51 protein-coding genes (1 of these 51 running past the window's edge) are annotated in these 56,570 nt (G+C 69.4%); 29 read left to right on the top strand and 22 right to left on the bottom strand.

Features of this window, described 5'->3' with window-relative positions; all coding sequences use genetic code 11:
- The 4 genes from AC07M8_RS13625 to AC07M8_RS13640 form a co-directional block, all read right to left on the bottom strand.
- Positions 1-1,195 (bottom strand): AAA family ATPase (locus AC07M8_RS13625; protein ID WP_495174874.1); only part of this gene is annotated, 1,195 nt, incomplete at its 3' end.
- Between the two features lie 53 nt (positions 1,196-1,248).
- Positions 1,249-1,977, bottom strand: coding sequence for a thioredoxin domain-containing protein (locus AC07M8_RS13630; protein ID WP_495174875.1), 729 nt, complete (start codon positions 1,975-1,977; stop codon positions 1,249-1,251).
- A gap of 23 nt (positions 1,978-2,000) precedes the next feature.
- Positions 2,001-2,678, bottom strand: a complete 678-nt coding sequence (locus AC07M8_RS13635; RefSeq protein ID WP_495174876.1) for a thioredoxin domain-containing protein — start codon at positions 2,676-2,678, stop codon at positions 2,001-2,003.
- A gap of 3 nt (positions 2,679-2,681) precedes the next feature.
- Positions 2,682-3,206 carry a DUF721 domain-containing protein gene (locus AC07M8_RS13640; protein WP_267419102.1) on the bottom strand — a complete coding sequence of 175 codons (525 nt, stop codon included), beginning with the start codon at positions 3,204-3,206 and terminating at the stop codon, positions 2,682-2,684.
- A gap of 14 nt (positions 3,207-3,220) precedes the next feature.
- Between AC07M8_RS13640 and AC07M8_RS13645 the strand changes: the two genes are divergently transcribed.
- From AC07M8_RS13645 to nudC, 3 genes are read left to right on the top strand one after another with little or no spacing between them, the layout of a single operon-like run.
- Positions 3,221-4,315: an A/G-specific adenine glycosylase gene (locus AC07M8_RS13645; protein WP_495174877.1), complete on the top strand. Its 1,095-nt coding sequence runs from the start codon at positions 3,221-3,223 to the stop codon at positions 4,313-4,315.
- Positions 4,312-5,691 carry a serine hydrolase domain-containing protein gene (locus tag AC07M8_RS13650; RefSeq protein WP_495174878.1) on the top strand — a complete coding sequence of 460 codons (1,380 nt, stop codon included), beginning with the start codon at positions 4,312-4,314 and terminating at the stop codon, positions 5,689-5,691. Before AC07M8_RS13645 ends, AC07M8_RS13650 begins: the two co-directional genes overlap by 4 nt.
- On the top strand, positions 5,688-6,548 hold the full coding sequence (gene nudC / locus AC07M8_RS13655; RefSeq protein WP_495174879.1) for an NAD(+) diphosphatase: 861 nt from the start codon (positions 5,688-5,690) through the stop codon (positions 6,546-6,548). The genes AC07M8_RS13650 and nudC overlap by 4 nt, the downstream gene beginning before the upstream one ends.
- A gap of 57 nt (positions 6,549-6,605) precedes the next feature.
- On the opposite strand, the gene AC07M8_RS13660 is transcribed toward nudC, so the two are convergent.
- Positions 6,606-7,496 (bottom strand): prephenate dehydratase, encoded by an 891-nt coding sequence (locus tag AC07M8_RS13660; RefSeq protein ID WP_495174880.1) that lies wholly within the window; start codon positions 7,494-7,496, stop codon positions 6,606-6,608.
- 107 nt (positions 7,497-7,603) lie between these two features.
- Between AC07M8_RS13660 and AC07M8_RS13665 the strand changes: the two genes are divergently transcribed.
- The gene (locus AC07M8_RS13665) at positions 7,604-8,302 is read left to right on the top strand and encodes a c-type cytochrome (RefSeq protein WP_495174881.1); all 699 of its coding nucleotides are present in this window, start codon (positions 7,604-7,606) and stop codon (positions 8,300-8,302) included.
- 168 nt (positions 8,303-8,470) lie between these two features.
- Here AC07M8_RS13665 and AC07M8_RS13670 read toward each other — a convergent pair whose 3' ends face one another.
- Complete coding sequence (locus tag AC07M8_RS13670; protein ID WP_495174882.1) at positions 8,471-9,217, bottom strand: ZIP family metal transporter; 747 nt, start codon at positions 9,215-9,217, stop codon at positions 8,471-8,473.
- Between the two features lie 305 nt (positions 9,218-9,522).
- Here AC07M8_RS13670 and AC07M8_RS13675 point away from each other — a divergent pair, with 305 nt between their 5' ends.
- Genes AC07M8_RS13675 through AC07M8_RS13690 form a run of 4 tightly spaced genes read left to right on the top strand, consistent with a single transcriptional unit; the run spans position 9,523 to position 13,529 of the window.
- The gene (locus tag AC07M8_RS13675) at positions 9,523-10,023 is read left to right on the top strand and encodes a Csu type fimbrial protein (RefSeq protein ID WP_495174883.1); all 501 of its coding nucleotides are present in this window, start codon (positions 9,523-9,525) and stop codon (positions 10,021-10,023) included.
- Positions 10,024-10,029: 6 nt separating this feature from the next.
- Positions 10,030-10,785: a fimbrial biogenesis chaperone gene (locus AC07M8_RS13680; protein WP_495174884.1), complete on the top strand. Its 756-nt coding sequence runs from the start codon at positions 10,030-10,032 to the stop codon at positions 10,783-10,785.
- A gap of 3 nt (positions 10,786-10,788) precedes the next feature.
- Positions 10,789-13,065 carry a fimbria/pilus outer membrane usher protein gene (locus AC07M8_RS13685; protein WP_495174885.1) on the top strand — a complete coding sequence of 759 codons (2,277 nt, stop codon included), beginning with the start codon at positions 10,789-10,791 and terminating at the stop codon, positions 13,063-13,065.
- Positions 13,062-13,529 carry a spore coat protein U domain-containing protein gene (locus tag AC07M8_RS13690; protein ID WP_495174886.1) on the top strand — a complete coding sequence of 156 codons (468 nt, stop codon included), beginning with the start codon at positions 13,062-13,064 and terminating at the stop codon, positions 13,527-13,529. The genes AC07M8_RS13685 and AC07M8_RS13690 overlap by 4 nt, the downstream gene beginning before the upstream one ends.
- Before the next feature lie 6 nt (positions 13,530-13,535).
- On the opposite strand, the gene AC07M8_RS13695 is transcribed toward AC07M8_RS13690, so the two are convergent.
- Together AC07M8_RS13695 and AC07M8_RS13700 are read right to left on the bottom strand one after the other, a co-directional pair.
- The gene (locus tag AC07M8_RS13695; protein ID WP_495174887.1) at positions 13,536-14,273 is read right to left on the bottom strand and encodes a response regulator transcription factor; all 738 of its coding nucleotides are present in this window, start codon (positions 14,271-14,273) and stop codon (positions 13,536-13,538) included.
- Positions 14,248-14,868, bottom strand: a complete 621-nt coding sequence (locus tag AC07M8_RS13700; RefSeq protein ID WP_495174888.1) for a PilZ domain-containing protein — start codon at positions 14,866-14,868, stop codon at positions 14,248-14,250. The genes AC07M8_RS13695 and AC07M8_RS13700 overlap by 26 nt, the downstream gene beginning before the upstream one ends.
- Positions 14,869-15,176: 308 nt before the next feature.
- Between AC07M8_RS13700 and AC07M8_RS13705 the strand changes: the two genes are divergently transcribed.
- Complete coding sequence (locus AC07M8_RS13705) at positions 15,177-15,587, top strand: BLUF domain-containing protein (protein WP_495174889.1); 411 nt, start codon at positions 15,177-15,179, stop codon at positions 15,585-15,587.
- Here AC07M8_RS13705 and AC07M8_RS13710 read toward each other — a convergent pair.
- Positions 15,491-17,209 carry a sensor histidine kinase gene (locus AC07M8_RS13710; RefSeq protein WP_495174890.1) on the bottom strand — a complete coding sequence of 573 codons (1,719 nt, stop codon included), beginning with the start codon at positions 17,207-17,209 and terminating at the stop codon, positions 15,491-15,493. The genes AC07M8_RS13705 and AC07M8_RS13710 overlap by 97 nt on opposite strands.
- 223 nt (positions 17,210-17,432) lie before the next feature.
- Between AC07M8_RS13710 and AC07M8_RS13715 the strand changes: the two genes are divergently transcribed.
- Positions 17,433-18,734, top strand: coding sequence for an Hsp70 family protein (locus AC07M8_RS13715; protein ID WP_495174891.1), 1,302 nt, complete (start codon positions 17,433-17,435; stop codon positions 18,732-18,734).
- 30 nt (positions 18,735-18,764) lie between these two features.
- On the opposite strand, the gene AC07M8_RS13720 is transcribed toward AC07M8_RS13715, so the two are convergent.
- The 7 genes from AC07M8_RS13720 to hppD form a co-directional block, all read right to left on the bottom strand.
- Positions 18,765-18,956 (bottom strand): hypothetical protein, encoded by a 192-nt coding sequence (locus tag AC07M8_RS13720; RefSeq protein WP_495174892.1) that lies wholly within the window; start codon positions 18,954-18,956, stop codon positions 18,765-18,767.
- A gap of 80 nt (positions 18,957-19,036) precedes the next feature.
- Positions 19,037-20,068, bottom strand: a complete 1,032-nt coding sequence (locus tag AC07M8_RS13725) for an LLM class flavin-dependent oxidoreductase (RefSeq protein WP_495174893.1) — start codon at positions 20,066-20,068, stop codon at positions 19,037-19,039.
- Complete coding sequence (locus tag AC07M8_RS13730; protein WP_495174894.1) at positions 20,068-20,967, bottom strand: ATP-grasp domain-containing protein; 900 nt, start codon at positions 20,965-20,967, stop codon at positions 20,068-20,070. The genes AC07M8_RS13725 and AC07M8_RS13730 overlap by 1 nt, the downstream gene beginning before the upstream one ends.
- 51 nt (positions 20,968-21,018) lie before the next feature.
- Positions 21,019-23,466: a TonB-dependent receptor plug domain-containing protein gene (locus tag AC07M8_RS13735; protein WP_495174895.1), complete on the bottom strand. Its 2,448-nt coding sequence runs from the start codon at positions 23,464-23,466 to the stop codon at positions 21,019-21,021.
- Positions 23,467-23,604: 138 nt separating this feature from the next.
- Complete coding sequence (locus AC07M8_RS13740) at positions 23,605-23,982, bottom strand: Rieske (2Fe-2S) protein (protein ID WP_495174896.1); 378 nt, start codon at positions 23,980-23,982, stop codon at positions 23,605-23,607.
- Positions 23,979-25,259, bottom strand: a complete 1,281-nt coding sequence (gene hmgA, locus AC07M8_RS13745) for a homogentisate 1,2-dioxygenase (protein ID WP_495174897.1) — start codon at positions 25,257-25,259, stop codon at positions 23,979-23,981. Before hmgA ends, AC07M8_RS13740 begins: the two co-directional genes overlap by 4 nt.
- A gap of 41 nt (positions 25,260-25,300) precedes the next feature.
- On the bottom strand, positions 25,301-26,371 hold the full coding sequence (hppD, locus tag AC07M8_RS13750) for a 4-hydroxyphenylpyruvate dioxygenase (protein WP_495174898.1): 1,071 nt from the start codon (positions 26,369-26,371) through the stop codon (positions 25,301-25,303).
- Between the two features lie 94 nt (positions 26,372-26,465).
- On the opposite strand from hppD, the gene AC07M8_RS13755 reads away from it, so the two are divergent.
- A complete protein-coding gene (locus AC07M8_RS13755) occupies positions 26,466-26,921 on the top strand; it encodes a MarR family winged helix-turn-helix transcriptional regulator (RefSeq protein WP_495174899.1) in 456 nt (151 codons plus the stop codon).
- Positions 26,922-26,948: 27 nt separating this feature from the next.
- On the opposite strand, the gene AC07M8_RS13760 is transcribed toward AC07M8_RS13755, so the two are convergent.
- Entirely contained in the window at positions 26,949-29,045 is a 2,097-nt protein-coding gene (locus tag AC07M8_RS13760; protein ID WP_495174900.1) for a malate synthase G, read from the bottom strand.
- A gap of 269 nt (positions 29,046-29,314) precedes the next feature.
- Here AC07M8_RS13760 and AC07M8_RS13765 point away from each other — a divergent pair, with 269 nt between their 5' ends.
- The 4 genes from AC07M8_RS13765 to mmsB are packed head-to-tail and all read left to right on the top strand — an operon-like array spanning position 29,315 to position 33,444.
- A complete protein-coding gene (locus AC07M8_RS13765; RefSeq protein ID WP_495174901.1) occupies positions 29,315-30,874 on the top strand; it encodes a CoA-acylating methylmalonate-semialdehyde dehydrogenase in 1,560 nt (519 codons plus the stop codon).
- Between the two features lie 26 nt (positions 30,875-30,900).
- On the top strand, positions 30,901-31,410 hold the full coding sequence (locus AC07M8_RS13770) for a hypothetical protein (RefSeq protein ID WP_495174902.1): 510 nt from the start codon (positions 30,901-30,903) through the stop codon (positions 31,408-31,410).
- A gap of 8 nt (positions 31,411-31,418) precedes the next feature.
- Entirely contained in the window at positions 31,419-32,558 is a 1,140-nt protein-coding gene (locus AC07M8_RS13775) for an acyl-CoA dehydrogenase family protein (protein ID WP_495174903.1), read from the top strand.
- A gap of 13 nt (positions 32,559-32,571) precedes the next feature.
- The gene (mmsB, locus tag AC07M8_RS13780; protein WP_495174904.1) at positions 32,572-33,444 is read left to right on the top strand and encodes a 3-hydroxyisobutyrate dehydrogenase; all 873 of its coding nucleotides are present in this window, start codon (positions 32,572-32,574) and stop codon (positions 33,442-33,444) included.
- A gap of 33 nt (positions 33,445-33,477) precedes the next feature.
- Here mmsB and AC07M8_RS13785 read toward each other — a convergent pair whose 3' ends face one another.
- Entirely contained in the window at positions 33,478-34,095 is a 618-nt protein-coding gene (locus AC07M8_RS13785; RefSeq protein ID WP_495174905.1) for a L,D-transpeptidase family protein, read from the bottom strand.
- 207 nt (positions 34,096-34,302) lie between these two features.
- Here AC07M8_RS13785 and AC07M8_RS13790 point away from each other — a divergent pair, with 207 nt between their 5' ends.
- On the top strand, positions 34,303-35,016 hold the full coding sequence (locus AC07M8_RS13790; protein ID WP_495174906.1) for a murein L,D-transpeptidase catalytic domain family protein: 714 nt from the start codon (positions 34,303-34,305) through the stop codon (positions 35,014-35,016).
- Between the two features lie 19 nt (positions 35,017-35,035).
- On the opposite strand, the gene AC07M8_RS13795 is transcribed toward AC07M8_RS13790, so the two are convergent.
- A complete protein-coding gene (locus AC07M8_RS13795) occupies positions 35,036-36,079 on the bottom strand; it encodes a glycosyltransferase family 2 protein (RefSeq protein ID WP_495174907.1) in 1,044 nt (347 codons plus the stop codon).
- The gene (locus tag AC07M8_RS13800; RefSeq protein WP_495174908.1) at positions 36,076-38,562 is read right to left on the bottom strand and encodes a DegT/DnrJ/EryC1/StrS family aminotransferase; all 2,487 of its coding nucleotides are present in this window, start codon (positions 38,560-38,562) and stop codon (positions 36,076-36,078) included. The genes AC07M8_RS13795 and AC07M8_RS13800 overlap by 4 nt, the downstream gene beginning before the upstream one ends.
- Positions 38,563-38,722: 160 nt before the next feature.
- Between AC07M8_RS13800 and AC07M8_RS13805 the strand changes: the two genes are divergently transcribed.
- The 4 genes from AC07M8_RS13805 (at position 38,723) to AC07M8_RS13820 (ending at position 43,425) form a co-directional block, all read left to right on the top strand.
- The gene (locus tag AC07M8_RS13805; RefSeq protein WP_495174909.1) at positions 38,723-39,202 is read left to right on the top strand and encodes a MarR family winged helix-turn-helix transcriptional regulator; all 480 of its coding nucleotides are present in this window, start codon (positions 38,723-38,725) and stop codon (positions 39,200-39,202) included.
- Positions 39,199-40,593, top strand: a complete 1,395-nt coding sequence (locus AC07M8_RS13810) for an efflux transporter outer membrane subunit (RefSeq protein WP_495174910.1) — start codon at positions 39,199-39,201, stop codon at positions 40,591-40,593. The genes AC07M8_RS13805 and AC07M8_RS13810 overlap by 4 nt, the downstream gene beginning before the upstream one ends.
- Positions 40,593-41,801, top strand: a complete 1,209-nt coding sequence (locus AC07M8_RS13815) for an HlyD family secretion protein (protein WP_495174911.1) — start codon at positions 40,593-40,595, stop codon at positions 41,799-41,801. The genes AC07M8_RS13810 and AC07M8_RS13815 overlap by 1 nt, the downstream gene beginning before the upstream one ends.
- A gap of 82 nt (positions 41,802-41,883) precedes the next feature.
- Positions 41,884-43,425, top strand: a complete 1,542-nt coding sequence (locus tag AC07M8_RS13820) for a DHA2 family efflux MFS transporter permease subunit (RefSeq protein WP_495174912.1) — start codon at positions 41,884-41,886, stop codon at positions 43,423-43,425.
- A 146-nt stretch (positions 43,426-43,571) separates the two neighbouring features.
- On the opposite strand, the gene AC07M8_RS13825 is transcribed toward AC07M8_RS13820, so the two are convergent.
- Positions 43,572-43,802 carry a hypothetical protein gene (locus AC07M8_RS13825; RefSeq protein ID WP_495174913.1) on the bottom strand — a complete coding sequence of 77 codons (231 nt, stop codon included), beginning with the start codon at positions 43,800-43,802 and terminating at the stop codon, positions 43,572-43,574.
- Positions 43,803-43,938: 136 nt separating this feature from the next.
- Here AC07M8_RS13825 and AC07M8_RS13830 point away from each other — a divergent pair, with 136 nt between their 5' ends.
- The 9 genes from AC07M8_RS13830 (at position 43,939) to AC07M8_RS13870 (ending at position 55,767) form a co-directional block, all read left to right on the top strand.
- Positions 43,939-44,649 carry a response regulator gene (locus AC07M8_RS13830; protein ID WP_267394524.1) on the top strand — a complete coding sequence of 237 codons (711 nt, stop codon included), beginning with the start codon at positions 43,939-43,941 and terminating at the stop codon, positions 44,647-44,649.
- Positions 44,650-44,708: 59 nt separating this feature from the next.
- Positions 44,709-46,019, top strand: coding sequence for an ATP-binding protein (locus AC07M8_RS13835; protein WP_495175005.1), 1,311 nt, complete (start codon positions 44,709-44,711; stop codon positions 46,017-46,019).
- A gap of 121 nt (positions 46,020-46,140) precedes the next feature.
- Positions 46,141-46,839: a carbonic anhydrase gene (locus AC07M8_RS13840; RefSeq protein WP_495174914.1), complete on the top strand. Its 699-nt coding sequence runs from the start codon at positions 46,141-46,143 to the stop codon at positions 46,837-46,839.
- Between the two features lie 41 nt (positions 46,840-46,880).
- Positions 46,881-48,362 carry a SulP family inorganic anion transporter gene (locus tag AC07M8_RS13845; protein ID WP_495174915.1) on the top strand — a complete coding sequence of 494 codons (1,482 nt, stop codon included), beginning with the start codon at positions 46,881-46,883 and terminating at the stop codon, positions 48,360-48,362.
- 286 nt (positions 48,363-48,648) lie between these two features.
- The gene (locus AC07M8_RS13850; RefSeq protein WP_495174916.1) at positions 48,649-49,488 is read left to right on the top strand and encodes a TorF family putative porin; all 840 of its coding nucleotides are present in this window, start codon (positions 48,649-48,651) and stop codon (positions 49,486-49,488) included.
- Between the two features lie 109 nt (positions 49,489-49,597).
- On the top strand, positions 49,598-50,716 hold the full coding sequence (locus AC07M8_RS13855; protein ID WP_495174917.1) for a glycoside hydrolase family 130 protein: 1,119 nt from the start codon (positions 49,598-49,600) through the stop codon (positions 50,714-50,716).
- A gap of 18 nt (positions 50,717-50,734) precedes the next feature.
- Positions 50,735-52,315 carry an alpha-amylase family glycosyl hydrolase gene (locus tag AC07M8_RS13860; protein WP_495174918.1) on the top strand — a complete coding sequence of 527 codons (1,581 nt, stop codon included), beginning with the start codon at positions 50,735-50,737 and terminating at the stop codon, positions 52,313-52,315.
- A 10-nt stretch (positions 52,316-52,325) separates the two neighbouring features.
- Positions 52,326-53,333, top strand: coding sequence for a glycosyltransferase family 4 protein (locus tag AC07M8_RS13865; protein ID WP_495174919.1), 1,008 nt, complete (start codon positions 52,326-52,328; stop codon positions 53,331-53,333).
- Between the two features lie 310 nt (positions 53,334-53,643).
- Positions 53,644-55,767 carry an ATP-binding protein gene (locus AC07M8_RS13870; protein WP_495174920.1) on the top strand — a complete coding sequence of 708 codons (2,124 nt, stop codon included), beginning with the start codon at positions 53,644-53,646 and terminating at the stop codon, positions 55,765-55,767.
- A gap of 190 nt (positions 55,768-55,957) precedes the next feature.
- Here the strand turns inward: AC07M8_RS13870 and AC07M8_RS13875 are convergent, their stop codons facing one another.
- Positions 55,958-56,570 carry the 3' portion of an HpcH/HpaI aldolase/citrate lyase family protein gene (locus AC07M8_RS13875; RefSeq protein ID WP_495174921.1) on the bottom strand. The gene runs 233 nt beyond the window's last position, so 613 of the gene's 846 nt are visible here — the last part of the coding sequence; its start codon lies off the right edge, out of view; the stop codon is at positions 55,958-55,960.

Genomic DNA, 56,570 nt, shown 5'->3' on the forward strand with positions numbered 1-56,570 from the left:
GCGCGGCGGTGGCGACGCGCGCCTCGGCGGCCTCGCTCGCCTGGCGGCTCAGCGCCTGGGCGAGCGCGACCTCGGCATCGCGGGCGTGGCGTTCGGCCTCGGCGAGCGCGGCCTCCAGCCGTGGCGCCTGATCGGCGGCACCGCCGATTGCCGCATCGAGCGCCCTGATCTCGTCGGCGAGCCGGGCGAGCGCGTCGGCGGCGTCGGCGGCAAGCGTGCCCTCGCGGGCGCGATCCTCGGCGATCCGGCGGCGCTGGTCGGCCAGTTCGGTGACCCGTCGTGCGGCGGCGGCGCGCTCGGTGCGCAACGCGGCAAGGCGATGGCCGGTCTCGCTCGCCTGGTCGCGCGCGGCGAGTGCCGCCTGGCGCGCGGTGGCGACCGCGGCGGCGCCGACTTCCCGTGCGGCAGCGGCGTCGCGCTCGGCGGCGCTGGCGGCCGCCACCGCGGCGTCGCTCGCCTGCGCCTCCGCCTTGGCGGCGTCCGCGGCGGCAACGGCATCGCGCCAGCGCGCAAAGATCATCCGCGCTTCGGCCACCCTGATCTGCTCGGACAAGGCGCGGTAGCGTTCGGCCTGCCGCGCCTGGCGGCGCAGCGCGGCGGCGCGACTGTCCTGGTCGGCGATCACCTCGTCGAGCTTGGCGAGATTGGCCTCGGTGGCGCGCAATTTGGCCTCGGCATCGCGGCGGCGGACGTGGAGGCCGGCGATCCCAGCGGCTTCCTCGAGCATCGCGCGGCGATCGGCGGGCTTGGCGGCGATCACTGCGCCGATCCGGTTCTGGCTGACCAATGCCGGCGAATGCGCGCCGGTCGCGGCATCGGCGAACAGCAGCGACACGTCCTTGGCGCGGACGTCACGGCCGTCGATGCGATAGGCACTGCCGGCGCCGCGCTCGATCCGGCGCACCACCTCGCGCTCGTCGGGGCCATCGGGGCCGTCGATCTCGGCGAGGATCGAGACCTCGGCGAAGTCGCGCGGCGGGCGGGTGGCGGTGCCGGCGAAGATCACGTCGTCCATCCCGGCGCCGCGCAGCGACTTCGCGCTATTCTCGCCCATCGTCCAGCGCAGCGCTTCGAGCAGATTGGATTTGCCGCAGCCGTTCGGGCCGACGACGCCGGTCAGCCCGCGCTCGATGCGCAGGTCGGCGGCGTCGACGAAGCTCTTGAACCCGGCGATCCGCAGCCGCTTGATCTGCATGTCAGGCGCGCGTCCACGCCATGGCGAGCCGCCGGGTCAAGATCAGCCGCAGGTCAGGCGCCGGCGCCCTTCAGCGCCTGCTGCAGCTGGTCCCAGCTGATCGCATCGAGCTTCTTGCCGTTGAGGATGAAGGTCGGCGTACCGGTAACGGTGCCGTCGGCGCTCTTGTCCTGGGTCTGCTTGGTCCAGCGGTCGATCTGGGTCATGTCGCCGAGACAGGCGCGCGCCTTGGCCTCGGGAATGCCACGCTGCTTGGCGAAATCGACCAGCCCCATCTGCGTCGCCATCATCGCGATCGCATCCTGCGGCTTGGCGGCCTGCAGCTGCTGCTGGAGCGCCGGCGGCATCTTCTGGAGGCCGTCGTTGAAGCCCTGCTGGTTCTGATACATCTGCTCGAGGATCGGGAAGAAGGCGAGATCGTCGACGCAATTGCCGAGCAGCGCCGGCGGCAGGTCGGGCGCGCCATGGACCAGGAACTCGCGATATTCGAAGCTGACCTTGCCGCTCGCGACGAACGTGTTGAACAAGGTCTCATAGCCGTCACGCGCGACCTGGCCGCACATCGGACACAGCCGCGAGCCATATTCGACGAGCTTGATCGGCGCATCGGGGTTGCCGACGACATGGCCCTCGGCGGTCTTGCTGACCGTCTCGTTCCAGCTCTTGCCGGCAGGCGCGGCGGCGGCGGCGACCGGTGCGGCGGGGGTGCTCGAATTGCCCTCCTGCTTGTTGCAGGCGGCGAGCGCCAGCGGCAGCAGGACGAGCGTGGCGAGAAGCTTCATCGGTGAACTCCAGTTGGGACGCTTTACTTGGCGCCGCGGGCGCGAAGCGTGGTTTCCAGCTCGGCCCAGCGGACGTTGGGCTGCTGCACGTTGTTGAGATAGAAGGTGGGCGTGCCCTGCACCTCGATCGGGGCATCGCCGGTCATCTTGGTGATGCGGTCGACCTCGGCCTTGTTGGCGAAGCAGGCGTTGACCTGCGCCGGGCTGAGACCGCGCGCGCGCATCGCCGCGGTGAGGCCGGCGCCATCGGCGAGCGCGCGCGCCTGCTGCACCGTCGGCAGCCGCGCCACCTCCGGGTGCGCCTGCACATAGCTGTCGAGCACCGGCACCCATTTTTCCTGGGTCGCGAACACCGCCGCCGAGGCGCCGGCGAAGCCGCGGGTGCCGAAGCAGCGGGCGAGGATCGCGGCGCCGAGATCCATCGAATCGCGGATCAGGTGGCGATATTCGAGGCTGACCTTGCCGGACTTGATCATCTGGCCCTTCAGCACCGCCTCGCTCTCGCGCGAAAAGGCGCCGCAATGCGGGCAGGTGTAGCTGCCATATTCGACCAGCTTGAGCGGTGCTGCGGGATTGCCGAGCACGAAGGCGCCGGCGGGCGTCTCGCGCGTCACCGTCGTCCAGTCAGTGGGAGCGGCGGCGGTGAGCAGGCCGAGGCCGAGGATAGCGAGCGCGGCGCGCAAGGGGGCAGGGATACGCATGGATCAGCCTATCTTGGGGATACCGCGGGTGGCGGCGACGCCAGCGGCCAGTGATTCGAGCACGGCGCGCAGCTCGGGATCGACGATGCCCTTCAATCCCTCGCCGAGCTCGGGCGGCACCGCGGTCGGGTTGGTGCGCGGCGCCTTGGGGATGCGCTTGGCGACGTCGCCCTGGCGGATCTGCATCTTGGCGACCGCAGCATAGCCGAAGAAGCGGTTGACCCGCTCCATGATCTCGGGTGCGATATGCTGCATCATCGGCGCGTGCGCGCCGCGCACCACCAGCGTCAGCACGCCGCCGCTCTTCTGCCCCATCGGAAAGCGGATCGATTCGGGGCTGGAGGCATTGGCCCAGCGCTCGCCGACGATCTCCGGCCAGCGGCTGACGATCGAACTCTGCACGAATCCGAAGCGCTTGAACGCCGCCCCGCCGATCGCGGGCAGCAGTTCGGATACCGCCCGGGAGCGGTTCTGGCGTTGCGGTTCATCCTTCGGGGCGCGGGCGCGCTTGCTCATCGCGCCGCTCATGCCATAGCGCGCGGGTGGACGCCACATGGACTTCTCAGCCCGATCTGATCGCGCCGGCGCTGCTGGCCTGGTACGATAGTCACCGCCGCGAGCTGCCCTGGCGGGCGCGGCCCGGCGAGGTGCCGGACCCTTATCGGGTGTGGCTGTCGGAGGTGATGCTCCAGCAGACCACCGTCGCCACCGTGCGTCCGCGGTTCGAAGCCTGGGTGGCGCGCTGGCCGGATTTCGCCAGCCTGGCGAGCGCGCGCGACGAGGACGTGATGGCGGCCTGGGCGGGGCTTGGCTATTATGCCCGGGCGCGCAACCTGGTCGCGGCGGCCAAGGCAGTGGTCGCCGATCACGGCGGGGTGTTCCCGCCGACCGAGGCCGAGCTGCGCACGCTTCCCGGGCTTGGCGCCTATACCGCCGCGGCGGTCGCGGCGATCGCCTTCAGCCAGCGCGCGGTGGTGGTGGACGCCAATGTCGAGCGGGTGGTGGCGCGGTTGTTCGCGATCGCGACGCCGCTGCCGGGCGCGCGCACCGCAATCCGCGCCGCCGCCGATCTGGTCACGCCTGCAGCCCGCGCCGGTGATTTCGCCCAGGCGATGATGGACCTTGGCGCGACGATCTGCACCTCGCGCCGCCCGCGCTGCTTGCTCTGTCCGCTGCGCGACCACTGCCAGGGCTTTCGCGACGGCGATCCCGAGCGCTTACCGGTCAAGGCCGCCAAGCGCGCGCGGCCGCAGCGTTACGGCACCGTGTTCTGGCTCGAGCGCGACCGCGGGCGCGGCGGCAACGCCGGCCCCGAGGTGCTGCTGGTGCGCCGGCCGGACAAGGGCCTGCTCGGCGGGATGCGCGCGCTGCCGACCGGGCCGTGGGTCGAGCAGGCGCCGGGCCTCTCGCAAGCGCCGGTGGCGGCCGAGTGGCGGCTGCTCGACGAGGGCGTCGAGCATGGCTTCACCCATTTCGACATCGAGCTTGCGATAGCGGTAGCCACGGCCCCCGCCGATCGGGCAGACAGCGCCGGCGAACCGGCCGGGGAGTGGTGGCCGATCGCCGATCTGGCGGCGGCAGGCCTGCCGACGCTGTTTGCCAAGGCCATCCCGGCCGTGAGGAGGAGTGACCGATGAAGCTTGTCCATCGCAGCGCCGGCGTCGGCGTGCTTGCCCTGATCGCCACCGCCGCCTTCGGCCAGGCGCAGCGCCAGCCCCAGGTTCAATCTCAGCTTCAGTCCCCGGCCCAGCCCCAAGCCCAGCCGCAGCCGGGCGCAGCCGCGCCGTCGCGTACCGTGCTGCCGATCACTCAGGCGCTGTTCGAGGGCTATGTGCGCGACGGCAAGATGCCGGGGATCGTCGCCGCTTATGGCGTCGGCGAGCTGCCGACGCTGTTCCCGGCGGCCGGCGCGATCAGCGCCGATCCGGGCGCGGCGGCGGCGGGACCCGACACGCTGTGGCGGGTCTATTCGATGACCAAGCCGATCACCGCGATGGCGGCGATGATCCTGATCGAGGAGGGCAAGATCGGCCTCGACGATCCGCTCGCCAAATACATCCCGGCGTTCAAGACCATGCGGGTCGCGACCAGCCCCGATACCAGCCTCGATTCGGTGCCGGCGACCAAGCAGATCACCATTCGCAACCTGCTCACCCACACCGCGGGGTTGAGCTACAACATCAACGCCAAGGGGCCGCTGCTCAAGGAATATGAGCGGCTCGGCCTGCTGCCGGCGACGGTCAACGCCACGCTCGAGCAGCAGATGCGCCGCGTCCGCCCGGCGACACTCGAGGCGTTCGCCAACCAGGTCGCCAAGGCGCCGCTGATCGCCGAGCCGGGCACCGTGTGGCATTATTCGATCGGCCTCGACGTCATGGGGCGGGTGATCGAGGTGGCGAGCGGGATGCCGTTCGACCGTTTCGTCCAGACCCGCATCTTCGATCCGCTCAAGATGAGCTCGAGCTATTGGACGGTGCCGGCGTCGCAGGTCGGGCGGTTCGCGACCAACTATACCTTCGTGGGCGACACGATGAGCCCGCTCGATCCGGCGCGCTATTCGCCGTGGCTGCAGCCGCCGAGCTTCCCTTACGGCGGCGCCGGGCTGGTGATGTCGGCGCGCGATTACGATCGCTTCCTGCACATGCTCCAGGACGAGGGCACATTGGATGGCGTACGGATCATGAAGCCCGAAACGGTGCGTCTTGCGATGTCCAACCTCCTCCCTGCCGGCGTCACCTTCACCGGCGTCGCCACCACCACCGGCGGCACCCAGGCGACCGCGCCGATGGGCTATGGCGCGGGCGGCTCGGTATATCTCGCCGATGGTCCCGGCGGCATGCCGTCCAAGGGCACTTATGGCTGGGGTGGCGCGGCCGGGACGATCGCCTTCGTCGATCCCGCCAAGCATTTCCGCGGCACGATCATGGTCAATTACTTCCCATCGGACCGCTGGCCGGTGCGCAAGGAGGCAGTGACCGCGCTCGTGCAGGACATGGCACGGTTGCGGCGATGATCGGCTTCACCGGTAGCCCGCTCGATCGCGCCGATCGCCTGCGCCACGACCCGGCGGCGCTGGCCGCGGCGCGAGCCGATCCTGCGGCGCGGCTGCTGGTGATGCACGGCTATGATCCGTTGGTGACGGCGGACGGGTGTCTCGGCTGGGTGCCGCTCGACGAGGCGCCCGCCGGGGTCGAGCTGGCGCTGCTCGGGCTCGATGCCGATTGCCCGCGGTTCGCCGCCGTCACCGGCGAGCGGGCACCGCGGGGGCGCAGCCCGGCGCTGTTCGCGGCGCTCGACGACTTGCGGCCGGGCGAGGCGGCGATCTATGCCGCGGCCCGCTCGCTGCTCGATTGGCACGCCCGGCACCGCTTCTGCGCCAATTGCGGCATGGAAACGGCGATGTTCCGCGCCGGCTGGGGGCGGCAATGCGCCAATTGCGGCACCGAGCATTTTCCGCGGACCGATCCGGTAGTGATCATGATCGCCGAGCATGACGGGCGGGCCTTGCTGGGCCGTCAGGCCGCCTTCCCGCCGGGGCGCTATTCGGCGCTGGCGGGGTTCCTCGAGCCCGGCGAATCGATCGAGGAGGCGGTCGCCCGCGAGCTCGGCGAGGAGGCCGGGATCCGCGTGCGCGATGTTCGCTACGTCGCCAGCCAGCCCTGGCCTTTCCCCTCGTCGCTGATGATCGCCTGCGTCGCGCAGGCCGAGGATGACGCGATCACGCTCGACATCCATGAACTCGAGGACGCCAAATGGGTGTCACGCGCCGAGGTGAGGGCGGTACTCGCCGGCGAACCCGGCTCGTTCCTGCCGCCGCCGCCCTATGCGATCGCGCACTCGCTGCTGACGGTGTGGGCAGGGGAGGCCTAATCCTCTCGACCCTGCCGTCATCCCGGCTTTCGCCGGGATGACAGCGACGGGCAAAACTTACCCCCGCTTCCTCGCCTGCCGGTAGGTGCCCAGCACCCGCAGCCATTTGGCGTGGAACCCCAGTTCCTCCAGCGCCCGGTCAAGCCCGGCGTCGCCCGGCTTGCCCTCGACATCGGCGAAGAATTCCGTCGCCGCGAAGCTGCCGTTGCGCTGGTAGCTTTCGAGCTTGGTGATGTTGACGCCATTGGTCGCGAAGCCGCCCATCGCCTTGTACAGCGCGGCGGGGACGTTCTTCACCTCGAAGATCAGCGTGGTCATCCACGGGCCGTCGCCGCTCGCGGGCTTGCTGCCGCGCGCGAGCACCACGAAGCGGGTCATGTTATGGTCGGCATCGGCGATGTCGCTGGCGAGCAGCTCGAGCCCGTAGATCGCCGCGGCGCCCGGCGGGGCGAGCGCCGCCACCGCGGGGTCCCGCTGCGCCGCTACCAGCGCCGCGGCTCCCGCAGTGTCGGGGTAGGAGACCGGACGGATGTCATGCGCTTTGAGCCAATGGCGGCACTGGCCGAGCGCCTGGGGGTGGCTCATCGCCTCGCGCACGCCGTCGCGTGGGCCGACCCCCATCAGCGCATGCCTGATGCCGAGGAAATGCTCGCCGGTGATCACCAGCCCCGATTCGGGAAGCAGGAAGTGGATGTCGGCGACGCGGCCGTGGAGCGAATTTTCGATCGGGATGATCGCGCAATCGGCGCGGCCTTCCTGCACCGCCTCGATCGCGTCCTCGAACGAGAAGCAGGGCAGCGGCAGGCCATCGGGAAAGGCCTCCAGCGCCGCGACATGGCTGTTGGCGCCCGGTGCGCCCTGGAACGACACCGCGCGATCGGGCGCGGCGGCGGCGGCCGCGGTCATCGCGGCGACGATCGGGCGGGCGGGGGCGGCGTAGCTGTCCATCCCTCGGCCGTTACGGTCGGCATCGCTTGCCAGCAAGCGCGCGCTTGCGGCGCCTCGCCGGCTTTCCTATGAAACCGGCACAATAATAAGAGGGGACCGCTGGCCTTATGGACAACCGTACCAACACCATCGCCGGCTGGACCCTCGCAGCCTGTGGTGCGGCGCTGGGCTTGTCGATCGTCGGCGGCATGATCTTTCACGGCGAGCGGCCCGAGAAGATGGGCTATGCGATCGAGGGCGTCGAGGCCGAGGGTGGCGCCGGTGGCGAGGCCGCCGCGGTGCCGATCGCCTCGCTGCTCGGCACCGCCGATGCCGCCAAGGGCGCCGAGGTGTTCAAGAAATGCGCCGCCTGCCACACCGCCACGCAGGGCGGCCCCAACGGCATCGGCCCCAATCTCTATGCGACGCTCGGCGAGGGAATCGCCCAGGGCAAGGCGGGCTTCGCGTTCTCCGATGCGCTGAAGGGCGTCGGCGGCAGCTGGGACTTCGACAAGATGAACGCCTGGCTGACCAGCCCGCGCAAGTTCGCGCCCGGCACCAAGATGACCTTCGCCGGCCTGTCCAACCCGCAGGACCGCGCCAACGTCATCCTCTATCTCAACACCCAGGGCTCCAACCTGCCGCTCCCCGCCGCGCCCGCCGCCGGCGCTGCCGCCCCCGCGGTCAAGCCGGCGACCAACGCCGCCAAGGATTCGGTCACCAACGCCGCGGACACCAACAACCTGTCGAACACCGGCAGCCCGGCCTCGGGCGCGCCCTCGATCGATCCCGAAGCGGCGCGGCGCGGCGCCAAGGCGGGAAAATAAGGCGGTCCTTCGGCGGGCTGTCGCCGACCTCGAATCCGTCCATCTAATTCCGTCATCCTGAACTCGTTTGAGGATTCATGGCCCACGGTCGCAACGCGCCGAAGCGGTCGGCCATGGATGCTGAAACAAGTTCAGCATGACGATGAGAGATGCAGACCGGGTGCCCCCTCAATGCGCCAGGTGCGTCACGACCAGCATCAGCATCACCCCTGCCACCACGCACAGGGTGGTCCGCAACCGCTGGTCGCGCGCCAGGCTGCGCGGGACCAGCTCGCAGGCGCCGATGTAGAGGAACACGCCGGCAAAACAGGCGAGCAGCGGCGCCAGCACCCAGCCCGGCAGCTGCACGGCGAGGCCGAGCGCAACGCCCGCGAGCGGCGCCAGTGCGTTGGCGATCAGCCAGCGCAATGCGGTCTTCTGCTGGCTCGCCGCCATCGCCAGGCTGACGCTGTTGACCCCGTCGGCGACGTCATGGGTGAGCACCGCCAGCGCCACCACCCAGCCGACTTCCGGCGCGATCTGGAAGGCGAGGCCCATGCCGATCCCGTCGAGCAGGCTGTGCAGCGTCAGGCTGGCGGGGCCGAGATGCGCCTGCCAGTGCGCGGTCCGCTTGGCGCCGGCGAGCAACCGCGCCAGCAACAGATAGGCCGAGAAGCCGAGCGCCGCGCCGGTCAGCAGCGTCCGCGCGCTGTACATCCCCGCGCCGAACGACAGCGCCTCGGGCAGCAGGTCGAAAAAGGCGACGCCGAGCACGATGCCGGCGGTTGCGGCCAGCAATGGCGCGATCCGGTCCGCCAGCCGCAGGGCAAGCAGCCCGCCGAGCGCGGTCGCCGCGCTCGCCGCCAGCCCGAACAGCAGCGGTATCGCCACGGCCGTGCCCGGCAGGATCGTGGTGGCCTGTGCCGCCGGATGCATCGCGTCTCGTCCCGTCTCTCGTTCCGGCCGCGTCCTTACCGCCGATCCCGGACGGTACAACATATCCCTGGCAGAAAGATACATTATATCTTCCGGGGGCGGACCAGATCCTTGGCTCGGCAAAAAACCGAGGGCACAACCATGCCGCGCCGACGATTCCCGCGTCGCCGACCAAAAATCCTATAGTTTCACCGTGATCTTACGAGCCATGCCCCCACGATCCCGCAACGACCTGCCGATAGTCGCACGAATGGCGCCGTCAGCTTGGGGGGGTGCCGATGTTTAGCTGACAATCGGAGTAGACCATGACCGTTAAGAACATGTGGCCCGCGCTCACCGCGGTGCTGGTCGCCGGCGCGCTGCCGGCCCAGGCGCAGACCGTGACCGCGCCCAAGACCATGACGATCAACGCCGAGGTCACCGGCACCTGCTCGCTCGACAGCACGCCCGACATCGATCTCGGCCAGCTGACGATGAATTCGGGCAACACCGGGCAAGGCGCGGTCAACGTCACCTGCACCAATGGCCTGCCCTATGACATCCTCGCGACGCTCGGCGCCAACTCGAGCGGCGCCTATGCACAGCTGAAGGGCGACACCACCGGCACGCTGCTGCGCTACAATCTGTACAGGGATGCTACCCACCAGACGGTTTGGCCGCAGGCCGCGGTGTCCGGCACGCCCACCCAGGAGGGCGCAGGCAGTGCGCAATCGATCCCCGTCTACCTCCAGATCGTCGATGCCGATCTCAAGGCGGCCAAGGTCGACACCTATCAGGACGCGGTCGACTTCACCGTTTCCTACTGAGCCACGATGACCATCGCCTCCAGGCTGGGGTGGGCGGTCATCGCGGTGCTGGGGTTCGGGGCGGCCTGTCCGCCCCGCGCCCTGGCCCAGGCGATCGTCGTCGCGCCCGTCACCCTGCGTCTTGCCGCCGGTCGCCGCGCGACGCTGCTGCGGATCACCAACAGCGGTGCCGCGCCCACCCGGGTGCAGCTGCGTGCGTTCGGCTGGAGCCAGGGAATTAGCGGCGACGACCGGCTGGTGCCCGCCGACGATGTCGTGATCGGCCCGCCGTTCGCGACGCTGGCGCCCGGCGCCACCCAGGTGGTGCGGCTGTTGTTGCGCGCGCAGGACGCGGCCGCGGCGCCGGCGCGCGAGCGTGCCTATCGCCTGATGATCTATCGCCTGCCCGATCCCGCTGCGGTCACCGCCGGCAAGCGCGCGATCCAGCTGCGGCTCAACCTGTCGCTGCCGGTATTCGTCGACTCCGCCGCGTCCGCCGCGGCGCCGCCGCCCGCGTGGCGGATCGAGGGCGCCCCCGGCCATCGCGAGCTGGTGGTCGTCAACCGCGGCTCCCGCCACCTCCGCGTCGATGCGCTGGCGCTGGCGCCAGCCGGCGGCGCACCGGTGGCGCTGGCAGGCAATGGCAGCCGCTACGTGCTTGCCGGGGCCGAACGGCGCTGGCCGCTGCCGACCGGGCTGGCGCCTGGCGCGGCGCCCGTCACCCTCACCGTCAAGGATGGCGATGCCACCACGACGGTCGTGGTCGCGGCGTCCGCCTCCTGATCCGTGCCGTTCGACGTGCCGCCGGCGATCGTCGTGCCCCGCATGGCCGCCGCTGACGCCATGGCGGAGCCAGCCGCGCCGCCGCCGCCGATGGTGGCCGCGATCGTGCTCAACGGCCGCGACACCGGCGAGATCGTCGAGTTAATCGAGCGCGACGGCGGGCTGTTCGCCCAGGCCGACGATCTGCGCCGCATCGGCCTGATCCTGCCGGCAGGTGCGGCGGGGCCGGTCCGGCTCGATCGCCTGGCGCATGTTCGCGTCAGCCTCGATCGCGCCACCGGCATCGCCTCGATCGAGGCGGATGCCGGCGCGGTCCCCGCTAGCAGGCTCGGCGCGGGCGCAGCGCCCGCGGTGCTGGCGGGCGCGAGCGCCGGGACCGCGCTGGTGCTCGACTATGATCTCGATGTCGAAGGCGAGGGCACAGCCACGCCCACCATTCAGGGCGCGGTCGACGCGCGCCTGTCCCGGGGGCCGTGGGTGGCGGAGACGACGATGACCGCGCGGCTCACCAACGATCCCGAATATCGCCGGCTGGAGACCAGCGTCACCTATTCGGATCCGGTCAGCCTGCGCCGCTACCGCGTCGGCGACGTCATCTCCGGCGGGCTCGATTGGACCCGGCCGGTGCGCATGGGCGGTGTCCAGCTCCAGTCGGATTTCTCGCTGCGGCCCGATCTGGTCACCTACCCGGTGCCGCACGCCAGCGGCACCGCCGCGGTGCCGACCACCGTTAGCGTGCTGGTCGACGGCGTCGAGCGCCTGTCGCAGCAGACCCCGCAAGGCCCGTTCGAGATCCCGCGGCTGCCGGTGATGAGCGGCGCCAATCAGGTGTCGGTGGTCACTCAGGACAGCCTCGGCCGTCAGGTGGTGCAGCAACTCGCTTTCTACGCCAGCCCGTCGCTGCTCGCTGAGGGGCTGAGTTCGCTGAGTGCCGAGGCAGGGCTGATCCGGCGCAATTTCGGCTCGGCGCGCGATCGCTACGGCATGCCGGCTGCCTCCGCGACGCTGCGCCGCGGCCTCGCCGACTGGTTCACCAGCGAGGTCCATGGCGAGTTCGCCGAGCGGCTGGCCAACGCCGGGATCGGCGGCGCGTTCACGCTGGGCAGCTGGGCCACCGCCGCGGTCGCCGCGGCGGGCAGTGTCGGCGGCGGCAGCGCCGGAGCACTGGTGTCGGCGGGGATCGAGCGGGTCACCCGCGGGATCAGCCTCGGCGTCTCGGTGCAGCGCGCCAGCGACGGTTATCGCGATCTCGCCGCGATCAACGGCGAGCCGACCCCGGCGAGCCTGGTTCGCGCGCGGATCGGCGGCCGGCTCGGTGGCTGGGGCTCGTTCGGGGCGAGCTATGCCGCGGTCGGCAGCGCCACCCACCTCGTCTCGCTGAGCTGGTCGGGATCGCTCGGCGCGGCGCTGCGCGCCTTCGCCACCGGCTATCACGATCTCGCCGGCCGCGCCGGCACCGGCGCCACCCTGTCGATGTCGCTGCGCTTCGGCGGCCGCACCACCGCGACCGCCTCCGGCATCCTGTCCGATGGTCGCGCAGGGGGCACGCTCCAGGTCGCTCGCTCGCTCGATGGCGTCGACACGCTCGGCTGGCGTGCGGCGCTGACCCAGGACGGCGCCGCGACCCGGGGCTTTGGCGAGGTCCGCTACCGCTCGGGTATCGGCGAGTTCGGCGCGGGGATCGACCAGGGCTACGGCACCACCCGGCTCCGCGCGACCGCGACGGGTGCGCTGGTGATCGCGCAGGGCGGGGTGTTCGCCGCCAACACCATCGACGACAGTTTTGCCGTGATCGACGCCGATCAGCCCGGGGTCGACGTGTTCCTCGAGAACCGCCTGGTCGGCACCACCGATAGTGAGGGCCGCCTGCTCGCGCCGATGCTGCGTGCCTATCAGGCCAACCGGCTCAGCATCGATGCCGCCGGGCTCGGCCTCGGCATGAGCGTCGATACCGTCGCGCAAACCGTGGTGCCGCCGGCCCGCGCCGGGGTGGTGGTGCGCTTCCCGATCCGCGTCGTCCATGCCGCGACCATGATCCTGGTCGATGCCAACGGCGCGACGCTGCCGGTGGGTAGCACGGTGGCGGTGCGCGGCACCGATCTCGCGACCAGCGTCGGCTATGGCGGCGAGGTCTATCTCGAGGGGCTCGCCGCGCTCAACCTGCTTGACGTCACCGTCGCCGACACCGGCCGCCACTGTACCGCGCGCGCCGATTATCCGGTCGGCCAGCCCGATCTGCCACGGCTCGGAGCGCTCGTCTGCGAGGAGACACCGCCATGATCCGCCGCCTGCTCGCCCTCGTGCCGCTGTTGCTGCTGCTCGCCGCGGCACCGCCGCCCGGCGCCGACTGCAGCGCCGACGTCTCGCCGTTGCAATTCGGCCAGTTCCGCAGCGTCGGCGGCGGCAGTACCGATATTACCGCGAGGATCGTCATCACCTGCACGGCGACGCTCGCCGCGACGATTGCCTATGACATCCGCATCGCGCCGGCGCCCGGTGGCGCAGGCCGGGTGATGCACGGCGCCGTCGGCGATCTGCGCTACGATCTTTATACCTCGCCCACCTATCGCCAGCCGTGGGGAGACGGCACCGGCGGCACCAGCGTGGTCGGCGGCAGCATGACGCTCGCCGCGGGCGAGCGACACAGCGCCAGCTACACCGTCTATGGCCGGATCCTCGTCGATCGCCGGGTCCGCGCCGGAAGCTATGCCGATGCGCCAACGGTGTATCTGGTGGTGCAGTGAGCCAACCTATTGGCCGTCCGCCATCAGCCCGGCGCGATAGGCGAGGCGGAGCACATCGGAAAGGTTCCGCGCGCCGAGCTTGGCCATCATGTTGGCGCGGTGCATTTCGACGGTGCGGACGCTGAGCGCGAGGTGCGCCGCCAGCCCCTTGTTCGACATGCCCATGCCCAGCCCGCGCAGCACGTCGGTCTCGCGCCCGGTGAGTGCGCGCAGCCGGTCCTCTTCCTGGGCCAGCACGCCGGCGGCCTGGATATGCTCGTCGAGCTGGCGGAACACGCGATCGAGCGCGCCGGTCAGCATGTCCTCGGCATAGGGCTTCTCGATGAAATCGGTGGCGCCGAGCTTCATCGCGCGCACCGCGATGTCGATGTCGCCATGGCCGGTCATCACGATCGTCGGGAACAGCGGCAGCCGTTCGCCGAGCTGCTCTAGCACCTGCAGCCCGTCGCGATCGGGCATGCGAAAATCGAGCAGCACGCAGCCGGGCGGCAGGTGACTGACATCGGCGAGGAAGTCGGCACCGTTCAGATACGGCCGGCTCTGCATTCCCACCGTCGCGAGGAACAGGCTGAGCGAGCGGCGGATCGCGCGGTCGTCGTCGACCACATATACCGTCCGCTTGTGATTGGCGGCGCGCAGCCCGAACAGGTGCTCGTCATGTTCGCGCGGCGCGGGGTTTACTCTGTCGTCGCCGAACAACGCGCGACCTCCACCAGGTTCACGATTGTGCGCTTGTGGCGTCATGAAACTCATCAAGCGAGATCGCCTCCGAAGATTGAAGACCAGCGTGGTCGTTACGCACCCAACGCACTTCGCATGTCAGCGGTCGCATTGTTCCGCAACACACCTGGACGTGCGCGCCCGGGGTGAGCTGGGCGTGACCGACGATCAGGAAGCCGGTCGATGAGACATTGCCGATGTCGATGCCGAACTCGCGTCCGTCGGCGTGGCGCACGGTGCCGGCCCGCGACGTCGAATAGCGTGGTGCTCGCTCGGTGCGCTCGTGGCGGTCGGTATCCTCCAGCAGGTCGATCGACAGCGGGAAGGGGAATTGGAAGCCGGCTACCTCGCCCTTGCACCAGCGCACCGTCGCCGGCATGCAATGGCCGCTCGCGAACACCATCGCCACCGCCGCGCCGGGCTGCAGCGGCTGGCTGATCTTGCCCGAGGCGCCGCGCAGCGACAGCGTCAGCAGCCTGACCGCATGGTTGCCGCCATCGTCGATCACCGTCACCGGCCTCAGCATCTGCGCATGGCGCCGCTCGCTGCGCCGCTCAATGCGCGGCCCCACCGGCACGACCGGATCCGCCACCGCCTGTTCGGCAGCTTGGCTCGGCATCGAAAGCTTACGTATCGGGTGCATCGCGATCCTCGTCCGGGCCACGCGGCCACGTCCTCTCGTCGCCGAAAGGTTCGTATTCGACCTTAAACGTCAACCTCGTAAGACTACGGTAGTTGTCGATTGTTGGCCCGAAAGCCTTGCTATCTCGATGCACGCGGCGCGGTGCGATTGCCGCCTCGCGTCCGGCACCGGGCGGCGCCAAGAGCTTCTCGTTCGTATATAAAATATTCCTCGCGGGACGCTGGACGAAGCCGGGCCGGGCCGCTTATCGCTGCGTCACTCTCGTGATCGGGCCGATGTCGTAAATGCGCGTGTTTCATTGGAGTTGCGTCAGCGAACTGGTCCCCGGCCGGGAGCAGGTGGCCGACACGCTGGCGGCGATCCGCGGCGTCTCGCACGAGCGCAACCCAGAGCTCGGCATCACCGGCACCCTGATCTTCACCGGCCATCGATTCGCGCAATATCTCGAGGGCAGCCAGGCCTCATTGGCGTTGTTGCGCGGCAGCATCGAGCGCGATCCACGCCACACCGGCCTCGTCACCATCGCCGAGGGCCCTGCCGCGCGACGCCGGCTTAACCAGTGGGACCTGTCCTACGCCGGCCAATCCTCCTTTGTGGATCAGATTGTCGAGCGCGCGGTACGTGATGCGGCGGGCTCCGCGCGGGCGCGGCTGGTGCGGCTGCTGGTCGAGCTGGCGGCGGGCGATGCCGACTGATCGGCGCTGCTGCGCTTCAGCGTAAAGCACATGTGCGTGCGGTGATCGCGCACCCGCTCCGCCCAGATCTGCCCGCCATGCGCCTCGATGATCGTCCGGCAGATCGAAAGGCCGATCCCCATGCCTTCCGACTTGCTGGTGTTGAACGGGGCGAACAAGCGCTCGGCGATCTCGGGTGCCAGTCCCGGGCCGCTGTCGGCGACGCACACCTTGCACCAGTCGTCGGAGACGATGCTGGTTGAGATCCACAAGCGCCGCTCGTCGCTCTGCTGCACCGCCTCCACCGCGTTGCGCAGCAGGTTGATCAGCACCTGCTCGATCTGCACCCGGTCCACCCGCACGTCGACGGCGGCAGGATCGAGATCGTAATGCACGCGGATGCCGAGCCCGGGTGCGTCGATCAGCGCGATCCGCGCGGCATTGTCGATCAGCTTGGGCAGGCTGCTCAGTTCGCGCCGGCCATCCTTGTGGATCACCAGCTCGCGCAAGTGGCGGATGATGTCGCCGGCGCGCACCGCATTGTCGTCGGCCTCGTCGAGCGCCTCGCGCAGCAGCGCCGCCTCCGCCGCATTGGCGGGGGTCTCGATCTGGCTGATCATCCGCCGGCCGCCGCGCACGTAATTGGCGATCGCGGTCAGCGGCTGGTTGAGCTCGTGCGCCAGCGCCGAGGCCATCGCTCCCATCGCGCTCAGCCGCGAGACGTGGATCAGCTCGCGCTGCATCCGGCGCAGGTTGAAATCGGCCTGCTTGCGATCGTCGACATCCTCGACGGTGCCATACCAGCGGACCACCTCGCCATCGGCATCGAGCCGCGGCGCGGCCCGGGCGTGAACCCAGCGATAGCTGCCGTCGGGCACCAATCCGCGCACCTCGACATGGTTGGCGGTGCGGCTGCGCAGCGTGTCGCGCCACGTCCGCATCAGCAGCGCGCGATCCTCCGGGTGCGCCATCCGCAGCACCTCGCGCGCGCTGCGCTCGGCGCTGGCGACCTTGGCGTCGTGCCACCGGGTGTGGAAGGTCACGGTCATGCCGTCGGGCGATGCGGTCCAGGGATGAAAGGAGCTAAGCTCGATGGTGTGGCGATACAGTTCCTCGCTTTCGTGTAGGATCTGCTTGGTGGCCTCGCTCTCGGCATGCACGGCGTTGAGCTCGCTGGTTCGCGCCACCACCCGCGCCTCCAGCGTGGTCGCGAGCAGCCGCACCTGCTCCTCGGCCGCCTCGCGCTCGTGCAGATAGGCCTCGGCGCGGCGCTGCCGCTCGCGCCCGCGCAGCGCCGCGCGCGCCGCGCTCACCAGCGGTTCCTCGCGCAGCGGCCGATCGATCAGCGTGAGGTTGCCCAGCGCCTCGATCGGCATCGGATAGGTCGGGCGCTCGGTGCCGATGCTGGCGAGCACCAGGAACGGGCAGTCGGACCAGGGCGGCTGGTTGGCCAGCGCTGCCTTCAGCGCCGGCCAGTCAAAGTCGGCGAGCGTCTCCTCGGCGATCACCGCCGCGGCGAGCATCGAGCGATCGATCGCATCGACGATGTCGGCGGCGCTGGCAGCGACGTTCTTCATCCCCGCGCCGGTCAGCATCTCGCGCACCAGCGCACCCCCCACGGCGTCGGGCACCAACACGAGCATGCGATCGGGCAACAGCTTTTCTCCGGAAGCGACATGGCGATGCGCTGACATCACAACTCCCCAACGGTGCAGAGAGCCACGATCAGCGGCCCTAACGGGCGATCCTAGCACATCTGTTAAGGCGCTACGGCATGGTCGGCGGAGAGGCGGCTGCGCAAGGGGAGTTGCGCGAGCGGCACAGTGCCCGGCATAGGCGGCGCCGTCGCGGCGATCCGGAGTGTTCATGACGATCAGTGATTCCGGCCTCGTCGTCGGCCTCGATTTCGGTACCACCAACAGCGTCGTCGCGCTCGCCGGGGCCGGCGAGGCGCCGCGGCTGCTGTCCTTCGCCGGCCCGCTGGCGACCGAGGAGGTGTTCCGCTCGGCCTTGTGTTTCTGGCACGACGAGGAGGCCAAGGGCGGCCTCGCGGTCGAGGCGGGCCCATGGGCGATCGCCGAATATCTCGACTATCCGCAGGACAGCCGCTTCCTCCAGTCGTTCAAGTCGGTCGCCGCCAGCGCCAGCTTCGAAACCGCCTCGGTGTTCGACAAGCGCTACCGGTTCGAGGAACTCGGCCGCCGGTTCCTCGCCGGCCTCGTCGACCATGCCGGAGGCGCGCTCGCCGCACGGCCGCGCCGCCTCGTCGTCGGCCGCCCGGTCGAATATGCGGGCGCGCGGCCCGACGAAGCGCTCGCCCGTCAGCGCTATGACGCGATGTTCGCCGGCTTCGCCGACGAGGTGCACTATGTCTACGAGCCGCTCGGCGCGGCTTACGGTTACGCCGCGCAACTTGACCGCGCCGCGACGCTGCTGGTCGCCGACTTCGGCGGCGGCACCAGCGACTTTTCGGTGGTGCGGGTCGCCGAACCCGGCGCGGCGCGGCGCTGCGTGCCGCTCGGCCATGCCGGCATCGGCATCGCCGGCGATCGGTTCGACTATCGCATCGTCGACCAGCTGGTGCTGCCGATGCTCGGCAAGGGCGGGCTCTATCGCTCGATGGACAAGCAGCTGGAGATCCCGCGCAGCTATTTCGCCGATTTCGCCGACTGGTCGCGGCTCGCGTTGATGCGCAACCGGCGCACGATGGACGAGCTGCGCCGGCTCCAGCGCGGCGCGCTCGATCCCGCGGCGATCGGGCGTATGATCGCGGTGATCGAGCATGAGCTCGGCTACCCGCTCTACGATGCGGTCGGCCGCCTCAAGCGCGCGCTGTCCGCCGACGAGACCGCGCTTTTCCATTTCGCCGGTGCCGGGCTGGAGATCGAGGCCGACGTCACCCGCGCCGAGTTCGAGCGGTGGATCGCCGACGACGTCGCGCGGATCGAGGCGACGGTGGATCGCGCTTTGGCCGCGGCGGCGGTAAGCGAAGCCGAGATCGATCGCGTGTTCCTCACCGGCGGCACCTCGCTGACCCCGGCGGTGCGGCGGATCTTTACCCGCCGCTTTGGCGAGGCGGCGATCATGAGCGGCGGCGAACTCACCTCGATCGCCCACGGCCTCGGCCTGATCGCCCGCGAGGACGACCTCGCGCCCTGGACGGCGTGAGCTACCCGCGTCGCCGCCGAGCCGAACTGCTCAGTGGCGCGACCCCGGCTGCAACAGCACGCCCTTGCCCGACGGCGAGGCTTCCACATCGTCGAGCTGCCGCAACAGATCCGCGAACACGTCGTCGCGTTCGATCGGGAACAGCCGGTTGAAGCCACCGCCGAGCACATCCAAGTCGCGCTGGGTCAGGAACCCCACTGCTACAATCCGCTCGTTGACCACGTCAGCTCCTCCATTCGGAAGACTCCAACCTATCGGGCGCCGGAAGGTGCCATTCGTTACGCTCAAGGCCTGAATATGGATCAGGCGGTGCCCATCACCTGTGCGGCGAACCGCTCCATTTCCTGCTCCTGCGGGCTCATCTGCAACAGCAGCAGATCGAGCCCTGCACCCTCGTAATCGGCGATGCGCTGCTTGAGCTGCTCGGGCGTGCCGACGAGATTGGGCCTGAGCCCCCGGTTGGACACCGAATACTCCTGGATCTTGAGCTCGCGCTCCAATTGGGTGCCCGACAGCCACTGGTCGAAATTGGCATAGCCCGCCGGCAGTTCGCTGACGGTGGTGATCCGTTCCAGCTCTCGCTTGGCCTCGGCCTCGCTATCGCGGACGATCGCATAGGCAGCCATGCCATATTGCATCGGCGCGCCGCCGCCCCTCTTTTCGTTGGCCGCCTCGCGCCGCACCGCCATGTCGGCGATCTTGGGCGCGATCGCCTCGACGGGGTCGCCGTGCATCACATAGGCGTCGCACTGCGCCACGATCATCGCCTTGGCTTTTTCGCTCTCGCCGCCGGCATAGACGGTGGGGCGCTTGGCGGGCTTGGGCGAGCAGATCGCCGCATCGGTCTGGTAGAATTTGCCGGCGAAGCTGAACCGTTCCTCGGTCCACAGCCCGTCGACCACCGTCAGCCATTCCTCGGTGCGCGCATAGCGATCGTCATGCTGGTCGAACTGCAGGCCATATTGCCGGGCTTCGTCAGCCCACCAGGAGGAGACGACGTTGAGCGCCAGCCGCCCGCCCGAGATGCGATCGATGTTGGCGGCCGCCTTGGCAAACAACGCCGGATGGTGGAAGTTGGGCCGCACCGCGACCATGAGCTCCACCGTCTCGGTCACCGCGGCGAGCGCCGCCGCGGTCGACCAGGCGTCGAGCGCGGGCTGCTCGATGCCCTTGATGTCGTTGAGGTTGAGCTCGGCGATCAGGCTGAGGTCATAGCCCCAGCGCTCGGCATTCTGGGTCAGCCGCTTGGCATAGTTCCAGCTCGCGTCCATCCCTTCGTCGGGCACGTTGCGCAGCCAGCCGCCGAACACGGGCATCCAATAACCGTAGCGCATCAGGCTTCCTCGATCCGGCGGAGCAGGTAATCGACCAATTTGTCGTGCGGCTCCCAGCCGAGCACGTCCAACGGCTTGGCGACGAAGTTCGACAGCGCGTTGATGTCGTAGAAGCGCGGAATGCCGTCGCGATCGTCAATCATCACCTCGATGCCGCCGACATCGAGGTCGACTGCGCGGGCGATCCGCTCGGCGGCGTCGACCAGCGCGGGCGCGGGCTGTACCGCGGCCATGCTGATCCCCGAGTCCGCGACGCAGGCATCCGCCGGGCACAGGTCGAACGCGCCGCCGCCGGCGACGTCGATCGCATAAAGGAAGGCGCGGTCGAGCGTCTCGATCCGCGTAATGGTGCCGTTCCGCGCCGGCACATAGTCCTGCACCAGCAGCACGCCATCGACGCTGCTCGGCAGCTCGCCGGCCTCGATCGCATAGTTGAGCTCGGCCATGTTGTCGAAGCGGGTAATCCCCGCGCCCGAGCCGCCGATATTCGCCTTCACCACCAGCGGGAACGACAGGCTTGCCGCCGCCGCGGTGACATCGGCGGCGCGATGGACCACCCTTGTCTCGGGGATCGCGAGGCCGAGGCTGGCGATCAGCGACAATTGCCGTGCCTTGGAGGCGTCGATCGCGAGCACGTCGGCGCCGTTGACCACCTGCGCGCCCGCGCGGCCCCAATGATCGAACAGCGCGGTAGCGTAGAAGATCGGGTGCTCGCCGTCGCGCAGGAAGCTCGACATGGCGATGCGGTTGAGCACCACGCGGGCAGGGGGCGCCTGGTCGGCGGGATCCCAGAAGCCGTCGGGGCGCAACGCGGTGTAATCCACCCCCCGCCGGTCCAGCGCCGCGAACAGCGGCGTGAACCAGGCGGGATGCTCGAAGAGAACGGCGAGATCGGTCATGCCTGCGCGATTACCGGGGGTTGGCCGGCGCGCCAACCCCAGCGCCTGCGATTACCAGCTGAGCCCGGCGCGGGCGTAGAGGTAACGGCCGTTGAACCCGAACGGCGAATAATAAGGGAAGCCCACCACCCCGGTCGAGTTGTTCGCCGCGATCGTATAGTCCGGATAAACGTCGAACAGGTTGCTGACGCCAAGACCGATCTGCGCGCCCTTGGTGGCTTGGTAACGCAGCTCGAGGTCGGTCACGAGCTTGCGCCCGGTGTTGACGTCGGCGGCCTCGGTGGTGCCCGGCTGGTTGACGTTGCCATAATAGGTCAACCGCGCGAGCGCGCCGAGCTTCTCGAGCGACCAGTCGATCGTACCTGTCACCTTCTCGCCCGGCGTGCCTTCCTCGAGCTGAAGGATCCGGCTGCGCGCGAACAGCGAGGTCGCGGGGATCAGCGCCGTCGAGGTGCCGTTGACCCGGCGCTCGGCGTCGATGGTGTTGACGTTGCCGGCGACCGTGAAGTCGAACGCCCCCGCCGCGGCGGTGCGCGCACGGTAATGCGCGACCGCGTCGATCCCCCGCGTCTCCGAGCGCAGCCCGTTGATGAAGAAGCGCGCCGCCGAGACGTTGAACGGCGCGAGCAGTGCCGCGACCTGCGGGTTGAGCGTCGCCGCAATATTCTCCGACAGCCCGAGCTGGTCGCGGATCTTGATCCAATAGCCGTCGACGGTGAGGTCGAAGCCGCCGAAGCGGATCACCGTGCCGGCCGAGAAGTTGGTCGACTTCTCGGGCTCGAGCTGGCGGCCGCCGAGCGCGGTGGCGACCGGGTTGGTCGAAGGATAGGTGCCGGTCAGCACCGGCGAGCCGTTGACGATCACCGAGGCGACCTGGGTGAAATATTGCTGCTGCAGCGCTGGCGCGCGGAAGCCGGTCGAGACCGCGCCGCGCAGCGCGAACCAGGGGGTGAAATCATAGCGTGCCGAGATCTTGCCGGTCGCGGTCGAGCCGAAGTCAGAATAATCCTCGACGCGGCCGGCAAGCCCGACGAGGAACTTGTCGGTGAGCTGCGCCTCGAGATCGAGATAGCCGCTGACGTTGCGTCGGCTGGCGCTGACGACATTGGCGGGCGAGAAGCCGCCGAAGCCCTGTGCGCCCGGTGTGCCGGTGGTAACCCCGGTCGGGTAGTCGTAGGAAGCCTGCTCGCCGGCATTGATGTCGAACCACTCGCGCCGGCCCTCGACGCCGAAGGCGACGTTGAGCGACTGGAAGACATCGAACTTGCGGCTGACATCGACGCCGGCGACGAACTGCTGGTAGGTCAGCCCGCCATCGTCGAAGTTGCGCGGCGTGGCGGCGCCGTACGAGTAATTGGCCGAGTTGAGCGTGCGGAAGTCGATCTCGTTGCGGCCGTAGCTGACGTTGAGGTCGACGTTCCAGCCGATCACCTCGCCCTTCAGCCCCAGCGCGGTGTTGAGGTCCTTGGACTTGGTGTTGATGATCGGCAGGAAGCCGCCGGGCAGGCCGACCGAGGCGAGCGTCGTCGTCAGCGCCGCCGTGGTCGGCAGCCGCGGGAAGGCGGCGCCGCGGGTGTCGCGATCCTGGTAGCCCGCCCAGCCGTAGAGCTTCCAGCTGTCGGTCAGCGAGGTGCCGGCATTGGCGAAGATGCTGTACTGCTCGACCTCGGGGTCGCCGAACCGGCCGGTGACGCGACTGGGGGTGACGCGCGGGTCGAAGTCGGCGCGGTTGGTCGGCTCGCGGTTGAGATACTCGCCCGAGACGGTGAGGAAGCCGTCGTCGCCAAAGCCCAGCCCCTGCCACGCCGAGGCAGTCACGGCATGCTCGCCCGTGGTGCTGCGGCTGCCGCGCGCGGTGTCGATGTCGGTGTTGTAGAAGCCGTAGTTGACGCTCGCGCCGCCACCCGAGCGGGCTTCGCGCAGCCTGAGATTGACGACGCCGGCGATCGCATCCGAGCCATATTGCGCCGAGGCGCCGTCGCGCAGCACCTCGATCCGGTCGAGTGCGACGGTCGGGATGGTGTTGAGATCCACCGCCGCCGAGCCGCGGCCGACCGAGCCGTTGGTATTGAGCAGCGCCGAGGTGTGGCCGCGCACGCCGTTGATCAGCACCAGCGTTTCGTCGGGCGAGAGGCCGCGCAGCGAGGCGGGGCGGATCGCGTCGGTGCCGTCGGTCGCGGCGGCGCGCGGGAAATCGATCGAGGGCACGGTGGCGGCGAGCGCGGCGCCGAGCTCGGTGGTGCCCTGGCGCTGCAGCGTGGTCGCGCTGATCACGTCGACCGGCGAGACGCTGTCGAGCTTGGTGCGGCCTTCGGCGCGGGTGCCGGTGACGATGATGTCGTTCTGCTCGACGGTGACCGGGGCGACGCCCGGGGCGGCCTCGCCTTCGGTCGTGGCGGGCGTGGTCGCCTGGCCGGCGTCCTGGGCCGCGGCGGCTTGGGCGGCGAGCAGCGCGAGGGAGGAGCCGGCGATCGCCAGCACGGCGCGGTTAAACTTCACGAATGTCACCCTTTAATCCTGATCGGGCCAGGATAGCCGAGCGTGCGCGGGCAATCTCCATCATCTGTATAGGCGATGGCACAGATTTTCTTTGCGCCGGAACGAGCCGCGCGGAGGATGAAAAACGGGAGACCCCGCCTACCCGGCGTCGCCGGCCATCGTCACGATGCGCCCGTCCACCACGCCTACCGGCCACGCCGTCAGCCGCGCCCCGGGGCAGGGGCCGCCGACGCAGGCGCCGCTCGCGATGTCGAACAGCGCCGCATGCCAGCTGCACGCGATCAGCCCGCCGTCGGGCGTTAGATAGCCGTCGAGCACCTGTGCCAGCGGCAGCCCCATGTGCGGGCAACGATCGACATAGCCAAACACCGCGTCGCCGCGCCGGACCACGAAGCCGTGGAACCGCCCCGCGCGCAGCTGCAACACGAAGTTGCGCGCGCCGCCGTCGGGGACGATGTCGAGCGCGCCCAGCGTCACCCCCGCCGGCGTCGCCGCCAGCCGCGCGTCGGCGCTCACCTCGGCAGCACCGCCTTGGGGAAGTCGGCCCACACCGCGTCATAGTCGAGCTGGGCATGCTCCAGCGCATAAGCCGTCGGCCGATACGGCCAGCAGCTCTCGACCATGAACGCCATCGTGCCGTCGATCTTGTGCGGCTTGAGGTCGGCGGTGCTCGCGCCCTGCCAGCTGGCGAGATCGGGCCCATGCCCCGCCATCAGATTGTGCAGCGACAGCCCGCCGGGCGCGAAGCCTTCCGCCTTGGCGTCATAGGCGCCGCGGATCAGCCCCATCGCCTCGCTCATCACGTTGCGGTGGAACCACGGCGGCCGGAACGTCCCCTCCGCCACCATCCAGCGCGGCGGGAAAATGACGAAATCCGCGTTGGCGCGGCCGGGGACGTCCGACGGCGAGGTCAGCAGCGTGAAGATCGAGGGATCGGGGTGGTCGAAGCTCACCGTGTTGATCGTGTTGAACCGGGAGAGGTCATAGCGCCACGGCGCCAGATTGCCGTGCCAGGCGACCACATCGAGCGGCGAATGGTCGAGCGTGGTCGTCCACAGCGAGCCCATGAACTTCTGGATCACCTCGCACGGTTCATCGCGATCCTCGAACCACGCCACCGGCGTCTCGAAGTCGCGCGGGTTGGCAAGGCCGTTGGCGCCGATCGGGCCGAGATCGGGCAGCCGGAACAAAGCACCATGGTTCTCGGCGACATAGCCGCGCGCCTCGCCATCGGGCAGCAGCGCGCGAAACTTCACCCCGCGCGGCACCAAAGCGATCTGCCCGGGCGCGATCTCGATCCGCCCGAGCTCGGTGAGCAGCTCGAGCCGCCCCGCTTGCGGAATGAACAGCAGTTCGCCGTCGGCGTCGGTGAAGACGCGGGTCGTCATGTCGCGCCGCGCGGCGTAGAGATGCACCGCGACGCCCTCGAGATCGGCGGGGTCGCGGTTGGCGATCATCGTCACCAGGCTGTCGACCAGGTCGAGCGGCTCGCCTGGCGCGGCAAGCGGGTCCCAGCGCAACCGGTTGGGCGCGAGCGGCGCATCACCGGTGCCGGGCGCAAACAGCGTGGCGCCCTCGTAGCGCGTATAAGGCGGATGCTCGGCGGTGGGCCGCATCCGGTACAGCCACGAGCGCCGGTTCTCATGCCGCGGCGCGGTGAAGGCGGTGCCCGAGAGCTGCTCGGCATAGAGGCCGAACGCCGGCCGCTGCGGCGAATTGCGCCCGATCGGCAGCGCGCCGGGCACCGCCTCGGTCGAGACATGGTTGCCGAAGCCGGGGATATAGTCGCTCACGGGCCGTCCTTCCTGCCGCACTCCTCGAGGGGAAAGCGGCCTCATGCGTCGACGGTGATCACCCCGCGGCGGATCTGGTCGAGCTCGATCGATTCGTACAGCGCCTGGAAGTTGCCGTTGCCGAACCCCTCATTGCCCTTGCGCTGGATGATCTCGAAGAAGATCGGCCCCACCATTGTCTCGGTGAAGATCTGCAGCAGCAGGCCTTCCTCGCCGACATTGCCGTCGATCAGGATGCGGTTCTTGCGCAACCGCTCCAGATCGTGGCCATGGCCGGGCACGCGCTTGTCGACGAGCTCGTAATAGGTCTCGATCGTGTCCTGCAGCTTCACCCCGCGGGCGCGCAATTTCTCCACCGTCTCGAAGATGTCCTCGGTGGTCAGCGCCAGATGCTGGATACCCTCGCCGTTATAGTCGCGGATGAACTCCTCGATCTGGCTCTTGTCGTCCTGGCTCTCGTTGAGGGGGATGCGGATCGCGCGGTCGGGCGCGATCATCGCCTGGCTGAACAGCCCCGTCGCCTTGCCCTTGATGTCGAAATACTTCTGCTCCTCGAAGCCGAAGATCTGGCCGTAAAAGGCAGACCAGGTGCGCATCTGGCCGCGGCGGACATTATGGGTAAGATGGTCGAGCAGGTCGAGCCCGACGCTGTTCTCCGCCTCGGCCTGTTCGGCGCCGGGCACCTGGTGCCAGTCGTCGTACAGGGTGGCGCCATTGCCGTGGCGATCGACCAGATACAGCAGCGAGCCGCCGATCCCCTCGAGCACATAGCTGCCCTCGCCGAGCGCGCCGCCCGCCGCATCGCCGGGCTTCGCCCCGCGCGCCAGCGCCGCCTCATAGGCCTCGCGCGCATTGCCGACGCGAAACGCCATGCCGCTCGCCGACGGCCCGTGCGCGGCGCGGAAGTCGGCGGCATGGCCGCTCGGCTCCTGGTTGAGCAGCAGGTTGATCTGGCCCTGCTTGTAGCGCGTCACCGCCTTGGTCGGGTGCACCGAGGCGGCGACGAACCCCAGCTGCTCGAACTGGTGGGCGAGCGCGTCGGGATCGGGCGAGGTGAATTCGCAGAACTCGAACCCGTCGAGGCCCATCGGATTGACGTCCATGTGATCCATGACGGCATCCTCTCCTATTATTTTTTTGGTATCGTTCGTTACCAACTCTTCTGCGTGATTGCCCGGATCGTGTCAACTGATACTAACTGGGGTTATGACCGGACTGGCGCTCGACGACTTCATCCCCTTCCGCCTCTCGGTGACCTCCAACCTGGTCAGCGATTCGATCGCGCGTGCCTATGAGGCGCTGTTCGCGCTCACCATCCCCGAATGGCGGCTGGTCGCGGTGATCGCGGAAACCGGCGGCATTACCCAGCAGGCGATCGGCCAGCGCACGCTGATGGACAAAGTGACGGTGAGCCGCGCCGCGATCGCCTTGGTCGAGCGCGGGCTGCTCGCCCGCCGCGCCAACCCCGACGACCGCCGCTCGCACCTGCTCGATCTCACCGACGCGGGGCGCGACCTCTATGCCGCGGTCGCGCCCAAGGCGCTCGACCTCGAACGGCGGCTGTTCTCCGGCTTCTCGGCGCAGGAGATCGACGGCTTCGTCACCATGCTGCGCCGCATCGACGCGGTGACGCTGGCACTGCGTAACGAGCGCCCCGGCTAGCCGCAATCCGCCGGCGCATGAGCCGGATCATCCCGCCTTCACCCGCGCGCGGAAGCGGTGCAGCAACGGCTCGGTATATCCATTGGGCTGGCGCACACCCTCGAACACCAGCGCCCGCGCCGCCTGAAAGGCGAGGCTGTCGCCGTCCGGCCCGATAAGCGGCCGGTAGGCCGGATCACCGGCATTCTGCGCATTCACCTTGGCCGCCATCCGCCGCAGCGCGCCTTCGGCCTCGTCGACGGTGGCGACGCCGTGCAGCAGCCAATTGGCCATGTGCTGCGAACTGATCCGCAGTGTCGCACGATCCTCCATCAGCCCGATGTCGTGGATGTCGGGCACCTTGGAACAGCCCACCCCCTGGTCCACCCATCGCACCACATAGCCGAGGATGCCTTGCGCGTTGTTGTCCAGCTCCGCGGCGATCTCGTCCGGCTGCCAGTTACGCCCGGGCGCGATCGGTATCGTCAGCAGCTCGTCGAGCCCGGTGACCGGCTCGGCGGCGCGCACCGCCTGCCGCGCAGCGACGTCGATATAGTGATAATGCATCGCGTGCAGCGTCGCCGCGGTCGGGGAGGGCACCCAGGCGGTGGTCGCGCCGCTCAGCGGGTGGGCGATCTTCTCCGCCAGCATCGCCGCCATCCGGTCGGGCGCCGCCCACATTCCCTTGCCGATCTGCGCGCGGCCCGCGAGCCCGCAGGCCAGCCCGATCTGGACGTTGCGATCCTCATAGGCGCGGATCCACGCCGCCGCCTTCATCTCGCTTTTGCGCACCATCGGCCCCGCCGCCATGCAGCTGTGGATCTCGTCGCCGGTGCGATCGAGGAAGCCGGTGTTGATGAACACGATCCGGTGGCGCACCGCATTGATGCAGGCGGCGAGATTGGCCGAGGTCCGCCGCTCCTCGTCCATCACCCCCACCTTGATCGAATGGCGGGCAAGGCCGAGCAGATCCTCCACCGCGTCGAACAACGCGTTGGTGAACGCCGCCTCCGCCGGCCCGTGCATCTTCGGCTTGACGATGTAGATCGATCCGGTGCGGCTGTTCGCCAGCGGGCCGCGGTGCTGCAGGTCGTGGAGCCCGATCAGGCTGGTGACGATCGCGTCAAGGATCCCCTCGGGCGCCTCGCCGCCATCGGGCAGCAGCACCGCTGGCGTCGTCATCAAATGGCCGACGTTGCGGACGAACAGCAGGCTGCGCCCAGGGAGCACGATCGCCTCGCCCGCGAGGCCGACATAATCGCGATCCTCGGCGAGCCGCCGCGTCACGGTGCGGCCACCCTTGGCGAACGTCTCTTCGAGCGTGCCGGTCATCAGCCCCAGCCAATTGCCATAAGCGGCGACCTTGTCGGCGGCGTCCACCGCGGCGACCGAATCCTCGAAGTCGACGATGGTGGTCAGCGCCGATTCGAGCAGCACGTCGGCGATCCCCGCCGGATCGCCGCGCCCGATCGGATGGCGGTCGTCCACCACCAGCTCGATGTGGAGGCCATGGTGGCGGAACAGCCAGTTCGCGCCGCGCCGCCCGATCAGCTGCGCATCGTCGACGATCAGCGCCGGTATCTCCTCCGCCGCGACCAGGTCCGCCCAGTCGATCGCGAGCGGCACCGCCTCGTCGAGGAACGCCTTGGCCCGCGCCACCACCGCAGCGCCGCGCGCCTGGTCGTAGCCGCCCCCCGCCGGCGGCGCGCCGAGCGCGTCGGTGCCGTACAGCGCGTCATACAGGCTGCCCCAGCGCGCATTGGCGGCATTGAGCAGGAAGCGCGCGTTGAGCACCGGCACCACCAGCTGCGGGCCCGCTAGGCTTGCCACCTCGTCGTCCACCCCGCGCGGGTCGATCGCGAACGGCGCCGGCTCGTCGACCAGATAGCCGATCTCGCGCAGGAACGCCTGATAGGCTTTCTGGTCGACCGGCTGCCCGGCATGGGCGCCATGCCATTGGTCGAGCGCCGCCTGCAGCCGGTCGCGGGTGTCGAGCAGCGCCTGATTCTCGGGCGCGAAGGCGGTGAAGATCGCCGCCGCCCCTTCCCAGAATGCCTCGGGCGCGATCCCCGTGCCCGGCAGCGCCTGCCAGTCGATGAACGCGGCCAGTTCCTCGGCCACCTGCAATCCTGCTCGCTCGATCATCCCGGTCCTCGTTCGTGGGTGGGTGTGGAGGAACTATAGCATGCCCGTGAGGAGTCGACCCGTCCTTGAACGTCTACGTCATCCTGAACTCGTTTCAGGATCCATGGCCCACCCGTCGAGCCAGGCGGAACGGTTCGGCCATGGATGCTGAACCAAGTTCAGCATGACTGAGGAGTGGAGCAGGCGCGCAGCTGTCGCCGCCAACCGCAAACCCCTTGCCTCGCTCCCCCGACCGGCGCAGAGCCGCCCGAAAAATAGGAGAGCATGCCATGCGCATCATCGACCATCACATCGTGGGTGGCGGCGCCGGATCGAACGTTGGCGGCGGCGGCCCGCACACCGGCGCCACCCGCACCGGTGACGTGTTCGATCCCAACACCGGCCAGGTCCAGGCCACCGTCACCCTCGGCACCCGGGCCGATCTCGACCGCGCGGTCGCCGCCGCGCAGGCCGCCCAGCCCGGCTGGGCCGCGACCAACCCGCAGCGCCGCGCCCGCGTCATGTTCCGCTTCAAGGAACTGGTCGAGGCCAGCATGGACGATCTCGCCCACCTGCTCTCGTCGGAACACGGCAAGGTAATCGCCGATTCCAAGGGCGACATCCAGCGCGGGCTCGAGGTGATCGAATTCGCCTGCGGCATTCCGCATATCCTCAAGGGTGATTACACCCATGGCGCCGGTCCCGGGATCGATGTCTATTCGATGCGCCTGCCGATCGGCATCGGCGCCGGCATCACCCCATTCAACTTCCCCGGCATGATCCCGATGTGGATGTTCGGCGTCGCCATCGCCTGCGGCAACGCCTTCATCCTCAAGCCGTCCGAGCGCGATCCGTCGCTGCCGGTGCGCCTCGCCGAGCTGATGCTCGAGGCCGGCGCGCCCGAGGGCATCCTCCAGGTCGTCCATGGCGACAAGGAGATGGTCGATGCGATCCTCGATCATCCCGCGATCGGCGCGGTCAGCTTCGTCGGCTCGTCCGACATCGCGCATTATGTCTACCGCCGCGGCGTCGAGGCCGGCAAGCGAGTCCAGGCGATGGGCGGCGCCAAGAACCATGGCGTGGTCATGCCCGATGCCGATCTCGACCAGGTCGTCGCCGATCTCGCTGGTGCCGCCTTCGGCTCGGCGGGCGAACGCTGCATGGCGCTGCCGGTGGTGGTGCCGGTCGGCGACAAGACCGCCGACGCGCTCCGCGCCAAGCTGATCCCCGCGATCGACGCGCTGCGCGTCGGCGTCTCCACCGATGCCGAGGCGCATTACGGCCCGGTGGTCAACGCCGCGCACCGCCAGCGCATCGAGCAATGGATCCAGACCGGGGTCGACGAGGGCGCCGAGCTGGTGGTCGACGGCCGCGGCTTCGCGCTCCAGGGCCATGAACAGGGCTTCTTCATCGGCCCCTCGCTGTTCGACCATGTCACCCCGCAGATGAGCGCCTATCAGGAAGAGATCTTCGGCCCGGTGCTGCAGATCGTCCGCGCGCCCGATTTCGAGACCGCGCTGCGCCTGCCGAGCGATCACCAATATGGTAACGGCGTCGCGATCTTCACCCGCAACGGCCATGCCGCGCGCGAGTTCGCGGTGCGGGTCAACGTCGGCATGGTCGGGATCAACGTGCCGATCCCGGTGCCGGTCGCGTACCACAGCTTCGGGGGCTGGAAGCGCTCGGCGTTCGGCGACACCAATCAGCATGGCCTCGAGGGCGTCAAGTTCTGGACCAAGGTCAAGACGGTCACCCAGCGCTGGCCGGACGGCTCGGCGCTCCCCGGCGGCAGCGAGGACGGCGGACCCTCGCGCGTCCAGGATGCGTTCGTCATCCCGACGATGGGCTGACCGGCCCGCAACGGATGAGGACTTCCATGCGCACCCACCTGACCGCGACCCTGCCGATCGCCACCGCCCTGCTGCTCGCCGCCTGCGGCGGTGGTGGCGCTGCGGGGGGCAATGGCTCGTCGCAGGCCGAGCCCGCGGCGGCGCAGGCCCAGTCGCAGCCCGACGATCTGATGGAGGACCAGCAGAATACGCTGGTGCCGGTCGCGGCGCCGTCGCCGAGCCCGGTGGCCGGCATCCCCGCGGGCTTCCAGGGCCGCTGGGGCCTCACCGACAGTGATTGCGAACCCGGCCGCGCCGACGCCAAGGGGCTGATGACGATCGCCGGCGACAAGCTCTCCTTCTACGAATCGCGCGGCACCGCAACCGGCATCAAGGCGATCGCCGCGACCACGCTCACCTTCACCCTCCCGGTCAGCGGCGAAGGCCAGACCTGGAACGAGGCGACCACGCTCACCCTGCTCGACGAGGGCAAGACGCTCCAGCGTCAGGTCGCCAAACCGGCAGGCTCCTTCCGCTATTCGCGCTGCCCCAGCTGAGGACCATCATGCAATTCGACCTCACCGACGATCAGCGCGAGATCCAGGAGCTCGCGCGCCGCTTCACCGCCGATCGGATCACGCCGCATGCGGCCGAATGGGACGAGAAGCACATCTTCCCGCGGCCGACGATCAAGGCCGCCGCTGATCTCGGCTTCGCCGCGATCTACGTCTCGGAAGGATCCGGCGGCATCGCGCTCGGCCGGCTCGAGGCGGCGCTGATCATGGAGGCGATGGCCTACGGCTGCCCGTCGACCTCCGCCTTCATCTCGATCCACAACATGGCGAGCTGGATGATCGACCGGTTCGGCTCGGCGAGCGTCAAGGCCAAATACCTGCCCGATCTCGTCACCATGGATCGCCTCGCGAGCTATTGCCTGACCGAGCCGGGCTCGGGCTCGGACGCTGCCGCGCTCAAGACCCGCGCGGTGCGCGACGGCGACGACTATATCGTCACCGGCACCAAGCAGTTCATCTCGGGCGCCGGCGAGAATGAGGTCTATGTCACCATGGTCCGCACGGGTGAGGAGGGCCCCAAGGGCATTTCCGCGCTGGTGATCGAGAAGGGCATGGCCGGCGTCAGCTTCGGCGCGCAGGAGAAGAAGCTCGGCTGGCATTCGCAGCCGACCGCGCAGGTCATGTTCGACAATGTCCGGGTGCCCGCCGAGAACCTCGTCGGCGCCGAGGGCGAGGGCTTCCGCATCGCGATGATGGGGCTCGACGGCGGCCGGCTCAACATCGGCGCCTGCAGCCTCGGCGGCGCCCAGCGCTGCCTCGACGAGGCGATCCGCTATACCAAGGACCGCCAGCAATTCGGCAAGCCGATCGCCGATTTCCAGAACACCCAATTCACCCTCGCCGACATGGCGACCGAGCTCGAGGCCGCGCGCGCGCTGCTCTACATGGCGGCCGCCAAGGTCACCGCCAACGCGCCGGACAAGACCCGCTTCGCCGCCATGGCCAAGCGCCTCGCCACCGACACCGGCTCGGCCGTGGTCGATCGCGCGCTGCAATTGCACGGCGGCTACGGCTATCTGCAGGACTATCCGATCGAGCGCTTCTGGCGCGATCTGCGCGTCCATTCGATCCTCGAGGGCACCAACCAGGTGATGCGGATGATCGTCGGCCGCGACCTCACCCGCCAGTAATCAGGAGATACTTATGGCACGCGTCGCCTTCATCGGCCTCGGCAACATGGGCGGCGGCATGGCCGCCAATCTCGCCGCCAAAGGCCATGACGTTCGCGCCTTCGACCTCAGCGAGCCCGCGCTCGCCAGGGCGGAAGCGGCTGGCTGTCTCCGCGCGGCCAGCGCCGCCGCAGCGATCGAGGGCGCCGAGGCGGTGATCACCATGCTCCCCGCCGGCAGCCATGTCGCGGGCGTCTATGCCGACGCGATCTTCGCCGGCGCGGCGCCATCGGCGGTGCTGATCGATTGCTCGACGATCGACGTCGCCACCGCGCGGCGCCTCGGCGAGGAGGCCGCGACCCGCGGGTTCGCCGCGGTCGATGCGCCGGTCTCGGGCGGGATCGCCGCCGCCCAGGCGGGCACGCTCACCTTCATGGTCGGCGGCAGCGCGGAAGGCTTCGAGCGCGCCCGTCCGTTCCTCGACGCCATGGGCAAGGCGGTGATCCACGCCGGCGCGAGCGGTGCCGGCCAGGCCGCCAAGATGTGCAACAACATGATCCTCGGCGCGACCATGATCGCCACCTGCGAGGCGTTCGCGCTCGCCGACAAGCTCGGGCTCGACGCGCAGCGCTTCTACGACATCGCCTCGGTCAGCTCGGGCCAGAGCTGGTCGATGACCACCTATTGCCCGGTCCCCGGCGTCGGCCCCGAGACGCCCGCCGATCGCGATTACCAGGGCGGGTTCGCGGCGGCGCTGATGCTCAAGGACCTGCGCCTCGCGATGCAGGCCGCCGACCAGGCCGGCGCCACCGTGGCGCTGTCCAGCGAGGCAACCGAACTCTACGAGCGCTTCGTCGCCGCCGGGCAGGGCGACACCGATTTCTCCGCCATCATCCGCACGCTCTAGGCGGGCGGGCGAGGGGGCACGGCGGGCGGGCCGTTACTGCCCGGCACCCATCAGCTGGTCGCCATTGGCATTGGCGGTCTCGGTGCTCGAATCATAGGGCACCGGCGGCGACCACCCTTCGCCGGCGGGAAGATCGGTTACCTCCACCATGCTGCCGACGCTGGTCACCGCGAACAGCTTCTTGGCGAACGCGGTCGGCACCCGGATGCAGCCGTGGCTCGCGGGGAAGCCGGGGTTGTTGCCGGCATGGATGGCGACGCCATCCCAGGTCAGCCGCTGCATGAACGGCATCGGCGCGGAATCGTACAGGTTGCTCTTGTGGCTCTCCTCCTTCTGGAGGATCGGGAACACGCCGACGGGCGTCTCCTTGCCATCCTTGCCGGTGGAGACGGTCGACGCCGCGATCAGCTTCTCGCCGCGATAGACATAGGCCTTCTGGTCGGCGATCGAGATCACCACGCTGACCGGCTGCATCGAGGCGCCATCGGCCCAGACGAACTTGTTGGGGCCGAGCGTGGTGGCCTCGCCCGCTACCGCGACTCCGGAGTCGCCGCCGCCACCGCCGTTCGCCGCCGTAGCCGGCGCCGCGAGCACGCTCGCCGGCGCGATGATGAAAAGCGCCGCGCCGCAAGCGGCAAGCAATTTCTTCATCTTTTCAGTTCCTTCGTAACCCAGAAGACTCGCCGGCCCAACGCACCGCGGCCGGGTTGGTGCCATCGCCCGGGTCGGCCAGGCGGAGGCCGCAATGCGGCCAATGGAGGGAGCGCTGCGGCAACCTGCGGATAAGGTTGCGGAAATTTAAGGTAGAAAATGCTATATAAAGTCTCGCGGGAAACGACCGGGGCTTAGATTAACTCGATGATGAACGAGCGTGATGTGGCGCGTGATCGGCGCGCGATCGTGAAGAACGGCCTGCTGCTGGCAGGCGTGTTGGCCGTGCCGGGCACCGTGTCTGCCGCCGCACGCAAGTTGACGCAGCGTGATCTGAGGCCGATCGGCGAACCACCGGTGCCGGCACCGCGTGCGATCGCCGTCGCGGCCCGTCCGATCACCTCGCCCAAGGTTGTCCGCCCCGATCTGATGCGCCAGGCGATGGCCGCGCTCGATCGCCACGGCAACCGCATCAGCCACCGCGACCGGATCGCAATCGCCGACATGTCGGCGCCGTCGGGCCAGGCGCGCTTCCACCTCGTCGATCTCGCCAACGGCAAGAGCCAGTCGTTCCTGGTCGCGCACGGCAGCGGCTCGGATCCCTCGCACACCGGCTATCTGCAGCGCTTCTCCAACGCCGAGAATTCCAACGCCAGCTGCGAAGGCGCGTTCGTCACCGCCGATTATTACGTCGGCAAGCACGGCCGCTCGCAGCGCCTGATCGGCCTCGACCGCACCAACGACAACGCGCTCGCCCGCGCCATTGTCGTTCACTCGGCTTGGTATGCCAACGCCGACATGATCAAGTCGCACGGCATGCTCGGCCGCAGCCAGGGCTGCTTCGCAGTCGGCGAAGGCGAGCTCGACAAGGTCTTCGCGCTGCTCGGCCCGGGCCGGATGATCTACTCCGCCAAGGTGTGACGGGGGGGCGCTCCCTCGTCTACTGACGCCACCGCCGCACCGCGCCGACCGCGCCGCTCCACAGCAGCGTCTCCACCCCCGCATAACCCAGCCCGAGATGCGCCGGCCGCGCCGCGAGCACGTCGGCGACGCTCACATTCCCCGTGCGCAGCCCGGCGCGGCCGATCGCGCGCCAGCGGCGGGCGGTTTCCCAGCGGATCAGCCTGAGGCTCTCGGCATCGGGCCGCGCCGCGGCGACGAACGCCGCCTGCAGCGTCGTGATCGCCGCGCCCAGGCGGATCAGCGTCGCGCGGTCGGGCACCGGCAGCCTCGCCATATTGTGCCGCACCAGCAGCTGCGCCGCCGCCTCGCTGCCGTCGCCGAGCACGGGCCGATAGCGATCGGCGAGCACCTGCGTCGCGCTCGTTTCCATCGCGTCAACGAAGCGCTTGGAAATGCCGCCCGCGTGCTGGCGATAGAGCAGCAGCGGCGTGTCCAGTCGGGCGACCCCGCCGCGCGCGGCGATGCGGTGATAGAGATCGAAATCCTCGGCATAGAGCACCTCGGGCCGGGTGAACGGCGTCAACGCCCGCGCCGCGCTGCCGCGCACCATCACGGTCGACCACACCAGCGGATTCTCGATCCACAATAGCCAGGCGATCAGCGCCGGGGTGGTGTGCGGTGCATGCTGCATTGCCGATACCTGCCCGTTGGCGAGCTGCTCGGCCTGGGTGCCGAGCAGCACCACATCGGGATGCGCCTCCAGATAGGCGACCTGCCGCGCCAGCCGCTCGGGCCGGCACAGATCGTCCTGGTCGAGCCCCGCAATATAGCGGCCGCGCGCCGCAGCGACACCGCGGTTGCGCGCCTTCACCGGGCCGCCATTCTCCGGCTGTTCGAGCAGCCGCACCCGCGGGTCCGGCCAGCCGCGCACCAGCGCGCGCGTGTCGTCGCTCGAGCCGTCGTCGATCACGATCGCCTCGAAATCGGTGAGGGTCTGCCGGCCCAGGCTGTCCAGCGTCGCGCCGATCAGCCCGGCCCCATTGTACGCCGGGATGACGACGCTCACGATCGGATCGGTCATGCCGCGGCGCGGGCTTCCACATCGAGCAACTGGTCGACGATCATCTGGCCGACGTCATTCTGCCACAGCCACAGCCCGTTGGCCTGGCCGGTGAAGCTCGCCTCGCCGCCGAGCGATCCCCAGGGCACGAACCCCGCCGACAGGCCGATACCAAAGGCACCGGGCACCGGCCGGTCATGCGCGTCGAGCAGCCGGCAATGCTTGTCCACCATCGGCCGCCCCGCTTCCCAGGCGAGCGCCAGCGGCGTGCCGTCGCTCGCGAACAGTGGCAGCGACAGCGGCCGATAGCCGAGCGCGCCGATGACCAGGTCGGCTCGCTCGATCAGCGCCCGGGCCGCAGGATCGTCGTCGCCATCGATCCGGTGCGTCGCCACCCGCGGATCAGGCGTGCGCCCGCCGAGCGCCAGCATCCGCAGCACCAGCTCGCGCGATTCGAGCCGCAACCCGGCCAGGCGCAGCACGAAGCCGCTCACCGGACAGATGTCGTCATCGTCGAAATCGTGAAAGCCGTCGGCATGCGCGGCCTCGCACGTCGGGTAGAAGGGCTTCAGCGGCTGGCGATGGAGCAGCGTCACCGCCCCGGCGCCGAACGCGAACGCCGGGTTCGCCTTGAGCAGCAGCACCGCCGCGGCGATCGCGCTGGTCGAGGCGCCGACGATCGCCACCCGCGGTGCCGGTCGCACCGCCAGCCGATCGCGGACTGCCTCGACGCCGCCGAGGCGCAGCAAGCTATCCGATCCGATCAGCCGCTCGCCGGCAAGATCGCCCAGCCGGGCGCCCGCCACCTGCTTGTCGGCGACATGCGCCAGCGGCTGGTGCCCGCCGGTCGCGACCACGATCGTATCGGACAGGAGCACGCGGCTGTCGCCATCGGGCGTGTGCAGCGTCGTTCGCCAGCGGCCATCGGTGGTACGCTGCGCGCCGGTCGCCTCATGCCCGGTCAGCACCGTGCCGCCTTGCTCGGTGACAATCCCCGCCAGCCGGTCGGCGGTGGCGTCGAGCAGCGGCGCCGCTTCGGTCAGCGGCGCGCCGAGCGCGCCGATGTAGCGTGCCATCCGTTGCCCCGCCGGGTGATGCTCGAGCGCCGCCAGCGCCGGATCGGGATGGTTCTTCACCGCGCTGAGGAAGGTCTCGGCCGTGGTATCGGAGGTGATCGCATAGCCGCCGATCCGGCCGGCGCCGAGCCGCGGCCCGCGCTCGACGATCGCCAGCCCGGCGCGGGCGAGCGGCGCGAGCTTGCCCTGCTTGCTCGCCGCGGTCAGCATCGCGGTGCCCGCCGGGCCGCCGCCGATCACCACCGTGCCATGGTCGCTCGTCGTCATCCTGTCTCCCACCCGCTGCGCCTGCGCATCGGCGACCCGCTCGATCGCCGCCACCAGCCGGCCGGCGATCACGCCGGCGTCGGCAGGGGTCATCGCGTCGGTGATCGGCAGCGACAGCATCCGCGCGCCGATCGCGTCCGCCACCGGGGTCGGCTCGATCATCGCGGTGGTGCGCAGATAGGGCTGCTCGCCGAGATGCGGGCTGAAATATTGGCCGCTGCCGATCCCCTCGGCTGCCAGCGTCGCGGCGATCGTGGCGCGGTGCGGCGCCAGGGCAGGGGGCAGCAGCACCGGCATGAACTGCGTCGCCTGCCGTCGGCCGGTCGAGCGCTGCAACCCGAAGCCGTCGAGCGCGGCGCGATAGGCGGCGTCGATCGCGGCACGGTGGTCGCATACCGCATCGATCTCGCCGAGCTTGGCGCGCGCCATCAGCGCGATCACCTCGGGCAATTTGGCGTTGATGCCGGGCAGGGTGGCGGTACGCCCGGCCTCGAAGCCGAAGTTGATCATGCTGCGCAGCTGATCCACCAGCCGCGCGTCGCCGCTGTACACCAGCCCGCCCTCGGCGACCGCGAAGGTCTTGGTGGCATGCATCGAATAGACGATCGCGAACGGCGCGCCGGTGCCGAAGCCGCGGCCGGCGTCGTCGATGGTGCCGAGCGACGCCGCGGCGTCGATTACCACGCCGACGTCATGGTGCCGCGCCAGCCAGGCATAGCGGTCGAGGTCGATCGCGGTGCCGAAGGTCGCATAGGGCACGATCACGCCGATCCGCGCGCCATGGCGGCGCAGCAGCGCCTCTTCCTGCTTCGGGTCGGCGGTCCAGCCATCGGGCTCGACGTCGCACACCAAAGGGGTGAGCCCCACCCAGTCGGCGGCTTGGGCGGTGGCGGCAAAGGTCAGTGCCGGCATCAGCGCCAGCGTTCCGGGCTTGGGCCGCATCCCCGCCGCCTGGCGGATCGCGACCATCAGCCCCAGCGTGGCGTTGCACACCGCGAGGCTGGCGCCCTCGCCGCCGAACATCGTCGCGGTAATCTCGGCCTCGAACGCGCGCACCTCCGGGCCATTGTTGCTGAACACGCCGGATTGCTCGACGCGCCGGAGCCCATCGACATGCTCGCTCAGTCGCGGCGGCCGGGGGGCTATCAGCGGGTATCTCATCGGGCGAACGTCCTGCAGCGGTCGCCCCTTTCCTAAAAAGGTGCCCCTAAGAAGCCGTTACCCGTGGTTTACCACTCTTTGCGAATCGCGTTTGTCCGCCGTTGCAGCAACATAGCGACACGCTATTGACTGCCTGGGCAATGGTTGCCAAGGCAACGACATGGGTTTCTACTCCGAATCGTCCTCGCCTGAATTCTGTCAGGACAATTCGATCGGCTATCTGTCGCGTCGCGTGTTCCAGCTCGCGCAGGTCAATCTCGAGCAGGTGTTCGCGCCCGAGGGGATCAGCTACATGCAATGGGCGGCGCTGTCCTCGGTACGCACCGGCCAGGGTGCCACCTGCGCCGAGCTCGCGCGCGACATCGCTTATGACAAGGGTGCGACGACGCGGCTGGTTGATGCGCTGGAGGCGAACGGCTGGGTGACGCGCCACCGCGACGCCGATGATCGCCGCCTCGTCAATCTCGCGTTGACGCCCGCCGGCACCGCGATCGCCCAGCGCTGCCGCAGTCGCGTCATCCAGCTCTGGAACGGCTGGCTAAGTGACTGGGAAGAAACGGAAGTCAATCAGCTGATCCGGCTTCTCCAGCGCCTCCGCGGCACCCTTCAGCAGGCCGCAACCGATAGGTCATTTGCGTGAACTTAGCCAAGTTATCCCCAGCGTTGCTGCTCGCCGGCTGCGCCATCCCGCACACCCAGCCGGCGGTCGCGCCGGTCGCCCCCACCAGCCTCGGCCTCGCTACCGAAGCCGCGCCGGCGATCAGCGAGCGCTGGTGGGCAGGCTTCGCCGATCCGCAGCTCGATCGCATCGTCGATGAGGCCACCGCAGGCAACCCGACGCTGGCGGCGGCGCTCGCGCGCATCGCCCAGGCCCAGGCGGTGCTCTCCAGCCGGCGGGCGGACAACGGCCCGGACGTGACGCTCGACGCCAACGAGCAATATGCCCGGCTGTCGGGCCGCTACACCATCCCGCCGCCTTATGCCGGGACCACCCGGTTCGTCGGCCAGGGCCTCGCCAACCTCAACTGGAACCTCGATCTGTTCGGCCGCCAGAAAGCGGCGATCGAGGGTGCGCGCGCTTCCACCCGCGCCGCCGCGCTCGATCTCGCCGCGGCGCGGCTCGCGATCGCCGGATCGGTGGTGCAGACCTATATCGATCTCGCCCGCGCCGAGAATGAGGCCGCGCTCGCCCGCCAGTCGATCGCCACCCGCGAGAATTCGCTGCGCCTCACCAACATCCAGATCCGCAACAAGCTGGCGAGCAACCTCCAGGCCGCCGCCGCGCAAACGCTGCTCGCGCAGGCGCAGGGCGAGCTGGTTCGCGCCACCGGCGCCCGCGCGATCGCCGCCAACGCGCTCGCCGCGCTGGCCGGCCGCGGTACTGATTATGCCGCCGCGCTGGCGCCCACCGCGATGCGGCTCGCCGCCGCGCTGCCGCTGCCGGCGCAGGTTCCCGCCGATCTGCTCGCCCGCCGGCCGGACATCGCCGCCGCCCAGGCGCGGATCGATGCCGCGGTCGCCGGCCGCCGCGTCGCTCGCCAGGCCTTCTATCCTAACATCAACCTTGCCGCGATGGGCGGTTTCCAGGCGCTGGGGATCGGCAATCTGTTCAGCCTCGATGCCGGCACGGTCGGCGCCGGCCCGGCGATCCACCTGCCGCTGTTCGACAATGGCCGGCTCAAGGCCGATTATGCCGGCGCCACCGCCGCGCTCGATCTCGCCACCGCCGATTACAACGACCGCGTGATCGGCGCGGTGCGCGAGGCGGCCGACGCGATCGCGCTGGTCGCCAACCTCGCCGCCCAGCGCGACCGCAACGCCGCCGTCGTCCGCGGCTTCGCCGAAACCAACCGATTGAACGCGATCCGCATCTCGAGCGGGCTGGAGAGCCGGCTCGACGTGGTCGACAACGACATCCGCCTGCTCGACGCCCAGCTCGCCCAGACCAACCTCGCCGCCGATGCGGCCCGCCAGCGCGTCGCGCTGGTGCTGGCGCTCGGTGGCGGCTTCACTCCCCAGGAATCCCGCTGATGACCGACAATCGCGCTCCCGATCAGGCCTCGGATAACCAGCCGGCACCTGCGCCCGCGCCGCCGCCACCCCCGCCGCCGGCCAAGGGCAATGCCAAGGGCCGCAAGCGCTGGCTGCTGGTGCTCGGCGTCATCGTCGTCATTGGCCTGATCGTCTGGGCGGTGTTCCACTTCCTGCTCGCCAAGCCCGAGGAGGAGACCGACGACGCCTATGTCGCCGGCGACGTCATCGCCATCACCGCGCGTGATCCCGGCCAGATCACCGCGATCCACGCCGACAATACCCAGACGGTGAAGGCCGGCCAGCCGCTGCTCGACCTCGACGCCGCGACCGCCGACGTCAACCTCGCCGCCGCCGAGGCCGATCTCGCCAAGGCGGTGCGCGCCACCCGCGCCGATTTCTCGCAGGTCAATGCGAGCGGCGCCTCGGTGGTCCAGGCGCGCGCTTCGCTCAGCGCCGCCACCGCCGATTACGCCCGTCGCCAAGGCGCCGCGGCGCAGGGCGCGATTTCGGGGGAGGAACTCGCCCATGCCGCCGATGCGGTGAAGGTCGCCCGCGCCAACCTCAATCTCGCGATCAGCCAGCAGGCGCAGTCGCGCTCGGCGGTGCAGGGCACCAGCACCTCGAACAACCCCGCGGTGCTCGCCGCGATCGCCGCCTACCGCCGCGCCGCGATCGTCCGCAGCCACATGCACATCGCCGCGCCGATCGACGGCGTCGTCGCCCAGCGCACCGTGCAGATCGGCCAGCAGGTCGCGCCGGGCACGCCGCTGATGGCGGTGGTGCCGCTCAACCGCGTGTGGATCGACGCCAACTTCCGCGAGACCCAGCTCAAGGACCTGCGCATCGGCCAGCCCGCGACCGTGACCTCGGACACCTATGGCGGCGACGTGGTCTATCACGGCAAGGTGATCGGCGTCGGCGCCGGCTCGGGCAATGCCTTCGCGCTGCTGCCGCCGCAGAATGCCAGCGGCAACTGGATCAAGATCGTCCAGCGCGTGCCGGTGCGCATCGCGCTTGACGTCCGCGAACTGCAGCGCAGCCCGCTGCGCGTCGGCCTGTCGGTCGACGTCACCGTGGACACCGCCAACGTCTCGGGCGCGCTGCTCGGCGAGCCCGCCACCCAGGCCTATCAGGGCCGCGCCACCGACGGCAACGATCCCGCCGTCGAAGCCAGGATTCGCCAGATCATCGCGGCCAACCGGTGAGCCGCGTGGCCCCGTCATCCTGCCTTTCCTCTGGGCAGAGCGGCGAGCCGGCGCGGTCGGCGCAGCGCGCGGGTGACGCCTGATGGCCTCCGCTCCTCCCCAGCAAGCCCCGCTCACCGGCGGCAAGCTCGGCATCGTCGCCTTCGCGCTGGCGCTCGGCACCTTCATGATGGTGCTCGACACCACCATCGCCAACGTCTCGCTGACCACCATCGCCGGCAATCTCGGCGTCTCCAGCGACAACAGCACCTGGATCATCACCGCCTTCGCGGTGGCGAACGGCGTCGCGGTGCCGCTCACCGGCTGGCTGATGGGCCGGTTCGGCGTGGTCCGCACCTTCTGCACCGCGGTGGCGTTGTTCACGCTCGCCTCCTTCCTGTGCGGCATCGCCTGGAGCCTGCAGTCGCTGATCTTCTTCCGCATCCTCCAAGGTGCGGTGTCGGGCCCGATGATGCCCGGCAGCCAGGCGCTGCTGATCTCGGTGTTCCCGCCCGACAAGCGCTCGACCGCGCTTGGCGTCTGGTCGATGACGACGCTGGTCGGCCCGGTGATGGGCCCGATCCTCGGCGGCTACATTTCCGACAATTACCATTGGAGCTGGATCTTCCTGATCAACGTGCCGTTCGGCATCTTCACCGCTTTGGTATGCTGGAACGGCCTCAAGAGTCGCGAGACGCCCACCCGCAAGCTGCCGATCGACACCGTCGGCCTCGGCCTGCTCGTCACCTGGGTCGGCGCGCTGCAGATCATGCTCGATCTCGGCAAGAATGCCGATTGGTTCAACGATCCGGCGATCTGCGTGCTCGCGGTGATCGCGGTGATCGGCTTCCTCGCCTGGGTGATCTGGGAACTGACCGACGCCAACCCCGCGGTCGATCTGTCGCTGTTCAAGAGCCGCAATTTCGCGATCGGCAACATCGCCTTCTGCCTCGGCTATGCGGTGTTCTTCGCCAACATCCTGATCCTGCCGCTCTGGCTGCAGACCCAGGTCGGCTATACCGCGACCTGGGCGGGGCTGATCGCCGCGCCGAGCGGCATGGTCGCGGTGGTGCTGTCGCCGTTCGCGGCCAGGCTGTCGGGCAAGGTCGACGCGCGGATCATGGCGACGATCTCGTTTCTCGCCTTCGGCCTCTCCTATTGGATGCGCTCAGGGTATACGCCGAGCGCCAGCGCCTATGATTTCATGCTGCCGCTCGCCGTCCAGGGCGTGGCGATGAGCATCTTCTTCCTGTCGATGCTCACCATCTCGCTGGACAAGATCCCGCCCCAGCAACTGCCGTCGGCGACCGGCCTGTCCAACTTCGCCCGCATCGTCGCCGGCTCGTTCGCCGCCTCGATCATCACCACGGCGTGGGACCGGCGCGAGGCGCTGCACCAGAGCCGACTCGCTGAGGCGATCGGCCAGGGCATGCCGCTGCAGATGGCGTTCCAGTCGCTGCAGAAGCTGGGCATGACCTCCACCCAGGCGGCAGGCGCGGTGACGCGGCAGATGGTCCAGCAGGCCTATTTGCTCGCTTCCACCGATCTGTTCAGGCTGTCCGCCTGGCTGTGCGTGGGGCTGACGATCATCGTCTGGTTCACCCGCCGGCCGGGAGCGATCAGCGGGCATGTGGCGGCGGATTGAGGTTGTTCGCATCGGCCAGCAAGTGAGGGCCGCGCTCCTCGGTCAAAGGCAGAGCGCGACCCTCACCTGTGTTGCTGAACGTTGCCGAAAGTATCCCGTTCCGCGCCGGCCCCGGGGGGGGAAGAGGCAAGGCGCGGAACGAGAAGTCAGTCGCGCGCGGTGACGGCGGCGAGCGGATTGGCGCGAAGCTTGTCGTTGGCGGCGATCGTCTGCGCCTTGGTCTTGCAGAAATAGACCGGCGCGTGGCTGCCGATCTTGCCGGCGGGCATGTGCACCTGCTGCTTGGTGCAGCCAGCGGCGACCTTGGCGTCGGTCGGTGCGGCAAGGGCAGGGGCGGCGGTCAGCAGCGCGGCGGCGGTCAGGGCAATGCGAATCATGGGTCATCTCCTCGGGGATGGTCTTGCCTGCATCATCTAAGTCCCCGTGATTGCGGGCCATTGGCCGGCCCGTGACGAAGTGTGTCCTCCGCGCCGCCGCGTTGACCCCCGCCGGCACCGCGCCTACCTCTGGGCCATGACCGCCCCTACCATCCTCCTGGTCGAGGACGATCCCGCACTCCGGACCCTCACCACCCGCGCGCTTCAGGAAAACGGCTACACCGTGCGCCCCGCCTCCGCGGCGCCCGAGATGTGGCTGGCGCTCGACGCCGGCCCCGTCGACCTGATCCTGCTCGACATCATGCTGCCCGGCACCAGCGGCATCGATCTGTGCCGCAGCCTGCGTCAGAAGAGCGACGTCCCGATCATCTTCATCAGCGCCAAGGGCAGCGAGACCGACCGGGTGGTCGGGCTTGAGCTCGGCGCCGACGATTATCTCGCCAAGCCATTCGGCACCCGTGAGCTGATCGCCCGGGTCCGCGCGGTGCTGCGCCGCGGCAGCCTCGATCGCAGCCAGGGCGAGCGCGAGCAGGGCGTGCTCACCTTCGCCGGCTGGACGGTGACGCTGCCGCGCCGCGAGCTGAAATCGCCGACCGGCGCGATCGTCGATCTCACCGGCGCCGAGTTCGACCTGCTGGTCAGCCTCGCCGACCATGCCGGCCGGGTGATCGCGCGCGAGCGGCTGATCGAGCTGTCGCGCACCCGCCTCGGCGACAGTTCGGATCGCAGCATCGACGTGCTGGTCAGCCGCCTGCGCCGCAAGCTGTCGAGCGCGGGCAACGAGGCGCCGATCATCACCGTCCGCGGCGTCGGCTACATGTTCAACACCGAGGTCACGCGCGTATGATCCGGGACCAAGGCTCCGGTGGCCAATGATCCGGCGTGGCTGATGGCACCTTGCGGCCATTGAAGCGGCTGGTGCGCCCCTCGATCGGCCTGATCGGCCAGATCGTCGCCATCCTGCTGCTGACGATGGTGATCGAGTTCGGCGTCAGCACGCTGCTCTACGAGCGCGCCAGCCAGTTCGCGGTGCGCGACGACGAGGCGCGCCGGCTCGCCGAGCATCTGGTGATCGCGCGCCGGCTGGTCGCCGAGCAGCCTGCCTCCAACCGCGCGCAGATGGCGGAGGATCTCACCACCGAGCGCTACGCGATGCACTGGCAGCGCGCGCTACCGCCGCCGCCGCCGATCGCGCCGGCGCTCGACAGCATGCGCCACCAGGTGGTCGAGTGGGAGCCGTCGCTCGCCGAAAGCGATATCCGGCTGCGCCTGCTGCGCCCGGGCCGCAGCTCGGTGGTCAGTGGCGGGGTGCGGCTGACCGATGGCAGCTGGCTCTATTTCCGCACCCTCGAGCCGATCCACAACCTCAACCTCGCCGCCGAGCGGATCGCGCTGGCGCTGATCCCGGCGCTCGCGCTGATGATCCTCGGCGGGCTGCTGATCCGCCACGCGTTGCGGCCGATGCGCCAGCTCGCGGTCGCCGCCGACAGCTTCGGCGACGGTGCGCACGAGGCGGTGCCCGAGGCAGGGCCGGCCGACGTTCGCCGCGTCGTCGCTGCATTCAACCGGATGCAGGCGCGGATCCAGCGGCTGATCGCCGATCGCACCCAGGCGCTCGCCGCGGTCGGCCACGACCTGCGCACGCCGCTCGCGCGCCTGCGCCTGCGCACCGAACGCGTCACCGACACCGAGATCCGCACCGCGATCGACCATGACATCGCCGAGATGGAGGCGATGGTCGCCTCGCTGCTCGCCTTCCTCGGCGGCGGCAGCGACCCCGAGCAGCCGGCGCTGACCGATGTCGCGGTGCTCGCGGCGACCCTCATCGACGGTGTCGAGGATCGCGGCCTCGAGGGCCGCTACGTCGGCCCGGATCATTGCGAGATCACCGTCCGCCCCACCGCGCTCAAGCGCGCGCTCGGCAACCTCGTCGACAATGCGCTCCATTATGCCGGCAGCGTCACGCTGGCGATCGACAGCACGCCCGCAGGCGTCACCTTCCGCGTCGAGGACGATGGCCCGGGCATTCCCGACGAGGCGCTGCGCCGCGTGCTCGATCCCTTCGTCCGCCTCGACACCGCGCGCCCGCGCGACACCGTCGGCTTCGGCCTCGGCCTGCCGATCGTCGCCCGCATCGTCGACACCGAGGGCGGCACGCTGACCCTCGCCAACCGCCGCGAAGGCGGCCTGCGCGCGGCGATCTTCCTGCCGCGCTGATCCCGGCGGTCCCGGCGGCGGCAACAATTCCTAACGAACGTGCGGCGCTGCAGCAAAACCCACCGGCTAGATACCATCTCCAATGCGACCGCCACGGTCGCGGGTGAAGGAGTAGGCCCCCGTGAACGAACTGCTAGGCCGGGTTGTCAGTTTCGAAAAGAAGGTGTTCCAGGATCAGCACGCGCTGTATCACACCCTCGCGCACAACGGTCAGAGCCCCAAGGCGCTGATGATCTCCTGCGCGGATTCGCGCATCGTCCCCGAACATATCATGCAGGCGCAGCCGGGTGACCTGTTCGTGTGCCGCAACGCGGGCAACATCGTGCCCCCTTATGCCACCCAGCTCGGCGGCGTCTCGGCGACGGTGGAATATGCCGTCACCGCGCTGGGCGTGCGCGACATCATCGTCTGCGGCCACAGCGATTGCGGCGCGATGAAGGGCCTGTCCGGCGATCCCGCGGATCTCGCCTCGATGCCGAACGTCGCCGGCTGGCTGCACCACGGCGCCGCCGCGCGCCAGGTGGTCGACCAGAGCTACCCCGAGCTCACCAACGGCGAGCGCGTCCGCGCGCTGAGCCTCGAGAACGTTGTCGCCCAGCTCGCGCATCTGCGTACCCATCCGTCGGTCGCGGCCGGCATCGCCAAGGGCCATATCTCGCTCCACGGCTGGTTCGTCGACATCCACGAGGGCGTGGTGCTCGGGCTCGACGGCCGCTCGGGCCGCTTCGTGCCGATGCGCGACGGCAACGATCTGCCCGTGGCGCATCCCGCCGCGCAGCGTCTTGCCTCCGATGTCGACTATCCCGAGGCGGCGGAATGACCAGCCAGGGGAAAAGGGGGCTGGCGCTTCCTTCCTTTCAGATGGTCACGCGCGATTTCACCGCGTCGATCGTCGTCTTCCTGGTGGCGATGCCCTTGTGCATGGGCATCGCCATCGCCTCGGGCGTCCCGCCCGAAAAGGGGCTGATCACCGGGATCATCGGCGGCCTCGTCGTCGGCGCGCTCGCCGGCTCGCCGCTCCAGGTCAGCGGCCCCGCCGCGGGCCTTGCCGTGGTGGTGTTCGAGCTGGTTCGCGATCACGGCCTGTCCGCGCTCGGGCCAATCCTCGTGCTCGCCGGGCTGATCCAGTTCGTCGCCGGCGTTGCCCGGCTCGGCGGTTGGTTCCGCGCGATCTCGCCCGCGGTGGTCCATGGCATGCTCGCCGGCATCGGCGTTCTGATCGTCGCCGGCCAGTTCCACGTCCTGTTCGATGCCAAGCCGCTCCCCAGCGGCGCGCAGAACCTCGCCGCGATGCCCGGCCGGCTGCTCGGGCTCCAGCCCGGCAACGCCCAGGCCGCCGAGCTCGCCTTTGCGGTCGGGCTTGTCACCATCGCCGCGATGCTCGGCTGGGAAAAGCTGCGTCCCGCGTCGCTCAAGCTCGTCCCCGGCGCGCTGATCGGCGTGCTCGCCGGCACCTTCGTCGCGCTCGGCTTCGGGCTGCAGGTCGCGCATGTCGCGGTCCCTGAATCGATCACCGCGGCGCTGGCGCTGCCCGATGCCACGCTGTTCGCGCGCTGGCTCGATCCCGCCGTGATCACCGCCGCGATCGCGATCGCCTTTATCGCCAGCGCCGAGACGCTGCTCTCGGCCGCCGCGGTGGACCGGATGCACGACGGCGTCCGCACCAACTACAACAAGGAGCTGCGCGCGCAGGGCATTGGCAACCTGCTGTGCGGCTTCGCCGGCGCGCTGCCGATGACCGGCGTCATCGTCCGCAGCTCGGCCAACGTCCAGGCCGGCGCCACCAGCCGGCTGTCGACCATCCTTCACGGCGCCTGGATCCTCGGCTTCGTCGCGCTGCTGCCCTGGCTGCTGCGCGAGATCCCGATGGCGGCACTGGGCGCGATCCTGGTCGTCACCGGCGTTCGCCTCGTCAGCATCGCCCATGCCCGCCACCTGTTCACCCATTATGGCGTTCTCCCGGCGCTGATCTGGGCGGCGACGCTGGTCACGGTGGTGGCGGCGGATCTGCTCACCGGCGTGCTGGTCGGCATCGGCCTGTCGCTGCTCGAGCTGGTGCCCCACCTCCGCGGCCTCAAGCTCAACGTCGCCGAGCGTCAGGAGAATGGCACGCACGAGATCGATCTCGCTGGCGCCGCCACCTTCGTGTCGCTGCCCAAGCTCTCCGACACGCTCGATCGCGCGCCGCAGGGCTCGACGGTGCGGCTCGATCTGTCCAGGCTGCGCACTGTCGATCATACCTGCGCCGAGCTGCTCAAGGAGTGGTTCCAGCGCCGCCGCGCCGCCGGCGACCTCATCGAGGTGACCGGCGCCTCCGGCCGCATGGTCGCCTTCGCCCACTGACATGCCTGACTGACCTTCCCCCTCCGTTCGCCCTGAGCCTGTCGAAGCACCTGAGTCTCATGCCCTTCGACAGGCTCAGGGCAAACGGGGGCGGGGGGCTTACCCGGCTGTCGCTCATCCCGAGCAACACTTCGTCACCCATCGGCAACCCGCCGGCAGCACCGCTGCCGTAGCGTGGCCTGCGTCCGGGCAAGACTGGCACCCGTCTCATCCTCCTCCGAGACGAGCGTGCCGGCGGCCCGGACGCAGGAGGGATCTCCCGTCCAACATGTGCCAAGGGGTCCCAATGTACCGTTCGCTACTCGTTGCCGCCGGCCTGCTGGCCGCCGCTCCCGCCGCCGCGCAGGATACCGCGCCGCCGTCGCCGATCACCGTCACCGGCAGCGTCGCGCTGGTGTCCGACTATCGCTTCCGCGGCGTCTCGCAGAGCGACGAGGAACTTGCCGTCCAGGGCGGGCTCACCGTCACCTACAAGAGCGGCCTCTACATCGGCGCCTGGGCGTCGAACCTCGCCGGCTGGGGCACCTTCGGCGGCTCCAACACCGAGCTCGACCTGATCGGCGGCTACAAGCTGCCGCTCGGCGGCGGCGCGCTCGATGTCGGCCTCACCTGGTACATGTATCCCGGCGGCGCCTCCAAGACCGATTTCGCCGAGCCCTATGTCAAGCTGTCGGGCACGCTCGGTCCCGCCTCGCTGCTCGCCGGCGTCGCTTACGCCCCCAAGCAGCAGGCGCTCGGCAATTGGTACGCCACCGGCGCCGCCGCGCAGAGCGGGGTTTACACCGATCCCGGCGACAAGGAGGACAATCTCTATCTGTGGGGCGACGCCACCGCCGGCATCCCCACCACGCCGCTCACCGCCAAGGCGCATATCGGCTATTCGCACGGCAACCCCGGGCTCGGCCCCAACGGCACCTCCGTCACCCCGACGGGCAGCTACTGGGACTGGATGATCGGCGCCGACTTCGCGGTGAAGGGCACGCCGCTCACCCTCGGTGTCGCCTATACCGATACCGACATCAGCCGGCGTGATTCGGCCTATCTGCTGCCCAACTTTTCCAACACCGAGGATGGCAGCAGCATCGCCGGGCCGCAGGTGGTGTTCTCGATCTCGGCCGGCTTCTGACGCCGCGAGGAGAGGGGAGGGGCATGCCTCTCCCCTCCCGTTTGGTCCAACCGGCGGTCGAGGATACGCGGTCGAGGGAACTCCCCGGGACCCGAACGGTACTGCCCCCATGGCCCTGCACGACGCGCTGATCTTCACCCCCGACCAGGTCGACCTGACCCGCTCTCCTCTCCGCCGCGGCATCGCCGAGCCCACCTATGTGCTCGGTGCCTTCAACCCCGGCTTCACCCGCCTCGCCAACGGCAATCTGTTGCTGATGGTGCGCGTCGCCGAGGCGCTCAGCGAGCCGGTAAGCGGCGCGCACGTCCGCGCGATCCGTTGGACACCGGGCGGCTATGTGCTCGACGCCCATCGCCTCACCGGGGTCAACATGGCCGATCCCCGCCAGTTCGAGCTGGGCGGCTCCAAGCACCGCATCCTCGGCCTTACCTCCCTGTCGTGGCTGCTCCCCGTCGAGCTCGATGCCGAGGGCACAAGCATCGTCGCGATCCACTATGACGCCGCGATCGAGCCCGCCGCCGCCTATCAGGACTATGGCGTCGAGGACGCGCGCATCACCCGGATCGGCGACATCTGGTACATGACGACCTGTTCGGTCAGCGCCGAGCGCCACTGTACCACGCTCCACACCTCGCGCGACGGGCTGCACTACAAGTTGGAGGGCATCGTCCTCGATCACCAGAACAAGGACATGATCCTGTTCGAGGGCAAGATCGCCGACAAATTCATGGCGCTGACCCGGCCGCTCGGCGAAGTCTATTTCGCCTACCCGGAAGACAGCCCCTATGTCGGCGGTCCCTCGATCAACTTCGCGCAAAGCCCCGACGCGCTCCACTGGAAGCCGCTCGACGCGCCGGGCCTGCGCGCACGCAAAGGCTCGGCCTCGGCGATGAAGATCGGCGGCGGCACCCAGCCGGTGCTCACCGCCGATGGCTGGATGATGATCTACCATGGCGTCGAGGCGCGCGAGACGGTGGGGATCTACCGCAGTTTCTGGGCGCTGCTCGACCGCGACGATCCCGCGCGCATCCTGCGCGTGGAGGACGAGGTGCCGCTGCTCGAGGCAAACCCGGCGCTCACCGCGCCGATCGCCCACCAGATGTACCTGCCGACGCCCGTGGTATTCACCACCGGGCTGGTCGATGCCGGCGACGACTATCTGGTGGCGAGCGGCGAGGCCGATCTCGCCTGCCGGATGACGCGGATCGCCAAGACGCGGTTTCAGTAAAACAGCAGGACTTCGCTTATGACCCCCTGGTGGCAGACCGGCACCATCTACCAGATCTACCCGCGCTCCTTCCAGGATAGCGACGGCGACGGCGTCGGCGATCTCAAGGGCATCAAGGCCCGCCTCGACCATCTCGTCGCGCTCGGCGTCGACGCGATCTGGATCTCGCCGATCTTCCCCTCGCCGATGCGCGATTTCGGCTATGACGTCGCCGATTATTGCAACGTCGATCCGCGCTTCGGCACCCTCGCCGATTTCGACGACCTGCTCGCCGCCGCCCATGCCCGCGGGCTCAAGCTGCTGCTCGATTTCGTCCCCAACCACAGCTCCACCGATCATTCCTGGTTTCAGGAAAGCCGCTCGTCGCGCGACAACCCCAAGCGTGACTGGTACATCTGGCGCGACGCCAAGGCGGACGGCAGCCCGCCCAACAACTGGATCAGCGACTTCGGCGGCTCGGCCTGGGAGTGGGACGCCCACACCGGCCAATATTATTACCATGCCTTCCTCAAGGAGCAGGCCGACCTCAACTGGCGCAACCCGGAGCTGCGGCGGGCGATGATGGACGTGCTGCGCTTCTGGTTCGCGCGCGGCGTCGACGGCTTCCGCATCGACGTGCTGTGGCACATGATCAAGCACGAGGAACTGCCCGACAATCCGGCCAACCCCGCCTATCAGCCGCACATGGGCGAGATGCACGCAGTGCTCCAGCTCCATTCCACCGACCAGCCCGAGGTCCATGGGATCGCTGCCGAGATGCGGGGCATCGCCGACAGCTTTCCGGGGGACCGCGTGCTGATCGGCGAGATCTACCTGCCGATCGAACGGCTGATGCATTATTACGGCCTGGAAGCCCCCGAGGTGCATCTGCCCTTCAACTTCCAGCTGATCGAGGCCCCGTGGCACGCGCGCGAGCTGGCGCAGATGATCGGCGATTATGAGGCCGCGCTGCCCGCCGGCGGCTGGCCCAATTGGGTGCTCGGCAACCACGATCGTCCGCGCATCGCCAGCCGCGTCGGCGAGCCCCAGGCCCGCGTCGCCGCGGTGCTGCTGCTCACCCTGCGCGGCACGCCGACGATCTATTACGGCGACGAGGTCGGCCTCTCCGATGTCGCGATCCCGCCCGATCGGGTCCAGGACCCGCGCGAGCTGCGCGAGCCGGGGCTCGGCCTCGGCCGCGATCCGGTGCGCACGCCGATGCCGTGGAACGCCAGCGACCATGCCGGCTTCTCCACCGCCGAGCCGTGGTTGCCGCTCGGCCCCGACTGGCCGACCCGCAACGTCCAGGCCGAAAGCGCGGACCAGGGCTCGATGCTCGCGCTCCACCACCGGCTGCTCGATCTCCGCCGCAAGCACGCCGCGCTCGCGGTCGGCGACTTCCGCCTGCTCGACGCCGAGGGCGACGTGCTCGCCTACGAACGCCGCCACGGCGACGAGCGGATCGCGGTGGCGCTCAATCTCGGCGCCACCGACCAGCGCGTCGCCGTGCCCGCCGGCGAGGCGCTGCTCTCCACCGTCGATCTGTCGCTGATCCGCGACGAGGGCGATCAGCTCGTGCTGCGGCCCGACGAAGCTGTCATCCTGCGCATAACCGGCTAAGCCCCCGCGCATGAAGATCGCCATGCTCGCCCCCATCTCGTGGCGCACCCCGCCACGCCACTATGGTCCCTGGGAGCTGGTGACGAGCCTGCTCACCGAGGCGCTGGTCAAGCGCGGGGTCGATGTCACCCTGTTCGCGACCCAGGACAGCCTCACCGCCGGCACCCTCGCCGGGGTCGTGCCTGCGCCTTATTCCGAGGATCCGTCGATCGACGCCAAGGTCTGGGAGTTCCGCCACCTCGCGCATCTGTTCGAGCGCGCGGCAGAGTTCGATCTGATCCACAACCAGGCCGATTTCCCGGCGCACGCCTTTTCGCATCTCGTCGACACGCCGATGGTCACCACCATCCACGGCTTCTCGTCGGACCGGATCCTGCCGATGTACCAGCCGTATCAGGACCGGGTCCATTATGTCGCGATCAGCGCGGCCGATCGCTCGCCCAAATTGCGCTACGCTGCGACCATCCACCATGGCATCGTCCTCGACGAATTCCCGTTCGACGCCGCGGGCAGCGACGACCTCCTCTTCTTCGGCCGCATGCACCCCGACAAGGGCGCCGCCGAGGCGATCCGCGTCGCGCACGCCACCGGCCGCCGCCTCGCCATGTACGGCATCGTCCAGGATTCGGGCTATTACGAGCGCGAGGTTCAGCCCCATCTCGACGGCACCCGCATCACCCATCCCGGCGCGGTCGGCGGCCCCGAGCGGGTGAGGGCGCTCGGCACGGCGGCGGCGCTGCTCCACCTCATCAGCTTCGACGAACCCTTCGGCCTGTCGGTGATCGAGGCAATGGCCTGCGGCACGCCGGTGATCGCGATCAATCGCGGCTCGATGCCCGAGCTGATCGACCATGGCGTCACCGGCTTCCTCGTCAACAGCGAGGCCGAGGCGATCGAGGCGGTTGCGCGCCTGCCTGAGATCGATCGCGCCGCCTGCCGCGCTGCTGTCGCCCAACGTTTCACCGTCGAACGCATGGCCGACAATTATCTGGAGCTCTACCGGCGCATCCTCGGCTGACGCCCGCGCCTCGGGCCTGGCCGCAATGCGCCAGGACGGGCACACCGCCTCGACGATCCCGTCACCGCCGTGCGCTCCTACCGTTCACACCGGCGCGCCTCCCATGAACATTACCGCGATGGCGCCCCGATTCGCGCGGATCGCTCGGCGCCTCGGAACGTTAGGGCCGCGCTGAGTCGGATTTCTTCCGTGGTGGGTAGGTCGGCGGCGCGGAAGTCACGCCCGGCGTCGTGACAGGTTGGCGCGAGGCGGCTAGGCAGCGGCGGCCGCGAGGCTCGGCAAGTGACGTGCGTTTGAGAGGCGAGTATTCATGCCCGAGGGGGTTGAGGACGGCGAGATCGGCGAGCGGCGCGGCAGCGGTGCCACCGCACGCAGCATCGGCAGCTGGGAATGGGACGTGGTCGCGGATCGCGTCACCGCCGATCCCGGCTTTGCCCGCCTGTACGGCGTCGACCCCGATCTCGCCCGGCAGGGCGCCCCGATCAGCGCCTTCTTCGCCGGCATCCACCCGGCCGATCGCCCGCGGCTTGAGGCGGAGATCGCGGCGACGCTGCGCGCCGGCGGCGAGTTCGAAAGCGAATATCGCCTGATCCAGCCGGACGGTCGCGCGCGCTGGGTGGCGGCGCAGGGCTCCTGCGAACTCGACGGCAGCGGCACGCCGGTTCGCTTCCCCGGGATCAGCTTCGATATCGATGCCCGCAAGACCCAGGCGATCCGCTCCGCCGCGCTGGTCGAGCTCAACGATCGCCTGCGCGCCGGCGGCGATCCCGCCGACCTTGCCTTCGCCACCTCGGAGATCCTTGCCCGCACGCTCGATGTCAGCCGGGTCGGCTATGGCACGATCGACGCCGCTGCCGAGACCATCGTCACCGATCGGCAATGGTGTGCCCCCGGCGTGGCGCCGCTGCCGACGACGCTGCACTTCCGCGACTATGGCTCGTACATCGAGGATCTCAAGCACGGCCACACGGTGACGATCGGCAATGTGTTCGAGGACGATCGCACCCGCGCCACCGCCGAGGCGCTGCGCGGGCTCGCCGCGCTTGCCTTCGTCAACATGCCGATCACCGAACAGGGCGGCTTCGTCGCGCTTCTCTACATCAACAACGCCGAGCCGCGCGCCTGGCTGCCCGAGGAGATCGCCTTCATCCGCGATGTCGCCGAGCGCACCCGCGACGCCGTCGAGCGCCGCCGCGCCGAGGCCGATCTCGCCGATCTCACCGCCAGCCTCGAACGCCAGGTGGAGGATCGCACCCGCGAGCTGATGATTGCCGAGGAGCATCTGCGCCAGGCGCAGAAGATGGAGGCGGTCGGCCAGCTCACCGGCGGCCTCGCGCATGATTTCAACAATCTGCTCACCGGCATCTCGGGCGCGATTGAGATGATGCAGGTGCGGATCAGGCAAGGACGGATCGGCGAGCTGGAGCGCTATGCCAATGCCGCCCAGGGCGCCGCCCGCCGCGCCGCGGCGCTCACCCACCGCCTGCTCGCTTTCTCCCGCCGGCAGACGCTCGATCCCAAGCCGACCGACGTCAACAAGCTCGTCCACGGTCTCCACGATCTGGTCCAGCGCACCGTCGGCCCGCAGATTGGCGTTGAGGTGGTCGGCGCCGCGGGGCTGTGGCCGGCGATCGTCGATCCCAACCAGCTCGAGAATGCGCTGCTCAACCTGTGCATCAACGCACGTGACGCGATGCCCGATGGCGGCCGCATCACCATCGAGACCGCCAATAAATGGCTCGACGAACGCGCCGCGCGCGAGCGCGATCTGCCGCCGGGCCAGTATCTGTCGCTATGCGTGTCGGACACCGGCACCGGCATGACCCCCGAGGTCCAGGCCCGCGCCTTCGATCCCTTCTACACCACCAAGCCCTTGGGCGAGGGCACCGGGCTCGGCCTGTCGATGATCTACGGCTTCGCGCGCCAGTCCGGCGGGCAGGTGCGGATCTATTCGGAGCTGGGGGAGGGCACCACCATGTGCATCTACCTGCCGCGTTATTATGGCGAGACCGATAGCAGTGACGAGCACCAGGTGGTTCGCGCCCATGAGGCAAGCGGCGATGATCGCCGCACCGTGCTGGTGGTCGACGACGAGCCGACCATCCGGATGCTGGTGATCGAGATCCTCGAGGAACTCGGCCACACCGCGCTCGAGGCCGGCGATGGCGCCGCGGCGCTGCGCGTGCTGGGCACCGGGGTCGGCATCGATCTGCTGATCACCGATGTCGGCCTGCCCGGGCAGATGAATGGCCGCCAGGTCGCCGACGCCGCGCTGGCGCTGATCCCGGACCTCAAGGTACTGTTCATCACCGGCTATGCCGAAAATGCCGTGATCGGCAACGGCCAGCTCGCCCCCAACATGGCGGTGGTCACCAAGCCGTTCGCGATGGATGCGATCGCCACCCGGATCAGCATGCTGATCGAGCAACCGTAGGGCACAATCTGTCATCCCGGCGAAAGCTGGGATCTGAGGCCGCAGGGGAATCCCTCAAGCTCCGTCATCCCAGCAAAAGCTGGGATCTCAAGCCACCAGGGAATCCGTCGAGAAGATCTCAGCCTTCGCTGGGAAACGGCATTGTGGCCGGGCGCCGCCTCAGCGGCAGCCTCTCATGATGCGGCAGCCCTCAAGCCGCCGCCCAGCGCACGATCCGGCGCGCCTCGTCGAGGTGCAGCCGCTCCACCATCGCGCCGCCGAGCTGGATCGCGCCGCGGTCGGCATTGGCGGGGCTGTCGAACGCGGCGATCACCTCCTGTGCCCAGGCGATCTCTTCCACCGCCGGCGCGAAGGCGCGGTTGGCGATGTCGATCTGCGACGGGTGGATCAGCGTCTTGCCGTCGAAGCCCAGCATCGCGCCCTGCGCGCATTCTGCCGCCAGCCGCTCCGGCGCGTGCAGCGCGTTGCACACCCCGTCGAGCACCGCGAGATTGGCGGCGCGGGCGGCGGTGACGATCATCGCCAGCGCCGGCACCAGCGGTGCGCGGTCGGTGCCCGGGCGGCAGCGCATTTCCTTGGCGAGGTCGTTGGTGCCCGCGATCAGCATTTCGGTGCGGGTCGCCGCCGCCGCCGCGACGATCGCCGGCAGCTGGAGCATCGCGCCGCAGGTCTCGATCATCGCCCAGATCGGCGGGCCATGCTCGCCGAGCGCGGCGCGCGCCGCGGCGAGATCGTCGACGCAGCCGACCTTGGGCAGCACCGCCGCCTGCGCGCGCGACTGGCTCACCGCGGCGGCATCGTCG

It is taken from the genome of Sphingomonas sp. GW821-FHT09E03 (assembly GCF_059416225.1).

Bases quoted from the DNA above. Each gene is read 5' to 3' on its own strand.
- nudC (WP_495174879.1), top strand. From the start codon at position 5,688: ATGATCGGCTTCACCGGTAGCCCGCTCGATCGCGCCGATCGCCTGCGC.
- AC07M8_RS13695 (WP_495174887.1), bottom strand. From the start codon at position 14,273: ATGACGCCACAAGCGCACAATCGTGAACCTGGTGGAGGTCGCGCGTTG.
- AC07M8_RS13690 (WP_495174886.1), top strand. From the start codon at position 13,062: ATGATCCGCCGCCTGCTCGCCCTCGTGCCGCTGTTGCTGCTGCTCGCC.
- AC07M8_RS13855 (WP_495174917.1), top strand. From the start codon at position 49,598: ATGGCCCTGCACGACGCGCTGATCTTCACCCCCGACCAGGTCGACCTG.
- AC07M8_RS13845 (WP_495174915.1), top strand. From the start codon at position 46,881: ATGGTCACGCGCGATTTCACCGCGTCGATCGTCGTCTTCCTGGTGGCG.
- AC07M8_RS13790 (WP_495174906.1), top strand. From the start codon at position 34,303: ATGATGAACGAGCGTGATGTGGCGCGTGATCGGCGCGCGATCGTGAAG.
- AC07M8_RS13650 (WP_495174878.1), top strand. From the start codon at position 4,312: ATGAAGCTTGTCCATCGCAGCGCCGGCGTCGGCGTGCTTGCCCTGATC.
- AC07M8_RS13700 (WP_495174888.1), bottom strand. From the start codon at position 14,868: ATGCCGAGCCAAGCTGCCGAACAGGCGGTGGCGGATCCGGTCGTGCCG.
- AC07M8_RS13630 (WP_495174875.1), bottom strand. From the start codon at position 1,977: ATGAAGCTTCTCGCCACGCTCGTCCTGCTGCCGCTGGCGCTCGCCGCC.
- AC07M8_RS13775 (WP_495174903.1), top strand. From the start codon at position 31,419: ATGCAATTCGACCTCACCGACGATCAGCGCGAGATCCAGGAGCTCGCG.
- AC07M8_RS13660 (WP_495174880.1), bottom strand. From the start codon at position 7,496: ATGGACAGCTACGCCGCCCCCGCCCGCCCGATCGTCGCCGCGATGACC.
- AC07M8_RS13710 (WP_495174890.1), bottom strand. From the start codon at position 17,209: ATGCTCGTGTTGGTGCCCGACGCCGTGGGGGGTGCGCTGGTGCGCGAG.
- AC07M8_RS13805 (WP_495174909.1), top strand. From the start codon at position 38,723: ATGGGTTTCTACTCCGAATCGTCCTCGCCTGAATTCTGTCAGGACAAT.
- AC07M8_RS13705 (WP_495174889.1), top strand. From the start codon at position 15,177: ATGCGCGTGTTTCATTGGAGTTGCGTCAGCGAACTGGTCCCCGGCCGG.
- AC07M8_RS13640 (WP_267419102.1), bottom strand. From the start codon at position 3,206: ATGAGCGGCGCGATGAGCAAGCGCGCCCGCGCCCCGAAGGATGAACCG.
- AC07M8_RS13820 (WP_495174912.1), top strand. From the start codon at position 41,884: ATGGCCTCCGCTCCTCCCCAGCAAGCCCCGCTCACCGGCGGCAAGCTC.
- AC07M8_RS13725 (WP_495174893.1), bottom strand. From the start codon at position 20,068: ATGCGCTACGGTTATTGGATGCCCGTGTTCGGCGGCTGGCTGCGCAAC.
- AC07M8_RS13850 (WP_495174916.1), top strand. From the start codon at position 48,649: ATGTACCGTTCGCTACTCGTTGCCGCCGGCCTGCTGGCCGCCGCTCCC.
- mmsB (WP_495174904.1), top strand. From the start codon at position 32,572: ATGGCACGCGTCGCCTTCATCGGCCTCGGCAACATGGGCGGCGGCATG.
- AC07M8_RS13635 (WP_495174876.1), bottom strand. From the start codon at position 2,678: ATGCGTATCCCTGCCCCCTTGCGCGCCGCGCTCGCTATCCTCGGCCTC.
- AC07M8_RS13860 (WP_495174918.1), top strand. From the start codon at position 50,735: ATGACCCCCTGGTGGCAGACCGGCACCATCTACCAGATCTACCCGCGC.
- AC07M8_RS13815 (WP_495174911.1), top strand. From the start codon at position 40,593: ATGACCGACAATCGCGCTCCCGATCAGGCCTCGGATAACCAGCCGGCA.
- AC07M8_RS13865 (WP_495174919.1), top strand. From the start codon at position 52,326: ATGAAGATCGCCATGCTCGCCCCCATCTCGTGGCGCACCCCGCCACGC.
- AC07M8_RS13830 (WP_267394524.1), top strand. From the start codon at position 43,939: ATGACCGCCCCTACCATCCTCCTGGTCGAGGACGATCCCGCACTCCGG.
- AC07M8_RS13800 (WP_495174908.1), bottom strand. From the start codon at position 38,562: ATGAGATACCCGCTGATAGCCCCCCGGCCGCCGCGACTGAGCGAGCAT.
- AC07M8_RS13715 (WP_495174891.1), top strand. From the start codon at position 17,433: ATGACGATCAGTGATTCCGGCCTCGTCGTCGGCCTCGATTTCGGTACC.
- AC07M8_RS13730 (WP_495174894.1), bottom strand. From the start codon at position 20,967: ATGACCGATCTCGCCGTTCTCTTCGAGCATCCCGCCTGGTTCACGCCG.
- AC07M8_RS13675 (WP_495174883.1), top strand. From the start codon at position 9,523: ATGACCGTTAAGAACATGTGGCCCGCGCTCACCGCGGTGCTGGTCGCC.
- AC07M8_RS13670 (WP_495174882.1), bottom strand. From the start codon at position 9,217: ATGCATCCGGCGGCACAGGCCACCACGATCCTGCCGGGCACGGCCGTG.
- AC07M8_RS13680 (WP_495174884.1), top strand. From the start codon at position 10,030: ATGACCATCGCCTCCAGGCTGGGGTGGGCGGTCATCGCGGTGCTGGGG.
- AC07M8_RS13665 (WP_495174881.1), top strand. From the start codon at position 7,604: ATGGACAACCGTACCAACACCATCGCCGGCTGGACCCTCGCAGCCTGT.
- AC07M8_RS13795 (WP_495174907.1), bottom strand. From the start codon at position 36,079: ATGACCGATCCGATCGTGAGCGTCGTCATCCCGGCGTACAATGGGGCC.
- hppD (WP_495174898.1), bottom strand. From the start codon at position 26,371: ATGGATCACATGGACGTCAATCCGATGGGCCTCGACGGGTTCGAGTTC.
- AC07M8_RS13825 (WP_495174913.1), bottom strand. From the start codon at position 43,802: ATGATTCGCATTGCCCTGACCGCCGCCGCGCTGCTGACCGCCGCCCCT.
- AC07M8_RS13760 (WP_495174900.1), bottom strand. From the start codon at position 29,045: ATGATCGAGCGAGCAGGATTGCAGGTGGCCGAGGAACTGGCCGCGTTC.
- AC07M8_RS13755 (WP_495174899.1), top strand. From the start codon at position 26,466: ATGACCGGACTGGCGCTCGACGACTTCATCCCCTTCCGCCTCTCGGTG.
- AC07M8_RS13785 (WP_495174905.1), bottom strand. From the start codon at position 34,095: ATGAAGAAATTGCTTGCCGCTTGCGGCGCGGCGCTTTTCATCATCGCG.
- AC07M8_RS13770 (WP_495174902.1), top strand. From the start codon at position 30,901: ATGCGCACCCACCTGACCGCGACCCTGCCGATCGCCACCGCCCTGCTG.
- AC07M8_RS13870 (WP_495174920.1), top strand. From the start codon at position 53,644: ATGCCCGAGGGGGTTGAGGACGGCGAGATCGGCGAGCGGCGCGGCAGC.
- AC07M8_RS13765 (WP_495174901.1), top strand. From the start codon at position 29,315: ATGCGCATCATCGACCATCACATCGTGGGTGGCGGCGCCGGATCGAAC.